This is a genomic window from Mesorhizobium yinganensis, from assembly GCF_040081985.1.
GTDB lineage: Bacteria > Pseudomonadota > Alphaproteobacteria > Rhizobiales > Rhizobiaceae > Kumtagia > Kumtagia yinganensis.
In genome coordinates this window covers 56,752-111,944 of record NZ_JBEBMH010000006.1, presented here as the reverse complement: position 1 = coordinate 111,944, position 55,193 = coordinate 56,752, and the positions used below count along the sequence as shown (strand labels likewise).

Below are 55,193 nucleotides of genomic sequence, written 5' to 3'. Positions count from 1 at the left end.
CGCCGCCGGAAACCGTGTCGCGGCCTCGGCCGGTTTGGATGAGGTCGCCGCCTGCGTCGCCATAAATCGTGTCATCGCCGTCGCCGTCGCGAAGGATGTCGTTGCCATCGCCGCCATAAAGCGTATCGGCGCCGACGCCGCCCTCGACGATGTCGTTTCCGGTGCCGGCGCGGATGATGTCGTCACCGGCCTCGCCGTAGAGCTTGTCGCCGCCGATCTCGAACTTGCCAGGCACGATCTCACGGATGTCGCTGCCTTCCTCGTCGATCGTGTCGTTGCCGGTGCCGCCCCAGATCGTGTCGGTGCGGGTTCCGGTGTGGATGGTGTCGTTGCCGTCCTCGCCCCAAACGGTGTCGTCGCCGTCTCGGTCGTAGATCGTGTCGTCCTGATTGCCGCCATGGATCTGGTCGTTGCCGTCGTCCCCGTAGATGCGATCCTTACCGTCGTCGCCATAGATCAGGTCGGCGCCTTCGGCGCCGCGCAACGTGTCGTCGCCGGCATCGCCGTAGAGCCGGTCGTCGCCCTTGCCGCCGCCGACCAGATCGGCGCCGTCCCCGCCGAACAGGAAATCGACGCCATCGAGGCCGGAGATAATGTCCGTGCCGCCATTGCCGCGAATCCAGTCCCCAAAATTGCCGCCTTCGATGGACTCGAAATTATCGCCGCCGGAATAGTGGAGTTCTTCAAAACCGTCGGCGACCAGCCCTCCGGTCGAGCCGCCGCCGACCAGCGAAAAATTGTCGATCGCGTCTTCGCTGTTGTAGAGATAGAGCGTGTCGTAGTCGCCTTCGCCATGCACCGCCTTGTCATTCGAGGCGGCCTGGAGATGCACCGTGTCGTCGCCGCTTCCCGCCCAGACGATGTCGCCGGCGGGTCCGCCGCCGAAAATCTCGCCGCCTCCGAAGCCGCCCGTCCAGATCGTGTCGTTGCCGGACCCTCCGCTCAGATAGTCGGCCCCGCCGCCGCCATAAAGCGTGTCGTTGCCCGCCCCGCCGTAGAGCCGGTCGCCATAGGTGTAGCTGACGAGCTGGTCGTTGCCCTGGTCGCCATAGATATAGGCGGGATCGTATTCGAGCCTGGTGTCGTCATCGATCACCCAGATCTGGTCGTCGCCGTTCAGCGCGTACACTTCCTCGCCGGCTTCCGCCTGATAGGCATCGCTGCTGTTGGTAAGTTCGGTAGCCATTTGATGCTCCTCTCGTCATCGGTTGCCGATGCATCGAGGTTGCGGCAGCGTCTATGAGCGGCTGCCAGGCAACCTTTCACCGTCTGCGCAATGGGGAGCGGAAACATGCCGGCCACAATCGGCCGCGCAAAGGCTCCCGCAGACGATCGATCTGCGTCGGAGCCTGGGCCGGATGAACTGCCTCGTGTCGTCGACGCGAGGCCCACGTACTTCCAAGCGTGTAAACCTTCGGTTGCGAATGCAACGGTGGGATGTCGCCAGCCGGACCGCGTGTAACGAACGGCCTGTCCGGAGACCACACGAGACAAGTCATGCTCCCGCCCTGTGTGACACGAAATCAAGGTTTTCGGCGACGGCGCCGTTCGCAACCCAAGCGGCTCGAAGGTCCGCGCGATCCATCCCGGCGGAGAGGACGAACAGGCCGTGGTCGGTGTGGGAAGGGCAGGGATGACGGTCATGTGGCCTGGTTCGAAGAAATCTTGGGGCTTCCCCGCGAAGCGTCATCACGATGCATCGTTGCGCGGATACGGCACGGCGACTGCAGCACGCCAGGCGGCGCGCAAATCGGTCTGTTTGTCTCAAAGGTCATTGGTCGCTGGTATCGCCGGCCCGGTTGCTTCAATATTGCCGGGCCGACGACGTGGCAGCCTTTCGCTTTTCACCTGCATCGTGACAGATCGATGCCACTCCTTGGGAGCCTGTGATGCTGATTGAACTGACGCTGAACGACGATGCCGCGACCCCGGTCTTCGTAAACCCTGCTCATGTCGTGGCCGTCTACCGGACGCCTGCTGCCACGGCCACGATCGTATGCTGTGTTTCGAGCGGCGGCGACCGGCGAAACATCTTCGCGGTCAGGGAAACGCCACAAGAGGTCGCGGACGAGTTTGAATAGCGGCTCCAGTCTGCGGGCTTCCCTCCCGCCAGTCGGTCCCCAGTTCCGCGGAATCCCGTTCAGCGCCTCGGCAGGTGAAGGTCGTGCATCGGCATCATGTTGTGGTTGAGATGAGTCATGATCCAGATCGAGCCGAGCACGACCAGCCCCACAATGAACACCCCGAAGGCAAGCGCCAGCACGTTGTTGGTGTTGTCCGGACCCGTGGTCAGATGCAGGAAGAAGACGAGGTGCACGCCCATCTGCGCGATGGCCAGAACAACCAGAGCCGAGATGATCGCCGGTCCATAGATCAGGTCGCTCTGCGCGGCGGCGAAGGAAGCCGCCGTGAGCAGGATCGCCAAGCCATAGCCGATCAGGTAACCCTGTAGCCCGCCGGCCGGCTCCCTTTCGTTGATACCTTCTTCGCCGGGCGCGGCATCGTCCAAATCGGACGTGATGTCGGGGCGGGCATCAGGGTCCGTCATATGCTCGCTCCCAACAGATAGACGAGGCTGAAGATCGCGATCCAGACGATGTCCAGCGCGTGCCAGAACAGATTGAAGCAGTGCAGCCGCCGCAGGAGATCGGGTCTGAAGCCCTTGATCCACAACTGTGCCATCATCGTACCGAGCCACAACAGTCCGAGCGACACGTGCAGGCCGTGGCAGCCGACCAGCGCGAAGAACGAAGAAAGGAAAGCGCTGCGCCCAGGCCCGGCGCCTTCTGCGATCATGGCGGTGAATTCCTGGATTTCGAGCACCAGGAAGAGCGCACCGAGAACGCCGGTGACCAGGAGCCAGATCTGCGTCCAGATCATGTCGCGGCGGTGGCTGGCCAGGCTGCCGAGACCGCAGGTAAAGCTGGAGGTGAGCAGCAGCCCGGTCTGGATCGCGACACGCGGCAGATCGAACAGATCCCGTCCGGTGGGACCACCGTCCGCCGCGCCCGAGAGAACGGCATAGGCCGCGAAGAAGGCCGAGAACATGATGATGTCGGACAGCAGGAATATCCAGAATCCGTAGGCCGAGGTCACGAATCGCGACGCCGGGCCACCTCCGCCGTGGCCTGTGGCGTCATGTCCGTATGCATGTCCACCACCATGTCCGGCGCTGGCTGCGGACCGCGGCAGCGTGCCAGCCGCCGCGCTCATACGACCTGCTCCCGGCGTTCGAACCACGCCTTCCGGGTTTCCAGTCGGATCCTGTCCACCCGTTCCACCTCTTCCGCCGGAATCTCGTATTCGGCCTCGTCGCGCCAGGCGAAGACAACGAAGGTGGCATAGGCGCCGACGGCACAGAGAATCGCCAGCCACCAGATATGCCAGATGAGCGCGAAGCCAATGAACGTGGCGAAGAATGCGGTCACGAATCCCGTCGGGCTGTTCCTCGGCATCTCGATCGGTTCGTAGGTGGACGGCTCTTCGAGCGTTTGGCCCACGATCGCCCGCTGCTTAATGCTCCAATACGGCTCCTCATCTTCCACACTCGGCAGGCGCGGAAAATTGAAAGCGGGCGGCGGGGAAGGGGTCGACCATTCGAGCGACCGGCCGTCCCAGGGATCACCGGTTTCGTCGCGCAACTCGTCGCGGCGCCGGATCGATACGGCGAGCTGCATGATCTGGCAGGCGGCACCGATGATCATGACGCCGATGCCCGAGACCGCAACCTTCAGCGACGGCGCCCAGGCATCGACGGGTATATGCTGCAGACGACGGGTCATGCCCTGGAGGCCGACGATATAGAGCGGCACGAAGACGAGAATGAAGCCCGCGAGCGTGAACCAGAACGCGGCCTTGCCCCAGCCTTCATGCAGGCGAAAACCGAACGCCTTGGGGAACCAGAATGTCAGGCCCGCGAAAGCGCCGAACACAACGCCGCTGATGATGACGTTATGGAAATGCGCCACCAGGAACATCGAATTGTGCAGCACGAAATCCGCGGCGGGCACGGCAAGCAGCACGCCGGTCATGCCGCCGACGGTGAATGTCGTTATGAAGCCGAGCGCCCACAGCATCGGGGTGTCGAAGCGAAGCCGGCCGCCATACATGGTGAAGAGCCAGTTGTAGATCTTCACGCCGGTGCCGACCGCAATGACCGAGGTGGCGATGCCGAAAGCGGCATTCACGTCAGCCCCCGCGCCCATCGTGAAGAAATGGTGCAGCCAGACCATGAAGGACACCACGCAGATGAAGAGCGTCGCCGCGACCATCGACCGGTAGCCGAATATCGGCTTGGACGAGAAGGTCGAGAAAATCTCGGAGAACAGGCCAAAGGCCGGCAGCACGAGGATGTAGACTTCGGGGTGACCCCATGCCCAGATCAGATTCACGAACATCATCGGATTGCCGCCGGCCTCGTTCGTGAAGAAGTGAAATCCTAGATAACGGTCGAGGGTGAGCATCGCCAGAGTTGCGGTCAGGATCGGGAAGGCGGCGACAATCAGCATGTTGGAAGCGAGCGCCGTCCAGCAAAAGATCGGCATTCGCAGATATCCCATCCCCGGTGCCCGCATCTTGAGGATGGTCGTTACCAGATTGACGCCGGTCATCAGCGTGCCGATCCCGGAGATCTGGATCGCCCAGAGATAGTAGTCCACGCCCACCCCGGGCGAGTATTCCGTACCGGACAGGGGCGCATAGGGCAGCCATCCCGTGCGTGCGAACTCGCCGATAACCAGCGACAGGTTCACCAGCAGCGCGCCGGAAGCCGTCAGCCAGAAGCCGACGGAATTGAGGGTGGGAAACGCGACATCGCGCACACCGAGCTGCAGCGGCACGACGAAGTTCATCAGCCCGATCATGAACGGCATCGCCGCGAAGAAGATCATGATGGTGCCGTGCGCCGAGAAGATCTGATCGTAGTGATCCGGCGGCAGGTAACCCGCCCCATAGAGGGTGGCGGCCTGATGGGTGCGCATCATGATTGCGTCGATGAAACCGCGCAGCAGCATCAGCATGGCAAGCACGATGTACATGACACCGATGCGCTTATGGTCGACGGAGGTGATCCATTCACGCCAAAGATAGGGCCACCACCCCTTCACGGTGATCCATGCAAGCACGCCCATAACGGCGAGAAATACGATCAGCGCCGCGACGAGGGGGATCGGCTCGTCGAACGGTATGGCGGACCAATTCAGCTTGCCCAGCATCGGTCAGCCCCCTCTGGTATTGTCTGCTATAGACACGGGCGTGACGCACAGGCTGGCGTCCACCGGTTCGGGATGGACTTCGGGCTTTCCGCCGCGTCCGCCGCCCGGCCCAGGTCCAGGCGGCAATTGCTGGGCCACCACTGCGTCGAACAGGCCGGGTTGGACATGCGCGTAGGTGAACGGCGCGACGTCGTGGCTCTGCCGGGCAAGTTCGCGGTAGGTCTCGGCGTTGAGGACGCCGTTGCCGCCGCGCAGGCGGGCTGCCCATTGATCGAATTCCTCCGGCGCAACAACGCGAACCTGGAAGTTCATGTCGGAAAATCCGTCGCCGCTGTAATGCGCGGCCTGGCCATAGAGGTCACCCGGATTGTCCGCCTGAAGGTTGAGTTGGCTCTCCATGCCGTTCATGGCGTAGATCATCGAGCCAAGCTGCGGGACGAAGAACACGTTCATCACGCTGGACGAGGTTAGGCGGAACCGCACCGGCGTCCCCGCCGGCATGACAAGTTCGTTGACACTGGCGACCTGTTGATTCGGATAGATGAACAGCCATTTCCAGTCGAGCGCGATGGCCTGAACCTCAAGCGTCCGCTCGGGCGGGCCGAGCGGCTTGCGTGGGTCAAGCTCATGCGATCCGTAGTAAATAAGTCCGCCCAGGAAGAGGATCGTCAGCGTTGGGATGGACCATACGATCAGCTCGATCCTCCCCGAATAGGTAAAGCCGGGATCATATCTGGCCTTGGGATTGGAGGCGCGGAACCACCAGGCGAAGCCCAGCGACGCGATGATTGTCGGCACCACGATCACCAGCATCACAGCCAGCGAATTGAGCAGAATCTGCCTGTTGCCATCTCCGACCGGACCTTGCGGATCGAGAATTCCGCCCTCGCAACCGCCCAGAATAGACGCGGTCAGTGCGATCGTGGCGAGTCGCGCCGAGAAGCCAGGTTTCATCGTCCATCCTTTGGCGAATTGCAGGGGATGACGTCGTCGCGGGTTTCATTCCGATAGTTGCGGGGCATTAAGGCAAGGCAGGCCGGCATATAGAACATGATCTGCCGGTTGGAATCTACCGGGATACTGCCACGGTGACATGAAAAGCCGGATCCAAAACCATTGGCGGGGATCAGCTACGCATCAATGCTGGCCGCCGAGCGCGGCTTTCGGAAGGTCGCTTCTTTTCGGGAGCTTAGTCCGAACTGGCCGTGGATCTCTTTTCATAATCGGCCAGCAACGTCCACAGTATGAGCTCTTCGGAAGCGTCGGCGATGCCGTTCACCGCACTAGTATGCAGTTTCTGAACGAATGGCGCCGGGCTCGAGAACGCGTGTTACCTGCTTCATGAAGCGCAGGCAGACATCAGAAAAGTTGGCACCTGTCGTCGCCGGAAAAGCGCATCGATTTGTGCCAACTTTTCGGTCTCCTGGTCAACGCTGGCTTCCAGACAGTCGCCGATTGCCATGTGTAGCCCTGGCGAGCGCGTGCCGGCGATTTAACCGCCATCGCATTCAGTAAAGCAACGGGGTGGTGTTCCGGTTCGCGGTCAGAAAGGTGTGGCATCGCATGTTCGATGAACGCCGCGAACCATGCTCGCAGAGAATCGAATTCTTCTGCCGAAATTCTCATCCGCAATTCGGGCTCCCATCCTCGGAAGGTACGCTAGGAGGCGCCAGTTGGTGAACCGTTTATGCAATCGACTACCTCAAAGAGCCAAATAGATTTGATAATAAATATCTGCTATATTAAAATTGAACGCGTGGCATTTTATAAAATGCCGATACGTATGCTGCGCGAATTTGACTTGAGTTGTAAAACCACAGCTTGTAACGAAAGATTTCGCACGTCAAATTCTAATAGAACGCCATGGGAGGGAGCTTAAAAAACAAGAAGTTCGCATCTTGATCGCGCGGTTATCTAAAAAGGGGAGGGCCCTTTATGATTTACGTGCTCTTAGTTGCCTCATGCCTATCCAACGGGCAGGACTGCCGTAAAGACCTAGCCGCTGAAAACATGTCTCTTATGGGCTGCTTGAGCCTCTCAATGCAGGTTGTACCCCAATGGAAGGCTCTGAACCCCAAGCGCATATTCAAGGCTGTCCGATGCGTGGATAAACGACGTTTGGATTTCGAACTTGGGAAAGATCTAGCCTAGCAAGCCGTTATGGATTTGTGGCGGTTGTGGCCGTCTGCTTTGTCAAGAGGCAGGGAAGGTGAAGCGGGGCCAGGCCAGGCCAATCCAACCCTGCCCGACTCCTGGCTTGGGCCACCGACGGCAAGAGCAATTGATCCCCCTTTTGAGAACTGCTCAGGTGAACAAACCCTGCTGCACTCACGTCCAGGTCACCCTGATCAAGCCGGAACGTTGGACTTCACGAAATCCTGCAAGGTGATCGTTCCTCGGACAGGCTGTCTGGGCCATGAAGGCAGTGGGCGAGATCCGGAAGATTGCGGCAACGGTTGCGCCTGCGCCATCGCGCTCCGGACACGGTGGCGGCAGCCGTTTTGTGGTCCGGATATCAAACCGCGGCACGTCCAGGCTCCGGCTCCCTCGGATTTCAGATGCGATAATGTCACCGGGCTTAATCCATTCGAACGGCGTCGCCGCGCCGATGCCCTGGCCTCACAGATGGCGGCCGAATGAGGCAGGATGCATGTACGTTTACCGTGATTCACCATGTGGGGGGTGACTTCGCCTTAGACATGCCTTTCATAGCCGGCATAATTCCGAGGCGAATTGAAAGGCACGCCGATGGAACCGGACGCCGTTTATGCCGTCTATGATCCGCCGCAAGCTGGGTTGCCTGTTCTTGGTGTCTTACTCCGCACAAAAAAACCGATTCAAGTTTTTGCCTTCGAGAACTTCGAGCAAGCCCGAGCGTTTTTAACGATCCACGGGACTCGGATTGATTCGGAGAACAGCGGTGCCGGGGCGGAGGAATGCGCGTCTCAGAATGACACTTGATGCGTTTGCCGCAGGGCCAGCACAGGCCCCAAGGGGCGTAGGCATTGGCACTCTCGCCAAGCTCCAGAAACACGGCTTGATTGTGCAGCTTCCATGGAGTGCTGGCGAGGGTGTCCGGTACATGCTCACCGATCAAGGCCGTGAGTTCTAGGCCGCACACTTTGGGGCGGAATAGTCTGCAGTTGTGGACTTATTCAAAAGGGGGCGGCTTGCGGTTTGCCGTGATCAACGGTGGCACGGGTAGCTCTGACTGTTTCCATGCCGGCCATGATCTCATCATGGGAAATGACACCACGCGAAAAAATGGCCATCACCATTTCCGCGGCAGCGTTACGCTCTTCATCCTTGGTAATGGCGTAGCGCTCGCAGTACGCTTCGAGAGCGTGGCGCAGAGCCTTAAGCTGTGCGGGATTCGCACTTCCGTTAAAGAACATGGCGTTCGTCCTGTTGGCGTGGGCGAAAGCGCGATGTACTCTTTCAAGCGCCATATGCCAGGATGACAGGCGACATTGGTAGCCTATAATTAGCGGCCGCCCTTCGCCATCACATATGTTAGTTCCTCGTCCAGCCAACTGTGAACATTCACAGTGACGCCCGAATCCCCGACCGGACGATGATTCCGGTTCGGCCGTATCCAAGGGCAGGTAGAGGTGTGATTCTGCCCTCGTCAAATGCCGCCTATCAGAGAAAGCCGGCGGATCGTCGTTAAGTCGTTGATTTTGTTGGTACGCCCAAGGGGAATCGAACCCCTGTTACCGCCGTGAAAGGGCAGTTTTTGCTATGACCACCGTTCATCATCGTTCACCAGCATACAGTAAAATCAATACTTTAGCTGCTTTGAGTTCGCTATTGTACGCTGACGTACGCTGGTATATATTTCACACATATTTCACGGGGGTGGATGGCTGACAATGCCTAAATCAGTGAATGAGGCACCGCTAACAACTAGGGCGGCGCGTTCAAAATTGGCTGCCGGTCTGCATTGGCGAACCCTCGATCCAGAGGTTCACCTGGGTTATCGCAAGGGGAAGAGCGGCGGTGTGTGGCTGGTCCGTTGGCGCACGGCGCTGGGATACAATCGTGCCCAACTCGGAACAGCCGACGACGTGGTGGTCGCCGGCACACTCGACTATGAGGCTGCGCGCCGCGCGGCTCGGGATTATGTGAACAAGCTCCGCGACGATGCAGAGGCGGCAAAGCAGAAGGCGCAACTCGAGGCTGCGGGCAAGCCGATCACGGTTGCCGATGCCGTCGAGCAGTACATAGCCAGCCGTGACGCCAGGGATACCAAGCGCAAGGGCAGGGTGGTTCGGTCGGATGCGAGCCAGCGCCTGACGAAGTACCTGCTCGGGCAGCCTGTGAAGGGAAAGCGCAAGGCACGGGCACCGGCTCCAATCGCTTCGGTCGAACTGTTCGCGCTCGCCGAGGCCGATCTCTCCAAATGGCGTGCCGGTTTGCCCGGCGACATGGCGGGCGCCACCCGTCAGCGTCTGATTAACGATGTCAAAGCCGCTCTTAACGCCGCTTTTGCCGACAACCGGCAGGTGCTGCCGCTGACACTGCCCGCCGTCGTCAAGCATGGGCTGCGCGCCGATGCCCGCGAGGACGAAGCGGAGCCAGTGGCCCGCGACAACCAGATTCTCGGTGACGGCTGCGTGGCTAGGCTGATCCGTGCATCTCGGGAGATTGACGCCGAGGACGGCTGGGAAGGTGATCTATTTCGGCTCGTTACCGTGCTCGCCGCGACGGGCGCGCGGTTCTCGCAGGTGATCAGAGTCCGCGTCTCGGGCTGCCAGTTGTCCGCCGGCAGATTGATGATCCCAGTGTCTCGCAAGGGCAGGGGAGGGAAGTCGGGCGATACGCCAGTTCCCGTTGGCCGTGACGTTCTCGACGAGCTTGTTTCGGTTGCCCATGGCCGCAAGGGTGATCCCGCGCTTCTGGAGCGCTGGCGCTACAAGCAGGTGGCAGCCACGGCATGGGAGCCAATCGGACGAGGCCCATGGCAGGCAGCATCTGAACTGGCGCGGCCATGGAAATCCATCCGCGACCGCGCCGGACTGCCCGAAGCTATTCCATATGCGCTGCGGCACAGTTCGATCGTGCGCGGCATCCGCCAGAATCTGCCGATCCGCCTTGTTGCGGCACTGCACGACACTTCCGTCGAGATGATCGAACGCCATTATGCCAAATGGATAACGTCCGGCCTGGAGGACATGGCGAGGGCGGCTATCGTGCCACTCGTGTCGGCGCCTCAGGCTGATGTCGTCACACTTCGCCGGGGAGCTTGAGAATGGATGCCGTCTGGACGCTGATGACGCCAATCGACGATCTTTCGAGACAAGAGCTTCGTTTGGCCATTGGCGACCACGTCTCCTGGTCGAGTGATAACCAAAGAGCCCTTTTCGTAGCTGAGGTGGAAGAATCGATCGCAATCTACACGCAACTCACTGCGCCATTGGCTGAGGGTCGCAAGGCAAAGCTGGACAAGCTAGATGACGTAGCCCGCTCTGGTCAGGCGTTCTTCAAGGCAGTTTCGAAGTTAGACAAGGCAACCGCCGAGTTGCTGGAACTTGGTTTCATAGGGCTCCTAAGAGGCGACGGGGACGATCCACAGGGATCAATCGAAACTTCGTCAAGAGCGGTTTTGGCGGCAAGCGATGTGGGCGTGCAAGCGGGTAGGATTGCAGATGCGGCAGGGCACGCGTTCAGAACCGTCAAAAGACTCACGAAATGGCGAGCCATTGATTCACTCATCATCGATTGGGGCAGAAGCTATTATCGTGCTTTTGGCGAATTGCCGGGCTCCTCCGCAAAGTCCTGTTTTGCAAACTTGATGCCCTCATTGTTGAGGGCTGCCGGAATAGACGATACTGTAGGTGAGGACCGATTAGTGCGCTTGCTAACTCGAGCTCGCCCTGACGGAAAAGGTCCGCGACGAGGCCGCAAGCCGCAAGCCAAATGACGGGATTTACTTTCTTGTTATCTTACAAATCCCGGCTATTAACCCACTGAATCTACTATCATCTTTGTCTCCGTGAACAACCGCGCACCCGCACGCGAATGTGCGAACCGCGCCACCACGGAGAACCAAATTGTCCACCGAAAAGCTCGCTTTCAGCATCGAGGAAGCCGCCCAGGCCGGCGGCCCTGGTCGCACGAAAATCTATGAGGCCATCAAGACGGGCCGCCTGAAGGCCCATAAGCTGGGCCGTAAGACCGTCATCCTGCGTGACGACTATCTAGCCTTCCTGCGCGCCCTCCCGATGATGGAGGCTGCCTGATGGACCTCCAGCCCGACGAGATCATTGAGATCGGCGCCCGCTGGCTCGTCCAGCATCGCAACCAGATCGACAGTGGCGTGGTGGATGAACTCAAACGCCGCTTCGGCGTCCCGGCGATCACCGCCGTCGAGATCATCCGATCCGCAAACCGCCTGCGCATGGGAGGTGCCAATGCTCCCTAACGCAAAAGAGCCGCTCGTGGTCAAGGCGGGCGGCTCTTCTGAAATGTCCATCATTGCAGCGATCGACATTTCAGAAGATGCCACGCCCCATTTGAAAATTCAAGCTTTTCGCGTCCTACGTCACGCTCCCGGCCTGTCCTGGCCGGTCGCGCTTGCCGTAGCGGAAATCATCTTCGGGAGGGCCGGCGCATGAGCAGCACAGACTCGCCTTCCGAAGCTCAGGCCAAGGCAAAGTGGCATTCTCAGCGCGCCTGGGACGCCAGCCATCCGAAAGCGACTTGGGCGCACGCCGCACTGCGCAGCGCCGTGAGACGTGGCCTGATAATCCCCGAGGGCTGTGCCGTATGCGGCGACCCCAGCGCCGAGGGCCATCACGACGACTACGACAAGCCCATGCAGGTGCGTTGGCTTTGTCGAGGACACCATCAGGCCGAACACCGCCGGCTGCGGCAAGGCGGTGGCGATGGCTGAGGGCAAGCCCACGTTTGCGGCTATCCCGGCACGCTGTATCGGTGACGAGCGTCTCGCGGCGCTCGATCTCCGCGTGCTCGCTGCAATCGCGATGCACGACCGTTTCAGCAAGAACGGCGTCGGCTGCACGATCGGCCACGGCAAGCTGGCCGCGAAGCTGAACTGCCACCTCAAAAGCCTGTCGCGATCGATCCGGACCCTCGCCGAGTGCGGATACGTAGGCGGCAGAGACAACCCGCTAAATCCAAAATATCGCGCCTATTTTGTCATCTACAACGAGTTCGACGAGCACTTCACAAAGGCGCCTACAGGTAACGAACTGGTTACCCCTACAGGTAGCGAAACGGTTACCTCAAACGCGTCTAGAGGTAACCAACTCGTTCCCGAAAGTGCCGCTAGAGGTAACCAACTTTTAGAAAACGCTTAACAAAATCAAGAAGATGCGGTGTATAATATATTCCCCGAAGGGGATAATAAATCCCGCGAAGCGTTTTTAAGAGATCCCGTTGAAACGGCGCCTGACGGCGCAAGATGGGCTTTTGAGAGGGAGCCTAGCGGTAGCGTCGGCGCGATGCTGGCGATGATCGAGCGCACCATCAAGGCCGGCACCACGAAGACCTTCGTCGAGCGTTGGTACAGGTGGCTCGAAGAGCAAGTCAGCGACGGCGGACTGGAATACTCCAGTTCAGAATACCAGCGAGCCTTCCGTCTCTGGGAGACCTTGGGAGGCACGCTCGATGCCGCGTGAGCCTTCCAAAGTTCTGACGGCGGAAATTTACGTCAGGCCAGCGGACGCTGCGCACCGTCCTCTTCGTCGATTTGACGGACTGCATCGTGCCAGTGTCGCTCTTGAGTGCCGTCCTGGCGGCCTTCGCGTTCCCATAGGTCATAGGCTCGTCGGCGGATACGTTCCTCGCGATCGCTCTCCGGCACATTGCCGGCGCTGGTATTGTCGCCACGTTGCTTCAGCGCATCAGAAAGATCGCTCTTCTCAGGGTCGACGAGGTTTTCCCAGGCAGCATCTCGGTCAAGTGCTGGATCGTCCAAAGCAGGCAGATATCCGGGCGGCCGATTTTCCGGCGGGCCTTCCCAACGAGGCCACTGATCTGTTGTTCCGGGCGCGCCGCCGTCGCGTGGTCGCTTTGCCATCGTCGTGTCTCCTCCGCTCGCTGGAAGAACTCGGGCTGACGCGCGAAGTTCCCGATCTACGGTCCGCTCGTCCCACTCGTGTTGCCGGTGCCACCTGCCGGACGACTGCCACCTTGCGGCTTGCTGGTGCTTGGCTGGGTGGTTGGCCGCTTCGGCTGAAGCCACGACGGCAGCAGTTCGGCGATTGCAGAGCGAAACTTCGAGGGCATTTATCGGCCTCCGCCGGTATGCCCGACACGCATAGGCTGACGCCAACTCTCACGGTTCGGGTCGCGATCGCCCTGATGCAGGTCGGTCCACGGCAATTCGGGCAGCCATTCCTCCCGCCTGCCGACCCAAAGCTCATAGCTCGGGATGAGCGTGGAAGGCGCCTCGTCCAAGCTGCCCACCATAATTTCTGCCTCTTCGGCTCTCAGCGAGAACAGGCGTGCGCCGCAATTGGTGCAGAAGCTTCGTCCGGCGTAGGTGCCGATGTGGCCGCTCATGCTGAACCAGCTAAGAGGCCACACAGCGAAAATCGTGAAGGCCGAGCCGGAATATTTCCGGCAGTCTTTGCAATGGCAGAGGCCGGTGCGGATGGGTTCGCCTTCGACGCGGAACCGAACTTCTCCACACATGCAGCCGCCGGTGCGGTATCTGCCCATCTCAATCGCGTTCATGCTGAATGCCTCCACCGCAGTGTATCCCGAACACCCGCGAACGGAAGTTGTTCCCGTTGCCGACCATGGCGCTGCACCTTGGGACAGCGTCGATGAGTCCCGCCGATCGCCAGCGGGCTTACCGCAAACGCATCCGGCGCCATCAGGGAGTGCTGCGTGTCGTCGTCGACCTCTTCGGCTTCGCCGACGCGCTGATCGAGGCCGGCGAACTCTCCGAAGCCGAGACACAGAGCAGGCACCATCTCGAAGCCAAGGCGGCACAAATCATCGAGCGATGGAAGATTTCCGTTATGCGTAACGCTTCTGGACGCTTGACCGCTGGTACCTTGGGCAAATCAGACAACCCGAGGACCACCGCCGATGTTGGCAAAGCCTGACTTCCCGCCGAAACCGCTGATCGTCCCGCCGAGCAAGCTTGCACGCACCGAGGAGGCACTCGCCACCGCCCGCGCCGAGCGCGAACGCCTGCGCCAGGAGAGCGCGCCGCTGCGCACGTATGTTGCCGCGACGGCTGACCGCGAGGCCACAAAGCAGGTCACAGAGTTCGATCGCCAGATCACGCTGGCCGAACAGAAGATCACCGGGCTCCGCGTCGAGCGCGCCAAGCTCGTCCGGGATTTTGCGCCGGAAGTAGACAGGCTGCTCCACCCGTTCGCCTCGGCGCAGGCTCGCCGGCTCCTTAGGGCGCTGACGGAAGCCAATTCGGCACTGGCGGAACTTCAGAGCCTCCAGGCGTATGTGGTCGCGCCGCACTTCGCAGCATCGGCTCCACACCCGCACAAGGACGTGTCGCGCCTCATGGCCAAGATGGGCACGGTCGACGCGCGTCCGCTAGCTTCGTTGTCCGAGTGGGCAGCCGAGTTTCTGCCCGAGCAGGAGCGCGGCACATGAAGGTCAACGGCTACGCGCTGCCTTGGAACAGAGCCATCCAGATCGACGGGCTTTGGGAGATGGTTCGGCCCAACGCCGTACGTATCGACACGCGGAATGTCCGATTGTGTTTCATGCACGAAGGGCATGACTATCCCCTGGCGCAAACCGCGAACGGCACACTGCAACTCTGGAACGATGCGTTCGGGTTGGCTTGGGCGGCAGACGTTGACGATGCAGTGGGCTGGAAGCGTGCGGCGCTGCGCACCATCGGCGACGGCAGCACATCCGATTGCAGCGTGAACTTCACCTTTCTGCAGTGCAATGAACGCGACGGCCTCAGAGTCATAGAAGCCGCCGACATTGATCACGTTGCCGTTTGCGCGCGGCTTAACGGAGCGTACGGCGACGAAGGGGCCAATTGCTGGCTCGAAGACAAGCCGAGCGATGCTTTCACTCGGCGACTAGCGCAGCGATGGGCGGCAGGTGCGTCAAACAGGGCTCTTTCTCCAGGCCTTGCACTTGCCAACCGTTCTGCATCGGCGGCGAGGCTGGTGGCTGTTCCGACATGCCGTCCATCAGCCTCGCCTGCCTCTTCCTGGCGCGGCAAGGTGCCGCCGAGCGTCGACCACGTTCTTCGCATGGCAGGCAGGCTATGACCGGGGCAGGGCAAATCCCTACAGGGCCAAGGGGCCTAGACCGGTCGGGGCAAACGTTTTCATTTTGGCGTCCCCGGTTCAATCCGCGCGTGCGAGGAGGTGAATAGATGGGTGCCCGAGGGCCACAAAGCGCCGCAGCATTGACCGTCGTCGCGGACAACTCGACGGCAAAGCCTCGTCCATCCGCGTCGAAGGCGACGCCATCCGCTCCGAAGCATCTGGCACCTCCCACTCGGGCCTGGTTCGAAAGCATCGCGGCGGAGTTCTCGTTGGAGTCCTGGCATCTGAGGGTGCTCATCGCCGCCGCTGAGGCTTGGGACCGAAAGGAAGAGGCTCGCAAGGCGGTGGCCAAGCACGGATTGACGTTCGTCGACGAGAAGGGCGGCGTGAAGGTTCGGCCAGAGGTGTCCATCGAAAGGGATGCGCGGATCGCCTTCATGCGGGCGATCCGGGAACTGGACCTCGACGGCGAGGGTCCAGGAGGCGAGCCGACGCGCCCGCCGGCCATCGGCAGCAATAGGAGATAGCCATGCCGGTAAAGCGCAAGCGGGCGATACGCCGAGAGAGCGGGCTGCCGGAGGAGGTGGAGGGCCATTTCCTCGGCGACCCGGAACACCAGTTCGTTTTCTGGTGGAGCGACGCGGAAGTCCGCGACATGTGGGAGCGCTGGCGGGACGAATTGCTGGCGCAATGGGTTCAGGACAATCCCGGCACCCGCCCGCGCGGGTGGTGGATGTTTGATGCGCCGGAGAACCGCATTCGCACCGGCGGCAAAGGAACGCCGAAGTTCGAGGTGCTCAACTACGTCCCTGACTTCGAATACGGCATGCCGACCAGCTACGTCGATCAGTGGGAGTTCGAATACTACAACGGGCAACACCGCCATGTTGATGGCCATCTGATCGATGAGAAGCGCAAGCCAGGCGACTTCGTCGCAGATGTCTACGATCCCGACGACCCGCCGACATTCGAGAGTGAGGCTGAATATCTCGCGCGCCTGGGGCTGCTCTTCGATGGGGAGGCCGCCCGATGCCAGTGAAACGCCGCAACCCGAAGCGAAGACAGAAAGTCACGCCGGAAGCCGTCGAAGCTTTCCGCGCGCGAGACTTCGCAGCGCTACATCTCGCGCTTGGCCTCGGGCCTTGGGAAGCCTCCCCGCTGCCTGCCAGCATCACTCCGCTCGGCGTCGACCCGGCTGACCGGCATTCGTGGGGCGAAGAGACGTGGCGGCAGGCAGTGGCGCTGCAAGCCCGATTGCAGGAGGCCGCAGCATGACGATCGACACCGAGCGAGCCGCTGAGGAAGCCGCGCTATTCGCTCTGCGGGCCTTCGAGGACGATCAGCGCCGGGAGCGCATCATTGCGGCCATGGACAAGATGACGCCCGAGGAAATCCGCGAGGCGGCGATCAAGCTGGCGAACAACTTCGCCGACCTCGCCGGCTATACCGAGACCATCCAGCACTATACGCGCCGCCTGCTTCAAAGGCAGCGCGGGCAGGAAGCGCTTTTCAATCTCGCGCCGCCCTTCGATGACATCCCGGCGAGCCATGCCGCCATGATCGATCCCGACGCGCACAACCCGTTTCTCATGCCGGGGCAATAGAGGATGATGGACGTGATCGAACTGAAAAAGATCGCCGTCGACATTGAGGCCGAACGCGAAGGCCGGTGGGTGCGCTACCCGGATTGGGAAGGCGTATGGTTCCATGTCCGGGGCCTGCAATTGCCAGCCTACCAGACACACAAGGATCGCGTTGAACGCGCCTTCGCACCGAAGGCCAAAGACAGCGACAAGGACAAGCAGGACCGGTACGCGGCCAAAGCCGAAGTGATCGGCCAGCACCTTTTGCTTGGCTGGCATGGATTCGACACCCCCTATGTCGCAGCCGAGGCGAAGGCGCGCCTCGCCGATACCAGCTACCGCGAACTGCTCGGTGCGGTGGTGTGGTGTGCGGCGCAAGTGTCGGCCTCGCCGGCATCACGTTCCGCCATCGTTCAATCCGAACCGCCGAGCGACGGGGAGTAAAGTGGCGACTTATACGTTCCAGAGCCTGGGCACGGCGCTTAACCAGTTCACGACCGACGTTCTTCCTGAGAACGCAGAGGCGGCGCTAGCGGCGTTTGCCAAGTCGGAACTGCAACGTGTGATCGCGTCGGGCGAGGCCAGCCCGTTTTATACCCGATATGTGAACGGCATTGCCGATCTTCCCGAGGAAGCGACGGAGATTCCGAACGCCATCCTCTACCTGTTTTCGAACTGGACGGCGATCATCACCGAGACCTTGGAAGAGCTAAGGAAGCGTTCGCCGCGCCGCTCCGGGCGCTTCGCCGAGAGTTTCGTGGTGATCGTCGGCAACAAGATCGCCACCACCTATGACGACATCCCGGCGCAGGCTGAGGTGTGGGTGGTCAACGTCCAGCCATATACCCGCAAGGTCGAAACCAGCGAAGGCGCCACCGGCGGCAGGGCAACACTGTTTCGCTCGGCGGGCCGTGTGCATGGCGCGACCGCCAACGTCATGAACAACCGCCAGGGCAAGCAACCCGGCGGCGCTAAATTCACCTTCACTTCGAAATGGCTGAACCTGCCGCCCGGCATCAACGCCCGCGTTCCCTACATATTGAAGCGCGGCGGTGGCCGGAAAGACCGGCAGGCCGGGCAAGCGATCAGTTATCCCGCCGTCGTCATTCGCCAAGGAGGCCGTTGAGATGGTCATGAAAATGGACGCCCTACGCGTTGCTCCGGTGCTGGACCCGTCTCAATGGGTGCAGGGCGCCAACGCGATGGACAGCGCGAATAAGCGCCTCGATACCGGCCTTCGCGACGTGCAGGTCGAAATGGGCGAAGTCGGGGTTAAGGCGACCCGAACGCGCTCGCAACTCGACACGCTCGCACGGGGATTTGAGGAAGGCTACCGCGAAGAGACGCGCATGTCGCAGGGCCTGAAAGTCCTGTCGTTTGAAATGGAAACGAACAACCTCGCCGCCGGCCGTGCCTCTGCGATCTACATGGGAATGGCACGCGAACTCGGCTTGACGGCCAATGCCGCAAACCTCGCCGCACAAGGTCACGGCAAGCTGGCCGGCATCATCGGCAGCGTGAATGCGCAACTCACTGAGGAAATCGCACTGGCGAACCGGGCCGTTGCCGCGCACAAGCAGCTTGCCATGACTGCCAACGACAACGTGCCCGGAATGGTCGCTGGCGGTGCTGCCGCTGGCCGGCGGCAAATTCTTGGCTATCAGGCGTTTGATATCGGACAGGGCCTCGCCGGGGGCTTGAACCCGGCCATGATCCTGGCGCAGCAAGGGCCGCAAATCGCTCAACTTTATGCCGGCCAAGGCGGCCTGAACGCGCTGTGGAAGGACAGCATCGGCATCCTTGGCGGTGTGGCACGCGCGGCCGGTCCATGGATTGCGGCGATCGCCGCGATGTACGGCGGCTACAAGCTTCTGCAGTCGTTTTCGGTTGAGGCCAGCCTTGGCGTTGATAGCGTGACGCAGGCGCTCGCAGATCAAGCCGCGCCGCTCGGCACGGTCAAGGGACAGATTTCCGAGCTCGGCGACCTGCAGAAAACTTATCGCGACGCCATCGCCTTGACCGGCGCCGCCAGCACGACCGCCACGAACACGATCATCGCCAACGCCGAACGTGAGTTTGCCGCCAAGCGCGCGCTGCTCGAACTGGAGGGCTTGCGGCAGGAAGCGGCCCTTAAGGTCAACGCCAGCCAGACGGCTATCGCGGGGCAAACCCTGCGCAGCGACCTTGCGACCGGGGTCAACACGCGCATGGACCTCGAGCGTCAGGGCTTTGCTGATCCGCGCATCGGCAGCGTGCCGTTTGTCCGCCTGCCCGACGAAATCACCGGCCTGGAAAAGACGCAGGCGATGATCGACGCCAGTCCCGTTGCGCAGGAGTTGAAACGGCTCCGAGCCGAGGGCGAGTTGACCCGACTGACTTTCGAGAAATTGCAGGACGCCATCAACGCCACCGTCAACGGCACGGACCTGATACCGAGCGGTGCGAACGGCAATGCAGGCGCTGGCTCCGGACCGCGCATTCCAATCCCGCAGTTCCGAGGTCTCGACGACCAGCCCGGCAGTCTCGATTTTATGCAGGACGCGCAGCGCCAGCACGAACTCAGGATGCGAGGCTTGCAGGACGAGGCGCGACTGCTGGGGCTCACCGGCGCCGCAGCGGCATCGCTCCGAGCCGAGCAGGAAATGCTCGCCGCCGCTTACGCCAAGAACATCGAGCTTTCACCCGCACAACTCGACGCCATCCGTCAACAGGCGACCGCTTACGGCGAGGCGGCCGACGCCATGGCGGGAATGAAGCTTGGCCAGGATTTGGCGTTCGAGCGAGAGCAGCTTTTCCGCAGCGACCGTGAACAGCAGATCGCCAGCCGGCTCCGAGGCACTGGCCAGGGAATGGACAGCGCGGCTGCCAATGAAATGCGCTATCAGTACCGCATCACCGACATTCGCGATGGTGTCACTGGCTTCCTGACGGACTTCAAGGACGAACTGCTTGATAACGGCGGCGACATCGGTGACGCCTTCGCCAAATCCATCCTGACCGCGCCTGTCGCATCCGATGAGGAAGCGTTCGACGCTCTCGTGACCGCCATCATAGGAGACTGACCATGTCCATGTTTATCGGCCTCTGCCGCGCCTCCAGCGTCGAAATGCTAACCGATGGCGCATCGATTGACCGCGACGACAGGCTCGCCGCAACGAAGAACAAGGCCATTATCCTGCCCGGCTGTGCCGGCGCAATTTCGATCCGGGGCAATGCCAAGATCATCGAGATGTTCGAGGCAAATACGTGCAAGGCTTTTGCAGCAGCCGGCAGCTTCGATATCGGCCTTGCCGCCCTGCGGGAGGGCATCCCGGAACTTGCCGACATGCCGGAGGGGTTTCCGCATTTCGAGGCGCTGATCGGCGGCATGTCTGAGACAGAAGGGCCGCAACTCGCCTACTTCATCACGAAGTCCGACAAACCGGAGATCGAGGCTTGCCGCCTCTATGTCGGCAGGGGCCTCAACGCCAACGGCATCATGCGCGACGAAAACCACCGCCAGGTGGCGATCCTGGAAAGCAACGGCGGATTGGCCGCCTGCGGCCTGCACCTCGCCGAGGGCTTGCGTCGTGAGAAGGCGTCACTGAAGTTCGAAAGCAACAGCCGGGAGCGATACGCTATCGGCGGCCATCTCGACCTCACGGTGATCACGGCAGCCGGCGCCACGACCCGCCGCCTCCATACCTGGCCGGACAAGGTGGGCGAGCCGATCAATCCTTTTGCTGGCACCAACGTGACGCCGCTAAATCCGCCGATGAACCGCCAGCAGCGCCGAGCGGCTGAGCGGTTGCGCCGCGAAGCATAGAGACCCAAGCCGCGCAAGTTTTTAGATGAAGTTGTGCCCCTCGATCGGCTGCGGTTCGATTATTGGAACTAGCTTGACCGCAAAATAGGTACTCGGCCCGCCGTAATAAGTTCCGCTGATGGCGCCGGCGGTGAACCCCGAACGCCACGTTTGTGCTTCCGCAGCGGTCCCCTGGCGCATCGTCAAAGCCTCGACCCCGTCCCAAAGCGGGTGACCGAAAATTGTAAGCAGTTCCTTCAAGTCACTTTGAACAATCTCGTCGGCGAGCCACGAAGCTGCGTCCGCTTGGTCAAAGGCTTCCACAGCAATAGTCGGACGGCCGCCAATCTCTAGAACGAAAATGCTGCTCACTGAATTGCTCTCTCCTTGGCCGACGCCAAGCCGCCCGTACGCGGCCTCGCACCTTTGTCGTCTCCCAGGCGGGATGCGCCTGCGGTTGCGTCGATCTATGCCGGTTCTTGGGCGGAAAGACGCTTATCGTGGCACAAACTGCAGCTATGACGGCCTCGCCAAGCGCCCGAAGGTTTTGCTCAAATATTTGGCGACGGTCGGCCGTTCGGCGATCTTAATGGCGGCCCTCATCTGGTCGAGGGTTTTGCCGTATGTGTGGCCCCGTTTGGGATCTTGGACCGCTATCTCCAACGATTTGATAGCCTCGTCATAACGTTTCAGGGCGCCGTACAACTGCCCCATCAACAGGTGAGTTCTATAAGAACTCGGCCATCTCTCTAAGTGTTTCTGCATCAAATCTAAGGTTCCCTCATGATGCTTATGTGCGCGAATAGATTTTATAAAGTAGAAATGTCCATCCTCAAAGTCGGGTAGCGCTGCTACCACCATACTCAAATGTTTCGCGGCGAGTGAACTTTCGCCCAGCTTGAGGTGGCTAAGCCCAAGGAGGTAGTGGACTGCTTCATTACAAGGGTCGTGTTTCAAAGCGGATTGACAAATCGTGCGGGGAAAGTTCGTACGACTTTTCAGAATGAGCCAAATGCGCCTTGTGAAGCAAGTCCACCAATGACGGCATGCTGCACATTTTTCCGCAAGCATGCATCCTTGGCAGTGGTTTGCTGTCGAGGAATGCGGAGAAGACGAGACGAAGATCGGCATGGTCATGTACGAACTTCGCGGAGGCGTGGGTGGCACCTCGCAACGTTTGGACTGAGACATGTGCTAACCGGGAGATATGGAGCGCACTCACCACGTCCATGGTTTCCATTTCCCCCGCGTAGACATAAACCTTCGCCCGGCTTTGGGCCAATATCGGTCGCAGATCGGGGTAAAGCGGCTGGATTGACGGGTTAATTAAACGTTCGCTCTGGCTCGTTGGAAGCTTCAAAACACTGTCAAAACCGAATGCAATGACCCGAACATTTAAAAGCGCTCCGAAGAGGACCGCACCATAGCCTCCCATGCTGGCGCCAACGAGGTAAGTATTCTTGATCCCTAGGGCCTTGCGCCACTTCTTGATGTTGGAAAGGGTCTCGTCGATCGTGGCGCCGAAAGCCTTGATGCCATGTTGGTACCAAGTGTTGCCCTCGTCGTTCACGAACAAAACGTTTGCGTCGATCTCCCGACCAACATTCCAGAAATCAAATTTTCCGGGGGCCTTGCCGGTCCCCGAAAAAAATACCACAAGCCGATCGCTGCCAGGCCGCAACGCGAAATGGTGATTTGGTCCGGAAAGCGGTCCCGGCAATTTCGCGTTCATTCGTTCTCCCTGCCAGGAGGCAACTAGCGAATTCGGATCGGCAGATCAACGGGCCAAAATACCTAGGCCGAAGTTGGCATTGCAGAACAACCCGTTCCCTTCCGCAACCTCACACCGGCGCCGCCACCGTTCTCCCGGATGAAGTCGACCCCGACAGCGTTACCGGTGGGGCGGTATATTGTCTGGCAGCCGGAGAGTCACTCGCTTCTTCGGAAGGCTTTGGCCCGTCAAAGTAATAACCAAGCGCGAATTGTGCGGCATGGGCTGCGCGCGAAAGCGAACCGCTTTGACACCGTTTGGAAATTGATGGACCCCCGTCCACAATGAAGCGTCTTGGTAAGCTTGCGAGCCGTTCTTGTTCACTCTGCGATTTAGGCGCTGCTCGGCGAGCGATGCCGTTCTGGGCTTCAGCGCGATCTTGGAGATACTAAAGCGACTGTCGGATGGCACCGAAATTCGCAGGATGTCAGGAGCAACTAACTTTACCTTCGGATGAGGCAGTAGAGCGGCAGTGCTCAGCCGGACTAGCGCGCGGGTCTGCCGGTAGATGAGGACCAGGACCAGGATGATGATACCGGTGAAAAGTGCCGCCCAATGTTCGGCAGTCCAGTCTATGACGAACATTCGTGGCCCTTAACAAGGTCACCACCATGCCGACAGATATCTTCGCGCGCAAGCCGGCTCATCGCTTCTTCAACCTCACTCCCGGCCCTTCGCCATTCTCGGCGACGAAGATGACGCCAGCGGCCTCTAGCGCTCGTTGCAGGGCATCTTTGGTCACTTCACGCGGCTCCCTCGCATTGCGCTCAAAATCCACGACTGTTCGAACGGCCACTTTCGACGCCGCCGCCAACTCCTCGCGGGACCATTCCAAAAGAGCCCTTGCTGCGCGGCATTGAGCAGAAGTTAGCATAAAATCACCCCAGTTGCACTTTTCATGTTGACATAAAACATGCGACGTTGCACTTTTTATGCGTACATAAATAACTTTCGATTGGAGGATTTTCAATGCCGGACACTGCAGTTCGGGCAGCCGCCGAAGGTTTGCCCACAGCTACCACCTTCCTCGCCGTGACACCATCCATGCGACTTCGCATCGCCACGACCATCGAGAACCTGATCGCTCTGCTCGACGAGATCGACGGTGATCCTGACCTCGAACTGGAACCCGATGCGGAGGACGGAGCCGACGCCGAGTGGGAGCACGACACGAAAGGGTGTCCTGTGGCCGAATGCTGCGACATCACGTTCCCGCGCGAGGTGTCGCCATGCTGACCCGTCGCAGACTGCTCACAAGCGCGCCAGCGCTCACCGTAGCGGCTGCCACGCCCGCCGTGGCCGCCTTCGTCATGCCGAACGACGCGGATGCCGATGCCGAACTACTTCGGCTCGGCGCCGAGTTCGAGCGATTGTACAAGGAATGGATACCGCTGTGGCACGAGTCAGAACGCACCCATGATGTGTGGTGGCAAACGTTCGAAGCGCGCGGCTTGACGTGGAACGAGAACCAAGAAGCCATCTTCGCGGTTTCTCATGAGGTCGGCAATGAACACGCCGCCAATGTCAGCAACGCGGCACTGGACAAGGTGAATGAGACAGCCGAGCGCATCCGGGCGACCGAACCTCAGACACTCGCCGGCCTCGCCGTGTGGGCCAAGGTCGCGAAGTTCGAATCGATGCCGATGTCCGTGGCATCGGTGCAGGAAATAACGGCGAACGAGTTGGAGTGGGAGCACGAGTGTCTCCTCAAATTCTTCGATCAGGTCGACCGCATGGCCGGGGCGGTGGCGTCATGATCGACGAGAGATACGACCTAAAATCAAGCGTCGGCGCGGGCGACCTGCACGCCGATATTGTCAACCTCGACAACCTCCTCGACATCATCTGTCACCACCAGTTCGACCGCATCGTGCAGCCGACCGATGACAGGCGGGTGGATAGTCTCTTGTGGATCGCGCGCGGGCTATCCAACGAAATCCGCGCAGCGCTCGACAAGGCAGGCGGTATCGAGGGTGAGCCGTCGTGACCTATCTCGCCATTACCGCCGGCATCGTCATTGCCTTCGCATTTGGGTTCGTGCTCGGCGACCGTCGCGGTGTGAAGCAGGCCAACATTATCCTCGACGAGAACAACAAGCTGCTGTTGGAGGCGATGCACGACGCGGTGAAGGCACCTGTCGACGGCGAGGACGCGCGGCCAGTGCTCCACTAGCAAGTCGCCAAGTTGGCGACATGATTAGCCCGGCTGCAGAGACGTGGCCGGGCTAAACTAGTCGATAGGATACGAGTTAAATCACAACAAAGTCGGCGGCTGTTAGCGCCGGGTTTCCGGTGAGCAACGCGAACTGAACAGCGGCGCCAGCCCCGTTGCCATCGGCGTCATAAAACAGCTTGCCCGTATCGATTTCGTAGATGATGCGGTCGGTCGCATCCGTAGCAAGACCGGAGGTATTGGCCTGGAACGCGTCACCCGTAAGGGTGCCGGTGGCTGTCAGGGCCGTGAAGATGGCATTCTCCAGATGAATCGTGTCGTCGGCCGCCTTGAAGTCGCCTATGGTGTCGACATTCCCTGCGCCCAGCGCCGAGGAGAACACGAAAGTGTCCTTGCCGCCCATTCCGAAGAGCAGATCATTCCCGCCCTTGCCGTCCAGAACGTTGTCTCCTTCATTGCCTCGAACTCGTTGGAAAATATCATTGCCAGTCAGGTTGATGTTGCTCGTTCCCTTCAGAGCGGTTGTATTGAGCAATTCGACACTCACGCCGGTTGCGAGCGTAAAGTTCGTCCCGCCTACCCCAACGCGATCATTACCTGCCCCTGTGTTCTCTACAATGACCGTTGACGAATTATGGACGGCATAGATGTCATTGCCGCCTTGTCCAATGAGCGTATCGACGGCTCGGCCACCGTCGATGAAGAAGTTGGAGTCACCGTTGCCAGTCAGCTTGTCGGCAAACCTTGAGCCGGTCACGTTCTCGATGGCTGTGAGCGTGTCGCCCTGAGCATCGCCGCCGGCAGCTGTGCCTGTTTGAAGATCGATGGTCACGCCTGCCGATGACGAGAGATAACTCGCCCGGTCCACACCATTGCCGCCATCGATAATATCCTTCCCAGCACCACCAATGAACGTATCATTGCCATCAAAGCCGAAAAGTTTGTCATCCAATCCTGTTCCGTTGACGGTGTCGTTCCCGGCTAACACAAGTCCAAGCAGGCCCTTTGTATTGCCAGCGGCGATGAAGCCAGACAGGTCCGTCACTTTGACGTTCGGAATAGACTCTATCTTGAAAGTCGTCAGGCCCGCAGCGACAAGCTCGAAGGTCGAGATTGTTCCACCAGTGAGGGCGTCCTTCGCATCGAATGTGAGGCCGGCGCCCTTCAGAGAGAGGAAATTGTTGGCGTCATCGAAATATTTGGCTTCGGTGGGCGTCGTGGTGGCGTCGTCATAGTCAAAAAGGTCCGCCACCTTTAAGCCACTCATGTCCAAGGTGACGGTTGTGCCGCCAGATACAATTGCCATCCTTATCCCCCTAAGCCCATTATGAGCCAGCGTTACAAACACCAGCACCTAGTTGTATATGCACAACTCGTGATTGGAGCGTCAACCGTCGGGGTTAACATGCCTATCAGTTCGGTGTACGTATTTCGCTTCTTCCTAAAAAATCAATTGCCGTAGGCTGGCGGCGCTCCAATCATTCTCACCCGTCGCCCGCCATCGGCCTAACGTCGCGTCTGGACTGGGCGGTCCACGGCTCAAAAGGCGTTCGCCGAGGCCGCGAAAGAGGCGGACATCCTGATTGAGTGAGGCACGCTGGCCTCTGCGCGGGCATCGAATCAACCCCGCTTCAATTCGCGGAAATTCATCAGCGTACGCGAGCGTTTATTTTACGCATATTTCACGAAGGGGAGGGCAGGCAGCCTAAGTGCTTGAAATGGTTGGTACGCCCAAGGGGAATCGAACCCCTGTTACCGCCGTGAAAGGGCGGTGTCCTAACCGCTAGACGATGGGCGCAGCCGACGCGAGGGCTTATAGTCAGTTTGGAGCGCGCGGGCAACCCGCCTGCGCACATGAAATCACGCTTTTTCGTTCTATTTGCGGCGACCGCAGCGCCAGTTCCAGTCGCGCTCCGGCCCGACGTCGACATGGACCGAATTGGTGTGGCAATAAGTGCCGACGCCGCCGCGGCCGGGCATGGCGCGGGCGAAATTCGCCAGTTCCCATTTGCCCACGCCCGGCACCTGGATGTCGGCCGCCGCGCAATACATATGCAGCGAATTCTTGGCGCCACGGGCGCGGATGTTGCGCAGGCGGCTGCGGTAACCCGAAGTGACGATCAGCTTCTTACCGTAGCGCTGCTCGATGGTCTTCAGGACACGCACCAGAGAGGGTTTCAGGCAGGCGACGTCGACACTCTCTGTCTGTTTCAGCAATCCATTCGGCGCCAGCCGCGCCATTCCGGCGGCGGAGGCAAGCCGGACCGGCCCTTCCTCGTCTTCCTCGTGCAGGTCGACGTCGCTGTCGTCGTCGATGCCGGACTTGCGCTTGATCTCGAAAAGCGCCGTCGTCCTCCGTACGCCGGGAAGGCCGTTATCATCACCGCCATAGGAGGCGAGCACGACCGGCTTGCGCGCGGGCGCCGCGTCGAGGTCGAGGACGGGCTTTGCAGCCGCCGTCTCCTCGATCACGCGCTTGGCGGGGCGATTCTCGATGAAGGCCGTGGGCGTGGTGTTTTCGATCACCGCCTTGGCGGGCTGCTGACGTTGCGAGGCCGCTGCGGTGCTGCGATCTTGCCTGACCATCGGCGATGGCGCCGCCGATGCAGGGCTCGCGCCGAAAAGCGAACCGAACAGCGTCTTCTTCCTGGCCGGCTGAGCCTGTGGGAACTCGGCGGCGGTTGCGACCGCTTCGCCCGGAGCCGCCGACGCAGCGTCCTTACCCTGTGTCTTTCCGGCAGGTGCCGGTTCCGTCTCGGGCACAGGCGCTGCCGCCGTCTCGGTTGCCGCGGTCGGGGGAGTCGTCACTGCCGGCTTCACCGTCTCGTCAGGCCTCGCGGCCTGCGCCTGCTGGGTGGTCGGAAAAGCGACAGCCGGATTTGCGGTGGGCAGATAGGCGACCTGGTCGGGAAGCTGTCCATCGCCATCACCTTGCGCAACGGACGCCGTTGTAGTCACCGAGGAGGCTTGTTCATCGCTCCGGGCGAGACCGGGGCCTGTCTGTGCAGGGGCGGATGCCGCCATCGTGGGAGAATTGTAGCTTGGCATCCCGGCTTCGAAATCCGGCGTACCGGACGATGTGCAGGATGCAAGCAAAACCGAAACCAACGCCCCGAGAACGCCAATGCCGATCTTTGATGCGCTACGCGTTCCCCTAACTCGCAAACCGCTTCCTTCCCTCGCATCCGGCAGCGCGAGCTGCTGTTATACTATCAGTCCAGGCCCGAAAGCCACGCCCCCTGACGCGAAAGAGACGAAACGGGCGAATCCTAACCCTTTGCCCACCATCGGGCTAGGGAGAAAATAAGGCGACATCAAGGTCGGTCGCCATGATTTTGCCCGCTTTCTTACCGCCGGACGTGGCCAAAGGTCAGTGTCAGACGCGTACTTTCACGTAGGTTCCGGGCGCTTCGCCGAGGATTTTTCCTTTATCGCCGGGTTTGCGGGCCGGCACTTTGCGATCGTCCTTGTCCTCGATCCATCGCTGCCAGTGCGGCCACCATGAACCAGGATTCTCGGTGGCCCTGGCGATCCAGTCCTCGAACGCGCCCACCGGCTTGCCACCCGTCCAATGCTGGTACTTCATCTGCGCCGGCGGGTTGACGACGCCGGCGATGTGGCCCGAGCCGGCCATGACGAACTCCACCGACCCGCCGAAGAAGCGGCAGCCGAGGAACACCGAGCGCGCCGGAGCGATGTGATCTTCCTTCGCGGATAAATTATAGACGGGGATGGTGATGTCGGCGAGCGACAGGCTGCGCCCGGCGATCTCCATCTTACCCTTGGTCAGGTTGTTCTCGAGATAGCAGTTGCGCAGGTAGAACGAGTGGTTGGCTGCCGCCATGCGCGTCGAATCGGCGTTCCAGTAGAGCAGGTCGAAGGGCAGGGGGTCCTTGCCGCGCATGTAATTATTGATGACGTAGGGCCAGATCAGGTCGCCGGAGCGCAGCATGTTGAAGGCGGTCGCCATCTTGGTGCCTTCCAGATAGCCCTTGTCTCCCATTGAACGCTCGACCGCCGAGACCTGGTCCTCGTCGACGAATACTTTCAGGTCGCCCGCATAGGTGAAGTCGACCTGAGTGGTGAAGAAGGTCACCGAGGCGATGCGGTGGTCGCCCTCCTGCGCCAGAAGGGCGAGTGCGGCCGCCAGCAGCGTGCCGCCGACGCAATAGCCAATGGCATTGACCTCGCGCTCACCCGTCGTGTTCTCGACCGTGTCGAGAGCATATTGCAATCCCTCGCGGATATAGGCTTCCCAGCCCTTCATTCCGTGCCGCTCGTCCGGGTTGATCCATGAGATGACGAAGACGGTGTGGCCTTGCTCGATCGCCCAGCGGATGAAACTCTTCTGCGGGTTCAGATCGAGGATGTAGAACTTGTTGATCCAGGGCGGGCAGATCAGCAGCGGCCGCTTCAGGACCGTGTCGGTGGTCGGCGTGTACTGCAGGATTTCCGCGACGTCGCTACGTCCGACCACCTTGCCTGGCGAAATCGCGACGTTCTTGCCGATTTCGAACGGCGTGTAGTCGGCCTGCCTGAGCTTGAGATCGCCCCGTCCGGCGGCGATGTCCTCCGCCAGCATCTTCATGCCGCGCACCAGGTTCTCGCCATTGCTGGCCACCGTTTCCCGGAAAAGCTCCGGATTGGTGAGGATAAAGTTCGAGGGCGAGATCGCCTGCGAGATCTGCTTCACGTAGAAGGAAGCCTTGTGGCGTGTGTGCTCGTCGAGGCCATCCGCGTGTTCGGCCAGGTCGCCCGCCCAGCGCGAAGTCACCAGATAGGCCTGCTTCAAGAAGTCGAAAAAGGCGTTGCGGCCCCATTCCGGGTCTTGGAACCGCTTGTCGCCCTTGTCCGGTTTGACGGCATCCTCCGGCTGCTCGCCGCCGGCCCGCTGCACGGCATTGGCCCACACGCTCATGTAGCCGGAGAACAACCGGGTCTGCGCTTCAAGCGCCCGCTGCGGGTCGGAAAGCCAGTACTCGGTCAATTTCGAGAAGGTCTTCACCATATCGACGACGGGTTCGGCGACGCTGTCGCGAACTTCGCCCTTCTCGCGCGGCTCGGCCCAGGCGGAAGCGGCCTTGCCGGCCTGCTCCACCATGCGCGCCATGTTCAGGGCGAAGCGCTCGGGATCCTTGACGATGTACTGCTCGACCGCTGAAGGATCGGGGTTCGTCTTGTCCGAATCGGAAGCTTTCGTCATGCTATCCGTGATCTTCCCAAGGCTTTTTGTTGACATCTTAGCATGACACGTTCGAAAGGGTCCAATACCGTCGGATCGCGGTGTAACGGAGCCTTGGCTGAAAGAACATGACAATCCGGCATAAATCCAGCCTGCCTGCTGTCGCACGTAGCGCTTTCGCCGCCGTATTCATGGCGGGACTGGCGGCCGCTGGCGGATGCGCGTCGAGTTCGTCGGATACAGTCATGCCCATCGTTTCCCAAGGCGGGGCGATGGACACAGGCACGTATCCGAATCTCAACGTTCCACCTGAAGTCGCGGCCAAGCCGCTGAGCGAGGGTGATAAGGCAAACCTGACGGGCCGCATCGCCTCCGCTCAATCGCGACAGGCGGCCTCCGGACGCGGCGCCGGGACCAAGGGCGATCCGGTGAGGCTGAGAAAGCTTGCCGAGCAGCAGGGCGCCGAAACGCTGGACGCGATCAAAGCCCAGTGACGGCCTCGACCTTGCCTCACATTGGGTATATACGCGCCGCCAATTCTGCCCCCTGCTTCGTGGATCGACAATGGAAGAGTTTCACAAGGTTCGCCGGCTTCCGCCCTACGTGTTCGAGCAGGTCAACCGGCTGAAGGCATCGGCCCGTTCCAAGGGTGCCGACATCATCGATCTCGGCATGGGCAATCCCGACCTGCCGACGCCGAAATCCATCGTCGACAAGCTCTGCGAAGTGGTGCGCGACCCCCGCACCCATCGCTATTCCTCCTCGCGCGGCATTCCCGGCCTGCGCCGCGCCCAGGCCAACTATTATGCCCGCCGCTTCGGCGTGAAGCTGGATCCGGAGACCCAGGTTGTCGCGACCCTTGGCTCCAAGGAAGGTTTCGCCAACATGGCGCAGGCGATCACCGCCCCCGGCGACGTGATCATGTGCCCGAATCCAACCTATCCGATCCACGCATTCGGTTTCATCATGTCGGGCGGTGTCATCCGCTCGCTGCAGGTCGAACCGGACGATGGCTTCATTCCGGCGCTTGAGCGCGGCATCCGCCATTCAATCCCGAAACCGCTGGCGCTGATCCTCAATTACCCTTCGAACCCGACGGCGCTGGTTGCCAGCCTCGACTTCTACAAGGACGTCGTCGCCTTCGCGAAGAAGAACGACATCATCATTCTATCTGACCTTGCCTATTCGGAGATTTATTTCGACGGCAACCCGCCGCCTTCGGTGCTGCAGGTGCCCGGCGCGATCGACGTCACCGTCGAATTCACGTCGATGTCGAAGACCTTCTCCATGCCCGGCTGGCGCATGGGTTTCGCGGTCGGCAACGAGCGGTTGATCTCGGCGCTGACGCGGGTGAAATCCTATCTCGATTACGGCGCGTTCACGCCGATCCAGGTGGCGGCGACCGCCGCGCTCAACGGCGACGGCGCCGACATAGAGGAAGTGCGCGACGTCTACCACAAGCGCCGCGACGTGATGATCGACACCTTCGCCCGTGCCGGCTGGACCATGCCCGCTCCTGCGGCCTCGATGTTCGCGTGGGCGCCGATCCCCGAGCCGTTCCGGCATCTAGGCTCGCTCGAATTCTCGAAGCTGCTGATCGAGCATGCCGACGTGGCGGTGGCGCCCGGCGTCGGTTTCGGCGAGCACGGCGATGACCATGTGCGTATCGCGCTGGTTGAGAACGAGCACCGCATCCGCCAGGCGGCGCGCAGCATCAAGCGGTTTCTCGCCTCCGCGGCGCGGCCCGCCGACAACATCGTGCCGCTCGCCGCGCGGCGCTGACGAAATTCCAGTCGATTTGCAAGTTTTGAGGGGCGGACCGGTCATGGCTGAAGCTTTGCGCGTCGGGATAGCCGGCCTTGGCACTGTGGGGGCGTCGGTGGCGCGTGTCATCGCGTCCAAGGGTGCGGAACTCACCCGCCAGTGCGGCCGCGAGATCGTCGTGGCTGCCGTATCGGCCCGCGACAAGTCGCGCGACCGCGGCGTCGATCTTTCCGGCGCCGTGTGGTTCGCCGATCCGGTCGAACTTGCCGCCAAGGCCGACATCGACGTGTTCGTCGAATTGATCGGTGGCGACGGAGGGCCTGCGCTTTCAAGCGTGAAGGCTGCGCTCGAGGCCGGACGTCATGTGGTGACCGCCAACAAGGCGTTGTTGGCCAAACACGGCGTGTCGCTGGCCGAGATCGCCGAGAAGAAGGGCGTACTGCTCAACTATGAGGCGGCTGTGGCCGGCGGCATTCCGGTGATCAAAACGATGCGCGAGGCGCTGGCGGGCAATACCGTGAGCCGTGTCTTCGGCATCCTCAATGGCACCTGCAACTACATCCTGACACGTATGGAGAAGGAAGGCATCACCTTTGACGAGGTGCTGAAGGACGCGCAGCGGCTGGGTTACGCGGAAGCCGATCCAACCTTCGACATCGAAGGCCACGATACCGCCCATAAGCTGTCGATCCTCACCAGCCTTGCCTTCGGCACGAAGATCGCGGCCGACGAGATCTATCTCGAGGGCATCTCCAACATCACCCAGGCTGACATCCGCGCGGCGGGTGAACTCGGCTACCGGATAAAGCTGCTCGGCGTGGCCCAGCGCACCGACAGCGGCATCGAGCAGCGCGTGCATCCGACCATGGTGCCGACGGCATCGGTCATTGCGCAGGTGCACGGTGTCACCAACGCGGTCGCGATCGAGACCGACATACTGGGCGAACTTCTGCTGTCCGGCCCGGGCGCCGGCGGCAACGCCACCGCCTCGGCTGTGGTCGGCGATATCGCCGACATCGCAAAAAGCCGGCCGGGCTTCCAGCACGGGCCTGTGTTCGGGCGTCCCGCCAAGGAGCTGAAACCATACAAGCAGGCGAAGATGCGCAGCCACGAAGGCGGCTATTTCATCCGCCTGACGGTGCATGACCGGGTCGGCGTCTTTGCCGCCGTCGCCAAGCGCATGGCCGACAACCAGATCTCGCTGGAATCGATTGTGCAGCGCGCCGCCGAGGCCAATGGCGAAGCAATCAAGACCGTCATCCTCGTCACCCATGAGACGACGGAAGCGGCGGTGCGCAAGGCGGTCGAGGGCATCACGAAGGACGGCCATCTGACCGACAAGCCGCAGGTCATCCGCATCGAGCGGGCGGATTAGACGGCGTATACGCTGAACGCGCCATTACCAATCGACCGCTGTTTCGTAGCCCCTTGGAAACCAGACGCCGCGTTTCAGAATATTTCCCATGTTCGGCGCTACATGGTTCTGTTCGATCTCGTCGAAATGTTGGATCGGGCGCACCGCGTCGATCTCGGGAAGCTCGAAGAATGCCCTGGCGAGAGTTCCGCTCACTTCTGCTTCGAAAGCGGCCGTCACCCCGACCCCCAGCCGGAAGAAGCCCAGCGGTGGATCCTTGAACGTAATCCAGTATGGTCGCATCGACATCGCCCGCTTGACTAGGAAATCGCGAAGCCGAAGCGAATAGCCGTTGCTTTGGCTTCGTAAGAAAATACGGTGCTGGGCGACCAGGAGGTGGGGATGAACGCACAGAAATCCGCTGTCGGCAAGACTCACGGCCTCGACCGCATTCTCGCGATGGAGATCGTGCGTGTCACTGAACGCGCCGCGATCGCCGCCGCGCGTTTTCGTGGTCGCGGCGACGAGAAGGCTGCCGACGAGGCCGCGGCGAAGGCTATGCGCACCGAACTGGACAAGCTGCCGATCAGGGGCACCGTGGTGATCGGCGAGGGCGAACAGGACGAAACGCCGACGCTTTACATCGGCGAGACGCTGGGCAAGGGGGGGCCAGAGGTCGACATCGCGCTCGATCCGCTCGAAGGAACCACGGTCTGTGCAAAGAACCTACCCAATGCGCTGTCGGTAATCGCAGTCGCGGCCAAGGGCAGCCTGCTGTTTTCGCCCAACGTCTACATGCAGAAGATCGCCATCGGCCCCGGCTATCCGGACGGCGTCGTCCATATCGACGCGCCAGCCAAGGAAAACATCGAAAATCTGGCCAAGGCCAAGGGCGTGCCGGTCGGCGAAATCACCGCCTGCATCCTAGACCGGCCCCGCCATTCCCGGCTCATTGATGCGGTGCGGGGAGCGGGCGCGGCAATCCGGCTGATCGGCGACGGCGACGTGGCCGGCATCATCCACGCCACCGAACCGGGCGAGACCGGCGTCGACATCTATCTCGGATCGGGTGGTGCCTCCGAAGGCGTGCTGGCGGCGGCGGCGCTTCGCTGCATTGGCGGCCAGATGCAGGGCCGGCTCATCCTCGACTCGCCAGAGAAGAAGCTGCGGGCCGCCCGGATGGGGATAAGCGACTTCGAAAAAATCTACTCCGCGGAGGATATGGCGAGGGGTGACGTGATCTTCGCGGCAACCGGCATCACCGACGGCAACCTTCTTGCCGGTGTCCGCTTCGGCCGCGACGTGATCACCACCGAAACCATCGTGCTGCGCTCCTCGTCACGCACCGTGCGCGAGATTCGTGCCCGCCATCGGGATCTGGAGCGGCTTTGAGATCACTGTATTTGGCGAGCCGTATCCTGGCTGCGACCACTACATCGAAATCTTCGGCATGAGCGCCGAAAAGCGCTTCTTCCTCGGTGTGCGCCGCTCCGCCACCGGCGTCGCCTGGGTGCATCGGCTGACCGAGCGGCAGGAGATGGCAGCCCTTGCCATTGCGCAGGGTCACGGCGTGCCGGACATCGTGGCGCGGGTTCTGGCCGGGCGCAACGTGCCGGCCGACATGGTCGAAAAATTCCTCGACCCGACCATCCGCGACCTGCTGCCCGATCCGGCGACGCTGACCGACATGGAAGCGGCGGCCGCGCGTCTGGCGGATGCCGTCATGCGCCGCGAGAAGGTCGCGATCTTCGGCGACTACGATGTGGATGGCGCGGCGTCCTCGGCGCTGCTGAAGCGCTTCCTCGCGCATTTCGGCATCGAAACGGAAATCTACATCCCTGACCGCATTTTCGAAGGTTACGGCCCGAATCCCGACGCGATGCGCGAACTGGCGGCGCGCGGCGCCAGCCTCATCGTCACCGTCGACTGCGGCACCAACAGCGCTGCCTCGATTACAGCGGCGCGTGAGGCGGGTGGGGACGTCGTTGTGCTCGACCACCATCAGGTCGGCGGCGCGCTGCCTTCGGGCGTACCGATCGTCAATCCAAACCGCGAGGACGACCTGTCGGGGCAGGGACATCTGTGCGCGGCCGGCGTCGTCTTCCTGGCACTGGTACAGACGGCACGCATCCTGCGCGGCCGACGTCCGGACCTACCGCAGGCGGACCTGTTGGCGCTGCTCGACCTCGTGGCGCTGGCGACGGTCTGCGACGTGGTGCCGCTGACCGGGATCAACCGCGCCTTCGTCGTCAAGGGCCTGCTCGCCATCCGCCAGCAGCGCAATGTCGGGCTGGCGGCGCTGGCGCGCGCGTCGCGCATAGGCGAGCCGGTCAACACGTTCCATCTCGGTTTCCTGATCGGCCCGCGCATCAATGCCGGCGGCCGCATCGGCGACGCCGCGCTCGGCAGCCGGCTGCTGGCGACCGACGATCCGGTCGAGGCCGAAAAGATCGCCGCCGTGCTCGACCGGCTGAACCAGGAGCGACAGGCGCTGGAGCAGGTGATGCTCGAGCAAGCACGCGCCGAGGCCGACGCCGAACTCGCCGGCGGAAACGGGCCGGCGGTGCTGGTGACAGGCAGCGACGGCTGGCATCCCGGCATTGTTGGCCTGCTTGCGTCGAGGCTGAAGGATCATGCCCGCCGGCCGGCCTTCGCCATTGCCTTCAACCCGAACGGTACCGGCACTGGCTCGGGTCGCTCGGTGCCGGGTTTCGACCTCGGCCGGCTGGTGCGCGACGCCTTTGCGCTCGGCCTGATCGACAAGGGCGGCGGCCACGCCATGGCGGCCGGCATCACCGTGCAGCGTGAAAAACTCGGGGAACTGCGCGCATTTTTCGAAGAGCGCGCCGCAACCGAGGTCATGCGGCTTCGCGACGAGGAAAGCCTGCTGATCGACGCCGCGCTTTCGGCGGAAGGTGCGACCCAGAACTTGCTCGACTCACTAGAGCAGGCCGGCCCGTTCGGCTCGGGTTATCCGCCGCCCATGTTCGTGCTGCCCCGGCACCAGCTACGCGATGTCCGCCCGGTCGGCAGCACGCATCTGCGCCTCGACCTGCGCTCCGACGCGGGAGGCTCCATCCAGGCAATGGCTTTTCGCGCGGCCGGCAGCGATCTTGGTGAGTTTCTGGGCAGGAACCGGGGCGGCCGCATCCACGTCGCCGGTCAGGTACAAGCCAACTATTGGAACGGCGCGCGCAGCGTGCAGTTCAGGATCGTCGACGCGGCGGTCAGCCCGGCCTGAGAGCCTTACGCGGCTTCAACCGCCGCGACGGCAAATGTTCGGCAGAGGGTTACGGCTGGCTCTCTTCGAGGACGCTCTGCAAGCGGAAGAGTTCGCCCAGACGTTCCTTTGTCGTCTCGTAGCCGACGCGGATCGCCTCGTCGGCGCGATGGAACTCCGTCAGCCCGATATGGCCGAGCTTCGGTTGCAGCGAAAGGTCAGGCGGATCGCCGGCGAGCCTGGCGCGCGAGATGCGGTCCTGGATGATGTTGAAGGCCTCGACCATGACGCCGCTGATGCCGAGCCGGGATTCACGGCCGCCGCCCCGCATGCGCGAATGGCCGTCGGTCTCGACCACCAGCTCCCCGGCATTGTGCTTGATCACCGCGGCGCGGCCGAACAGGTCGTAATGCAGGTTGACCGCCACCACAAGCGGCTGCTCATAGGCGCGGCACACGGACACCGGCACGGGATTGACCAATGCGCCGTCGACCAGCACGCGCTTGTTGGCCGTCACCGGCTCGAACACGCCGGGCAGGGCATAGGACGCGCGCATGGCTGTGATAAGCGCGCCGCTGGACAGCCAGATTTCGTGCCCCGTGCGGATTTCGGTCGCCACGCAGACCAACGGCTTCGGCAGGTCCTCGAAGCGCATGCCGTTGATGTGTTGCTTCATGCGGGCATCGAGTTTCATTCCACCGAACAGGCCGTTGCCGCCGAAGGTAAAATCCAGCAGGCCGAAAATGCGCCGCTTGGTCAGGCTGCGGGCAAATTCCTCCAACTCGTCCAACTTGCCGGCGAGAAAACAGCCGCCTACCAGCGCGCCGATCGAGGTCCCGGCGATCATATTGATCTCGATGCCGGCTTCTTCCAGGGCGCGCAGCACGCCAATATGGGCCCAGCCGCGCGCCGCGCCACCGCCCAGCGCCAGCGCTATGCCGGATTTTTTCATGGGCGCGGGTTCGTTCTTTGGTGCCGACGGCAGACCACCGCCTGCGTCGCTTGTCTCGGCCCTATTCCTGAACGACGCCCATTCGAGCATGTCCGACTCCCACGTCTCCCAACCATGCTTTTACGGGCGACACCGTATCGAAAGCATGAAGGGCCATATTCCGAAACCGGAAAGAGATATGCCAGCTAACCATGCGAATGCGGACTAGCGCCCGATAGTATGGCGCTGCCGTCATCCCGCAGGCTTGTTTCCCCGTCCGTGTAGTCCACAACCCTGTAAAAGCAGGAACGCCTGCCAGTGTGGCAAGTTGCGCCGTCTCCCGCCACTTTCACACGCAACCAGACCGCGTCCTGATCGCAGTCGGCCCGCATTTCCGTAACCTGAAGGAAATTGCCCGACGTCTCCCCCTTTTTCCAGAGAGACGCACGCGAACGTGACCAGAAATGGGCGATACCTGTCTCGATCGTACGTGCCAGAGCCTCGGCGTTCATATGCGCGACCATCAGCAGCACGCCGTCGTCGGCGTCGGTCACGACGGCCGTCACCAGTCCCGCTGCGTCGAAGCGGGGCGAGAGCACGGCGCCGGTTTCCAGCAGGTGCTTGTCGGAAGGCGGGGAAGGAAACTTACCGGACATCACCGGCTCCTCTGAAGCCGGTGGGGTCACGGAGGCTGTCAGCCCCCGAGCCCTCCCCGGACCATTGTCAAGAACCGGAGCTGTTCCTCGGGATTGTCCTTGAACACGCCGGTGAAGGTGGACGTCAGGGTGGTGGAGCCCTGCTTGCGGATGCCGCGCATCGCCATGCACATATGCTCGGCTTCGACCATCACGGCAACCCCACGCGGGTTCAGCACCTCCTGGATGACGCTGGCGATCTGCGCGGTCAGCGCCTCCTGCGTCTGCAGGCGGTGCGCGAAAATGTCGACGACGCGGGCGATCTTCGACAGGCCGACCACCTTGCCGTCGGGCAGATAGCCGACATGCGCCTTGCCGATGATCGGCACCATGTGATGCTCGCAATGCGAGTGAAACTGGATATCGCGCACGATCACCAGATCGTCGTAACCGGCCACTTCCTCGAAAGTCCGGCCGAGTTCGTCGGCTGGGCACATGTCGTAGCCGTTGAACATTTCCAGATAGGCTTTCGCTACGCGCTTCGGCGTGTCGCGCAGACCTTCGCGGTCCGGATTGTCGCCGGTCCAGCGCAGCAGCGTCAGCACGGCGGCCTCGACCTCGGCCTCCGTGGGGCGGTGCGTCTCCGGCTTGTCCATGAAGTCGGAGCGAGGCATGATCTTCTTGACGACGGCGTCCATGAAAGGGGGCTCCCGTAGTCGCCCGCTTAGCTGGCGACGAGTTGAACGGACCACTGCCTTTCGCGGCCACCTGACCCTGCGGTGCCCGAAAAACGGCATGACGGCTTGTCCGGGCGCTGACGCGGTCAGGCGCCGAAACCGGACAGGTCATTATATATGGGCGGACCGGGCGAATGAAAGACGCTCCCTTGGTACATGTCGTTTGCATGCTGACATCGAAACGCAATTCCGTATCCGCAATCCGCCGGGCGGGAGGAAATTTGCAACAGCCATGTTGCGGATAGAAACAGAGCTGATGCGGTTCTGCGTCGACGGCGACAGGTGGCCGTTACGAGCCGGTGCGGGGATCGGCCGCTGAGACTGCGATCCGTCCGGCATGCGGAAATTCTGTGTGCAGGCTGCGTGGCAAGCACCTATATTGTTCTGGAACAAGCTTGCGCCGCCACACGGCCACATGCGGGCGAAAGACCATGATCGACGACGTCTACAACGCGAAAATCCTCGGCTTTGCCGGCAATATCGGCCGCATCGGCCGCTTGCCGCACCCCGATGCATCAGCCACGGCGCATTCGAAACTCTGCGGTTCGACGGTCACCGTCGACGTTACGATGCGGGACGGAGTGGTCACCGATTTTGCCCATGACGTAAAGGCCTGCGCGCTGGGGCAGGCCTCTTCCGCCATCATGGCCGAGCGTGTCGTCGGCGCCTCGGCCGAGGAATTGCGCGGGGTGCGCGAGGCGATGCTGAGGATGTTGAAGGAAAACGGCGCTCCGCCCGATGGCCGCTTCGCCGACCTGAAGTACCTGGAGCCGGTGCGCGACTATAAGGCCCGCCATGCCTCGACCATGCTGACCTTCGACGCCGTGGTCGACGCCATTGGCCAGATCGAGCGCAAGCAAGCGGAAAAGGCTGCTTAGGCCTATTCAGCCTCAGGCTCTCAGGCGTGGATATCAGCAGACCTTAGCGCACCCAAAATACCCGGCTCGTTCTTGTCAGGCCGAGGCGGTTTTCTGTTGCGCCGCTTCCACCACCGCAAGCGCGGTCATGTTGACGATGCCGCGCGACGTCACCGACGGCGTCAGAATATGCGCGGGCCGGGCTGTGCCGAGCAGGATCGGCCCGACATGAAGGGCGTCCAGCATCTGCTTGACCGTGGTCAAAGCGATATTGGCGGCATCAAGGTTCGGAAAGACCAGCAGATTGGCTTCGCCCTTAAGCCGCGAATGCGGGTAGATGCGTTGGCGCAGTTCCTCCGATAAGGCCGAATCGCCGTGCATTTCGCCGTCGCATTCTAGTTCCGGCGCGGTCTCGCGCAGGATTTCAGCGGCGCGGCGCATCTTCAGCGACGTTGCCGCATCACGCGAGCCGAAGTTGGAGAAGGAAAGAAGCGCGGCCTTCGGCTCGATGCCGAAACGCCGGATCTCCTCCGCGGCCAGCAAAGTCATTTCGGCGATCTCTTCGGCGGAAGGGTCGATCGTCACATAAGTGTCGGTGAGAAAGATCACGCCGCGCGTCGAGATCAACATGGAAAGAGCCGAAAGGTCTCGGTCGCGCACTTCCGGCCGTGCGCCGATCAGGAGCGACACATGCCGCAGATGCCGCTCGAAACGGCCTTCCAGGCCGCAGATCATGGCGTCGGCCTCGCCGCGCCGCACCGCCAGCGACGCGATCACCGTGGTCTCGGTGCGTACCATGGTGCGCGCCGCCTCCTGGGTGATGCCACGCCTGCCGCCGAGTTCGATCAGCAGGTCGACATAGGCGCGGTAACGCGGGTCGTCCTCGGGATTGATCAGTTCGAAATCGGTGTCCGGCCTGATACGTAGTCCGTATCGCTTCAGTCGCACCTCCACGACGTTCGGACGGCCGATCAGGATCGGGTTGGCGATACCTTCGTCGAGAACGACCTGGGCTGCGCGCAGCACGCGCTCATCCTCGCCGTCGGCATAGATGACGCGCTTGGCCGTCGAATTCTTGGCCGCCGAAAAGACCGGCTTCATGACGAGGCCGGAGCGGAAGACGAAGCGGTTCAGCCGGTCGACATAGGCCGGGAAATCGGTGATCGGGCGCGCCGCCACGCCCGTCTCACAGGCGGCCTTGGCGACCGCGGGCGCGATGCGCAGGATGAGCCTCGGATCGAAGGGCGAGGGGATCAAAAAGTCCGGGCCGAAGATGGGCGTCTCGCCGGAGTAGGCGCGCGCCGCCACGTCCGACGGTTCCTCGCGGGCCAGTGCTGCGATGGCACGCACCGCCGCCATCTTCATCTCCTCATTGATGGCGCGTGCGCCGCAATCGAGCGCGCCCCGGAAAATATAAGGAAAGCACAGTACGTTGTTGACCTGATTGGGGAAATCAGAACGGCCGGTGCAGATCATGGCGTCTGGGCGGGCAGCACGCGCCACTTCGGGCATGATCTCCGGTGTCGGGTTGGCCAACGCCAAGATCAGCGGTTTTGGCGCCATGCCCGCCAGCAGTTCGGGTTTAAGCACACCCGCCGCCGACAGGCCGAGGAACACGTCCGCTCCGGGGATCACCTCGGCCAGTGTACGCGCCTCGGTGTCTTTGACGTAGGGGTCCTTCCAGCGGTCCATCTCCTCGACACGGCCCTTGTGGGCAACGCCGAAACGGTCCGTGACCCAGATGTTTTCGACCTTCGCGCCGAGCGAAACCAGGAGGTTGAGACAGGCGAGCGCCGCCGCGCCCGCCCCCGACGTGACGATCTTGACGTCCGCGATATTCTTGCCGGCGAATTCCAAGCCGTTCAGCACGGCGGCCCCGACGATGATCGCGGTGCCATGCTGGTCGTCATGGAACACCGGAATGCCCATGCGAGTCTTCAGCCGCTCCTCGACCTCGAAACATTCCGGAGCCTTGATGTCTTCAAGATTGATGCCGCCGAAGGTCGGCTCGAGCGCCGCGACGGTCTCGACCATGCGCTCGATCTCCGGCGCGTCGATTTCGATGTCGAAAACGTCTATGCCCGCGAATTTCTTGAATAAAACGGCCTTGCCTTCCATCACTGGTTTGGAGGCCAAGGGCCCGATATTGCCCAGCCCGAGCACGGCGCTGCCATTGGAGATGACACCGACGAGATTGGCGCGGCCGGTATAGTCGGCGGCGGTGGCTGGGTCGTCACGGATCGCCAGGCAGGGTGCAGCGACGCCGGGCGAGTAGGCGAGTGCAAGATCGCGCTGGTTGCCGAGCGGTTTGGTCGCCTGGATCTCGAGCTTTCCGGGCTTCGGGTATTTGTGGAAAAAGAGGGCGGCCTCGTCGAGGTCCGACTTCGCCGTATGGGTGGTTTCGTCGTTCATGCCCGTGACTGCCGTTCCATCGAGTTTCTTCCAGCCGTTGCGACGGCTTCCGACAAGCTGATATCAGAAAGCGCTTATATAGGCGCCGCCGTCGACCCGAATGTTCTGTCCTGTCAGGTATCCGGCGTGAGCGGAACAGAGGAAGGCGCAGATCTGACCGAATTCTTCCAATGTTCCCAATCGCTTGGCGGGAATATCTGCTGCAAGCCTTTCCTTGCGTTGCCGTGCCGCCTCCGGGTCTTCCGGCACGCCCGGTTCGTGCGGGCCGCGTAGCCGGTCCGTATCAAGTTTCCCCGGTAACATGTTGTTTATTGTAACATTCTTGTCGACAACGCCGCGCGCGATGCCGGACAGAAAGGAAGTCAGCCCGGCTCGCGCGGCCGAAGACAGGTCGAGGCCTTGGATCGGCATGTAGACCGAAAGCGAAGTAATATTGACGATACGCCCGAAACCGCGCGACGCCATGCCGTCGACTGTGGCTTTGATCAGCTCGAACGGAGTGACCATGTTGTTGGTGACGCCCTTGAGGATCGCCTCGCGGTCGAGCTCGCGGAAATCGCGAAACGGCGGGCCGGCATTGTTGTTGACAAGAATATCCGGTTCCGGGCAGGCCAACAGCAGCGACTTCTGTATGGACGGGTCGGCGACATCGCCAGCGATTTCAACGACTTCAACGCCGAACCGGTTGCGAATCTCTGCTGCCGTGCGCGCCAGGACCGCAGCGTCGCGGCCGTTGACGACGAGGTTGACGCCGTTTTCCGCCAGCGCCAGGGCGCAGCCCTTGCCGAGACCTTTGCTCGATGCGCAGACGATCGCTTTGCGTCCCCGAATGCCCAGATCCATCCCGCCGTTCCTCCGTTCCGAGAGGCGGGCACCCTATAGCGGGGGACGGCGGGACCGCAACCGTCATACGCATGTTGCATGAATCTGGGCATTGGCGCACATGCAGCAACAGGATCAGGCTGTTATGTCCGAAACAGCGCCCCAAAAATATAAGACGCTTTTCATCTCAGACCTGCATCTCGGCTCGAAGGCGGCCAAGGCTGAGTTCCTGATAGACTTCCTTCGCTATCACGAGGCGGAGACGATTTATCTGGTTGGCGATATCGTCGACGGCTGGCGTCTGCGGCGTTCCTGGCACTGGCCACAGGCGCATAACGACGTCGTCCAGAAGCTGCTGAGGCAGGCGCGCAAGGGCGTGAACATCTTCTATATCGCTGGAAATCATGACGAATTCCTGCGGCAGTTCCAGGGAACGCATTTCGGCGGCATTGTCGTCAGCGACCGGGCGGTCCACGAAACGGCGGATGGAAAACGCTTTCTGGTCATCCATGGCGACCAGTTCGACACCATCGTGCACAACGTTCGCTGGTTGGCCTATCTTGGTGATCGCGCTTATGATTTTGCCATTTCGGTCAACCGTGTGGTGTTCCGCGTCCGGCGGGTGCTCGGATTGCCTTACTGGTCGTTCTCGTCCTGGGCGAAGGTGAAGGTGAAGAAAGCCGTCAACTTCATCGGCGCGTTCCAGAAGGTGCTCAGCGAAGAGGCCCGTCGTTCCGAAGTGGATGGCGTGATTTGCGGCCATATCCACCATGCCGTGATCGAGCAGTTCGACGAGATCACCTATGTCAATACTGGAGACTGGGTCGAGAGTTGCACGGCGGTGGTCGAGAATTTCGATGGATCGCTGGAAATATTGCGTTGGCCGCATGTGCTTGCGGCTGCTCCTAAGGAGACCGGCTTCAAGCCGCGGTTGATCGAGGGCGGCTCGGTGGTCGAGGCTGCCTGACTCGTAAGTCCTTGAAATCAAAGGCGCGGAGGACGCGCGCCGGGACGGCGGCAAGTCCGGAAGGTGGCATGATTTCAAAGACTTATCGAGAATCCGGCAATGCGAATCCGATTTGCGCTGACGCGACCCCCTCGTGAGCATGACGCAGCCGTGCTTTTACGCGTTTCGAGTTGCCTGGCCGATCGGTTTGGCTGCCCAAGCATCACGCGGGTGCATGATGCACAATCGGCGCCGGCGTGACCATTTGGCCACAGCGCCAGCGCAGTTGCCGGCGCAGCCGTTCAACGGTTAGGCGGCTTCCGGCGGGCATGGTATGGGCCGGGAGAACCGGAGCGGGTGCATGCCCGAATCTCCAGCCGGACCGCCGATGCCCCTGCCTTCGCTTTCTCCCGAACAACGCATCAAGCCGCCTCATTTCGAGCTTCGGATCTCGCTGATCTTCGCGGCGATCTTCGTACCGCAGGCGGTGCACCTGCCGTATTTTCCGCTTTGGCTGGAAGCCAACGGTTTCGGCGCGCAGGAGATTGCCGTCATCCTGTCGGCGCCGATGTTCCTGCGCGTGGTCACCACGCCTTTCGTCACCGCAATGGCCGACGAGGCGAACGACCGGGCCAATGTTCTGATCCTGCTGGTGGCGTCGGCGCTGCTGGTCTCGCTCGGCTTTTTCCTCAGGCCGACCTACCTTGTGGTGCTGGCGGTGTCTCTCGCCTTGGCAGCGGCCTGGACCCCGCATTCGCCGCTCGCCGATTCGTTGGCGCTTTCCGGCGTCCGGCGCTTCGGATCGAATTATACACGGATGCGGATCTGGGGATCGATCGCCTTTCTGTGCGGCAATCTCGGCGGTGGTCTCATCCTGTCTCTGACCAGCGAAAAGTCGGTTCCGGCCATCATCAGTTGCGGGCTTGTGGTGACGCTGCTGGTTTCGTTCCTGGCGCCTAGGCTTGGACGCCCGAGGAAGGCCTCGCCGCTTTCCGCCGTGGAAATCCAGGATGCGGCACCAAAGCTCCTCAACCGCTACTTCGTGCTGTTCGTCGCGGGCGCCGGCGTCATCACCGGCAGCCATGCCTTCCTCTACAGCTTCGTCTCGATCTACTGGAAATCGATCGGTATCGGGGACACGACCGTCGGACTGCTGTGGGCCTGGGCGGTTGTCGCCGAGGTTTTCATGTTCCTGTTTTTCAACCGGCTGTTCTCGCGGCGCTCCGCCACGGCGCTTCTGGCGCTGGCCGGCGTCGGCGCAATCCTGCGCTGGCTGGCCTTTCCGCTCATCTGGCCGTCGGGGATCGGCATCATAGGTTTCTTCGCGGTGCAGTCGCTGCATTCGTTTTCGACGGCGCTGATCCTGATCGGCGTGCAAAAACTCATTGTCGAGACCGTGCCCGAGGAACGCACCGGCGCCGCGCAAGGCATCGCCTTCTTCGCCAACGGCTTCAGCATGGCAACATTCACGCTGGCGTCAGGCCCGCTCTATGCGGCATTCGGGGTGAACGGGTTCTTTCCGATGATCGCGGTAGCAGTCTTCGGCATGGGGCTGGTGTGGATGGCGCACCGTTCAACCCCAAAGGTCTGGTGAGGGCGGCGAGACCAGCGACCCGGAATAGGCGAGCGCGGGCTCCCGGTCTCTCGCCAGAAGCAGCGGGCCGTCGAGGTCGACGAAATCGGCGCCCTGCGCCAGGAGCACCGCCGGCGCCATGCCGAGCGACGTTCCCACCATGCAGCCGACCATGATCGAAAAGCCGAGTTCACGCGCCCGGTCGCGCAGGACGAGAGCGGCGGTGAGGCCGCCCGTCTTGTCCAGCTTGATGTTCACCGCATCGTAGAGGCCGGAGAGGGATTTCAGATCATCGGCCGTGTGCAGGCTTTCGTCGGCGCAGACCGGCACGGGACGGCGGATATGGCGAAGGGCGGCATCCTTGCCGGCGGGCAGCGGCTGCTCGACCAGCGCCACGCCGAGGCCTGCCGCAGCGTGCAGGTTCTCTTCAAGGTTGGCTTCCGTCCATCCCTCGTTGGCGTCGAGGATGATGCGGCTCTCCGGCGCGGCCGCGACGACCGCCGCGATCCGGTCAAGGTCTCCGCCGCCGCCGATCTTGACCTTCAGCAGGGGCCGCCCGGCATTGGCGCGCGCCTGCGCGGCCATCTTCGCCGGCGTGTCCAGGGATATCGTATAGGCGGTCGTCAACGGCTGCGTCTCCCTAACGCCAAGTGCCGTTGCGACCGGCGTGCCCCCGATCTTTGCTTCCAGATCCCACAATGCGCAGTCGACTGCGTTGCGCGCCGCGCCCGGACGCATCAGGCGAAGCAGGTCTTGCCGGCCAGCTCCAGCTTCGATGTCTGTGCGCGCCGACTCGATTGCCTCGATTACGCCTTCGATCGTTTCGCCATAGCGGCGATAGGGCACGCATTCGCCGCGCCCGGCGTGGCCGCCGTCGCGAATCACGCAGCAGACGACTTCCGCTTCGGTCTTGGAACCGCGCGAAATCGTGAAGGCTCCGGCGATCGGAAAGCGCTCAACCTCGACCAAAAGGACACGCGCCATGTTTTTCTGCTCCGGGCAAGTGTGGTGCCGCCGTGCGGCAAAGTGACAGGCTTCGATTCCGCCGCTAAGACATTGAACAATGTTGTTCAATCGCTCCAGGGAAACAAGCCGCGCCGACGGGCAGCCGACGGTCGAGCAGACCGATGCGGACGGACGGAAGGTGCTTCGCCTGTCCGGCCGCTGGACGACCCGTACGATCGCTGATGTCGACGAGGAGATGGAGAAGTTTGCCGGCGGGGCCGGCCGCAATCCGCTCGCGCTCGACCTGTCGGGGATCGAGCGCATGGACACCGCCGGCGCCTGGCTGATCGGCCGGTTCATCGAGAAGGCCAACGCCAAGGGCACCGACGTGTCGCTGCAAGGCCAGACGGAAGCGATGGACGTTCTGCTGACCGCCATCCGCGAGGCCGCCGGCCAGAAGCGTCCGGAAGGGCCAGCGCGACAGAATTTGGCCATCCGCGGGCTGGAAGGGCTCGGCCGCGCCGTCTATGCCGCGCGCGACGATTTCCTGGCGGCGATGAACATTCTCGGCGCCACCATCCGCGGCGGCCAGATGAAGATCGGGCGCGGCCACGGCGTCAACCTGGCGGCGATCTTCAACCAGATCGACCGCATGGGCGTCGGCGCGATTCCGGTCATCGTGCTGATGTCGACGATCGTCGGCGCCATCGTGGCGCAGCAGGGCGCTTTCCAACTGCGCTATTTCGGCGCCGACATCTTCGTCGTCGATCTGGTCGGCATCCTGGTGCTGCGCGAACTCGGCGTGCTGATGACCGCCATCATGATCGCCGGCCGCTCGGGAAGCGCGATAACCGCCGAGATCGGTTCGATGAAGATGCGCGAGGAGGTGGATGCGCTGACCGTCATCGGCCTCAATCCGGTCGGCGTGCTGGTGTTTCCACGTCTGGTGGCGTTGGTGATCGCGCTGCCGTGCCTCACCATCATCGCCAATTTCGCCGCGATCGCCGGCGCCATCGGCATCACCTGGACCTATTCCGGCATCGCGCCCGAAGCGTTTCTCGACCGGCTGCGTTCGGCCATCGACGTCGGGACGTTTCTCGTCGGCATGATCAAGGCGCCGTTCATGGCCATGATCATCGGCATCATCGCCTCGGTCGAGGGCATGAAGGTGGGAGGCAGCGCCGAATCGCTCGGCCTGCACGTCACCGCCTCCGTGGTGAAATCCATCTTCATCGTCGTCATTCTCGACGGCATGTTCGCTATCTTCTTCGCGCAGATCAACTTCTGAGATGGCCAGCCAGACCGCCGAGCAGCCAAAGGGCTACAAACGCACCGCGGGCAAGAAGGGCGACGTCATCCTGTCGGCGCGCGGCGTCACCGTCGGTTTCGGCGACAAGATCGTGCTGGACAAGCTCGATCTCGACATACGGCGCGGCGAGATATTGGGCTTCGTCGGCGCGTCGGGCGCCGGAAAATCGGTGCTGCTGCGGACTGTGCTCGGGCTCAACAAGAAACGGGCGGGCACGATCAAGCTGTTCGATGTCGATGTCGACGAGGCGAGCGAGGAAGACCGGATGCGGATCGACATGCGCATGGGCGTGTTGTTCCAGCAGGGCGCGCTGTTCTCGGCGCTGTCGGTGCTGGAGAACATCCAGGTGCCGATGCGCGAATACCTCGACCTGCCGCAGTCTCTGATGGACGAACTGGCCTATCTGAAGATCGAGCTGGTCGGCCTGCCGCCCGACGCCGCGCCGAAATTTCCCTCCGAACTGTCGGGCGGCATGATCAAGCGGGCAGCACTTGCCCGCGCGCTGGCGCTCGACCCCGACCTCGTCTTCCTCGACGAGCCGACCTCCGGCCTCGATCCGATCGGCGCGGCAGACTTCGACGAACTGGTCGCCAAGCTGCGCGACACGATGGGGCTGACCGTCTACATGGTCACCCACGACCTCGACAGCCTGTTCTCCGTCTGCGACCGTGTCGCGGTGCTCGGCAAGAAGAAGGTGCTGGTGGAAGGCACGATCGACGATATGCTCGCCAGCGAGGAGCCGTGGGTAAAGTCCTATTTTCGCGGAAAACGTGCACGGCAGCTTGATCTTGCCGCAAGGAAGTAGAATCACGGTCTGAATGGAAACGAGAGCCAACTACGTCGTCGTCGGCATTTTCACCCTGGTGGCCATCCTTGCCGCCTTTGCCTTCGTCTATTGGATGGCGGCGTTCGGCAACCGGGGAGAAGTCGCGCTTCTGCGCGTGCGCATTCCCGGATCGGCCTCCGGGCTGGCCACCGGCAGCGGCGTGTTCTTCAACGGCGTCAAGGTCGGCGACGTGCGGCGCGTCTATATCGACACGGCAAACCCCAGCGTCGCCATCGCCGACACGCAGGTCGACCGGCTGACGCCCATCACCCGATCGACCAAGGCCGTCATCGGCATCGCCGGCCTTACCGGCCAGGCGACCCTGGAGATCAAGGGCACCGACAGCCAGGAGCCGAACCTCTTCGACGAGGCTGATGAAAACGGCACCGTGGCGGAAATCACCGCCGATCCATCGGCCGTGACCAACCTGCTGGAAAAGGCGCAGGACATCTTCAAACGTGCCGACAATGTGCTCGGCGATCTCGAGAGCTTCACCGGGGAAGCCAAGGGGCCGCTGATCCAGACGGTGCAGAATGTCGAGAAATTCTCCGGCGCGCTGGCGCGCAATTCCGATGGGGTCGACAAGTTCCTGGACAGTGTCTCAAAACTCTCCGGTGAACTGGCAGGTGTTTCTGGCAAGCTGGACGGCACGCTCAAGGCCGCCGAGGATATTCTGAAGGCCGTCGACCCGAAGAAGGTGCAGACGGTGGTCGAAAATGTCGACAAGTTCACCGCCGATCTCGCCAAGACCAGCGCTCAGTTCGACGACACGGTGCGCGAGGTTCGTGAAACCGTGGCGACGATCAACAACTTCGCCAAGGGCGCGCAAGTGACGCTCGGCAAGGTGGATGGCGTGCTGGACGGCGTCGATCCAGCCAAAGTGCGCAGCGCGCTGGCCAATATCGAGCAGGCGAGCCGCTCGGCGAATGCCGCCGCCGCTGACATCGCCAAGGTGACCGAGAAATTCTCCAACAAGTCGGAACAGATCGACCAGATGATCAGCGACGCATCGGAAATGATGCGCCGGCTGAACCAGGCCTCGGTGCGGGTCGACGGGGTGCTTGCCAAGGTCGACAGCCTGCTCGGCTCCGACAATGCGTCGAACTTGATCACCAACGCCAACGATACGCTGAAGGGCTTCAAGCAGGTGGCCGACACGCTGAACTCGAAGCTCGGCGTCATCACCGACGGGCTGGCGCGGTTCTCAGGGCAGGGGCTGCGCGATGCCGAGGCGCTGATCCAGGACGGGCGGCGCTCCATTAACCGCATCGAGCGGGCGATCACCGACCTGGAACGCAACCCGCAGCGCATCATTACCGGTGGAGATGGCACCGTTCGCCAGTATGACGGCCGCGCCCGGCGTTGACTTGCGCGCCAGCGCACCGCAAACAGGGTCAGGACGAGAGGGGTCGTCCATCGGGGATTCGTGTGAGCGGGTTGCATTTTTCGTGAAGCGCCTCAGCCTTACATCCGCGTTGCTGTCGGCCGCACTCTCGCTGAGCGGCTGCGCCTTGCTAGGCGGCGGCACGCCGCCGCTCGATACCTATGACCTTTCCGCACCCGATGCGCCCGCAGCGCGCGGACGCCACCACGGACAGATCCTGATCGCCGAGCCGGGAGCGCTGAAGGCGCTGGACGGCCAGAACATCGTCATCAGGACAGGGGGGCCGGGCTCGATCCAGTTCCTCAAGGGCGCGCAGTGGGCAGACCGGCTGCCGCTGATCGTGCAGGCCAGGCTGGCCCAGTCCTTCCAGTCCGCGGGCGGCTTCAACGGCGTCGGCACGCCGGGCGAGGGGCTGGCCATCGACTATCAGGTGGTTGCCGAGATACGCGCCTTCGATGTCAGGGTCGGCGGCGGGACACATGCGACCGTCGAGATCTATGTGCGGCTCCTGAACGACCGCAACGGCACGGTGCGGGCCTCGAAGGAGTTCCGGGCGACTTCTCCGATATCGGGCGAAGGCAACGACGCCTATGTGCGCGGCCTCGACGCGGCTTTCGGCGTGGTCGGCGCCGAGATTGTCGAATGGGTCGACAGGCAGGCCTGAGGCTGTTTCCAGCCGTTCGGCTAGCAGTGTGGCCGCGATGACGGCCGTCACGCAGGGTGAAGCAAGCCGGACGGCCGGTCTTCATCGACTGTTTATCAATTCGACCGATAGTTCCGGCCCGATATTCGATCGGGGCTGGTATGGCGGAGCGCGGTCAAGAAACAGTCATCCGGCGAAACTGGATCGCCTGGACATTCAATTTTTTCTATCCGCTGACGATCACCTGCCTCTGCGTCTTCATCATCTCACGCTACTTCGGCCTGCCGATCGCCGACGACTTTGCCAGGGATGTCGTTTCCCTGATCCGCAACGCCGTCAGCCTGTTCACGATCTGGATGCTGAAGCTTTTCTGAGTTTGTTCGGCAAACGCCGGCCGAACCCGGCATAAGCGGGTTCGGCGCCTCTCGTCTGTAGACGCTTAGGCGGCTTCGAGAAATAAGTGCATCACCTATCCCCGCACGCTCGCGGTCAGCGCCGGGGATGACAGGTTCAAAGCGATTCACTTATTCTCCCAAGTCTCCTCAGTGCAGCCGGCCCGCCGCATGGGCGAGCATGGTGTAGACCTTGCCGGTGTCTGAGGTGAGGTAGGTCTCCGTCATCCGGTTGTCGCGGTCGTTGCGGGCGACGTCCTTCAGCAGCTTTTCGAAATCCTCGCAGTAGCGGTCGACGGCCACGCGGAACTCGCCGTCGTTCTGGTACTTGCGGCGGATGTCGTCGAAGGTCTGCTGGCCCTTCAGCGTGTAGAGGCGGCGCGTGAACACGTCGCGCTCTCCGCGCCGGTAGCGCCGCCACAACTCGATCGCGGCGTCCTGGTCGATCGCGCGGGCGATGTCGACGGACAGCGTGCTGAGCGTCGCCGCGGCCGGCGAGGGGGCACGAGGTGCTGCCTGCGCGGGTGCTCGCGGCGCTGCGGGGCGGGCCGGCGGAGCGGCAACCACGTCGCCGTCGTCCTCGTGCTCGGCGCGGGACGCCGCGCCAAGCAGGTCGCGCACCCAGCCGCCGGCCTTCGGTCGCTGATCCTCTTCGCGGGCGCGCGGGGCTTCCGCACGCGGCGCGGGTTGCGGCGCAGGCGGCGGCTCGGCGGGGCGCGCCGGCTGCTGTGGCACCAGCCGGCGCGGCGCCGGCGTGTCGGACTTGTCGGACACGTCGATGGTGCGGCCGGATTTGGCAACGATCTCCGACAGTTCCTTCAAGGCCTTGATCTGCTCGCCGACCGCGCGGCGGATGGCGGTGGTCGATTCCTTCGCCTCCTGCGGCATGTCCAGCACGCCCTTCTTCAGCTCGGCTCGGGTGGCGTCAAGGTCGCCCTTTATCGAGCTGGCCGTGCGCCGCATCTCCTCGGTGGCGTCGGCGAAGCGTTTGGTCGCCGATTCGACGACGTCGGTGATCGCGGCGCGGATCTTGTCGGTCGAGGCCAGCGTCTTGCCCTCGGCCTTCTCCAGCGCATTGCCGACAAGGTTCTCGAACGACCTCATGATGTTTTCGAGGTCTTCCGACTTCTTGACCAGCCCAACCGCCAGGTCCTCCAGCGTCGACTGGCGTTCCAGCGTATGCTCGAGATTGCTCTGCGCGGAGCTGAGCAGATGCGAGGCGCTGGTGAGCAGGCGGCTGTGCTCCTCGAAGCGGGTGGCGATCGAGGCGACTTCCCGCAGCGTGCCGGACGACAGGTCGGCCAGCCGGGTGGTGTTGGAATCCACCAGCCGCGCCGAGCTTGCGAAGGTCAGCGCCGCCTTTTCCGTCGTTGCCGCGAAACGTTCGGTGGTCGAGCTGAGCTCGCCGTCGACCTTGTTCAAGTTGTCGGCGGCGGCCTCGATGAGCTTGCCGAGCTTCGAGCTGGAAGCCGACATGCGGCCGATCAGGTCGCTGACGCCGGTGGCGAGGTTGTTGCGCGCGCCGTCGACTGCCGCGAGCGTCTCGGCGGTGCGATTGGCGAGCGCTTCGGCCAAGGCGTCGTTCCCGGCGCGCAGCTTGTCGGCGGCGCGCTGCGACGCGGTTTCCACGGTGCGTTCCAGGTCGGTGTGGGCCGCGTTGAGCTTGTCGGCGATCGGACGCGCCGTCTCGTCGAGGATGCGGTTGATCTCCGCCGAGCGCTCCGCCATCAGCGCGTTGAGCTCGCGCGTGTTGGCGGCGATGGCGCGGGCCGCGTCGTTGGTGCTGTCGCCGATATGCTTGCCGACCGCCGTGAACGTGTCGGCGATGACACCGGCGCGCGACACGAGTTGCGCTTCGGCCTCCGCGACGTGCTCGTTGACGCGCTGACGCAAGGTTTCGGCGCCGCTGGCCATCCGCTCTTCCACATCGGCCATGGTGTTGCCGACCCGCAAGGTCGCTTCGTCGGCGCTGTTGGCCAGCCGGCCTTCGGCCTCGGCGAGTCTCGTCTCGACATAGGAAGCCGCCGCCTCCGCACCGGACATCACGCGCTGGTCGGCCGCCGAGAGCGCCTGCTCGATGCCGCGGGCGCGGGCTTCGAGTTCCTTCGAGGAGTGGGCGACACGCGCAACGACGCGCTGTTCCGCCGTGGCGAAGGCCTTGGCGACATCCTCAGCGCGCGCTCCGATGACCGAGGCGCTTTCGCCGATGCGCGCCGCAAAACGCTCGTCGGCGCCCTTGAACACGTCGCCCATCTCGACCGCGCGCGCCGCCAACGCTTGCGAACTGGCGTCGGTGCGTGCGGCAAGCCGCTCGTCGGCCTCGCGGAAGACCTCGCCGATTTCCGTGGCGCGTGCCGACAGGGCAGCGGCGGCGGCCTCGGTGCCGGCGGCGATCCGCTCGTCGGCGCTCTCGAACACGCGGCCGAGCTCGATGGAACGCTGGGCAAGCGTATCGGCCGTCTGGTCGACACGCGCGGCGATGCGCTGGTCGGCAGCTTCGAAGACTTTTTCGAACTGATCGGCACGACCGGCCAGCATATCGGCATTCCTGTCCATGCTGGCGGCGAGGCGCTCGTCGGTGTCGCTGAACAGCCGGCCGATCTCGCTGGCGCGGGCGGCGAGTGTCGCCGCGGTCTCGCCGACGCGCTCGGTAAGCCGCTGGTCGGCGCCCTCGAACACCTTCACGAGATCGGTGGCGCGGGCTCCGAAGGCCTGTGCGCCATTCTCGATGCGCTCCACGAATTTGCGGTCGGCGCTGTCGAACAGGGCATTGAGCTCGCCGGCGCGGGCATCGAGGTTTTCCGCTCCCTTGGCGAAGCGCAGCACGATCCGGTCGTCGACTTCGTCGAACAGCTTGCCGATCTCGGCGGCGCGGGCGCTGAGCGCGTCGGCCGATTCCGTTATGCGCTGGCCGATGCTGCCGTCGATCCGCTCGAAATTCTGACCGATCTCGCCGGCACGGGCCGCCAAGGTCTCCGCCGTTGCCGCGGCGCGTTCGACGAGCCTGCGGTCCGCTTCTTCGAAGGTCCCGGCGATTTCGGCGGCGCGGGCCGACAGGGTCTCAGCCGTCTCACCCGTTCGGGCGACGATGCGCTGGTCGACGTCGGCGAACACGCCGGCAATGTCCTCGGCACGGGCGAGAAGAGCCGCGGATGTCTGTTCCGCACGCTCGGCAATGCGCCGGTCGGCATCGGTGAAGGCGTTGCCGGCCTCCTGATGCAAGGAGGCGGTGATCTCCATCACCTTATCGCGCAGCGACGTGGCGACGGCCACCGCGCTGCCTTGCAGCGCCTGGCGCACATTCTCGATGCCCGAGGAAAGCGCGCGCTCCATTGTGCCGGTGCGTTCCTCGATGACGCCCGTCTGGCGGCTGAACGCGCCTTCGATGCGCTCGACATCGGCGGACAGCGCCTGCGAGATGAGGTCGCGTTTGCCGGCTATCGTGTCGATATGCGAGGAGATTTCGAGGTCGATGGTGCGGCGTGCGTCCACCAGCTTCTCGAAATCGGTGTCGAGTGCCTGGGCAAGCCGCGTGCGGCCTTCCGCCAGTTTTTCGAGATGGCCGGCAACGATCGAATCGATGTCGGCGCGGCTCCCGGCCATTTTCGCCAGGTCGGCTTCGAGCGCGTGGGCCAGGATCTCGCGACCCTCGGCGATGGTCTCGACCTGCGACTGCACCAACTGGTCGATACTGCCGCGGACCTCGGCGAGCTTCGCCAGATCGTCCTCCAGCGAGCGGCCGAGCATGCCCCGGCCTTCGGCCAGCTTCTCGGCATGGCTCTCGACCAGACGGTCGAGGCTGGCGCGGGCCTCCGAAAGCTGGATGAGGTCGGTGTCGAGCGCGCGCCTGAGCACCTCGCGGCCCTCGGCAAGCCTCTGGACCTGGCCTTCGACGGCCTGGTCGATGCCGTTGCGGGTTTCGCCGAGCTTGGCGAGGTCGGCTTCCAGCGCGCGGCGCAGGATGTCGCGGCCTTCCGCCAGCTTTGCGACTTGGGCCGAGACGAGCTGGTCGATGCTCGCCCGGCTCTCGCCGAGCCGCGCGAGGTCGTCGGCCAGCGACTTGGCGAGCAGGTCGCGGCCCTCGGCGAATTTTTCCGCCTGGCCGGCGATGACCTCATCGATCATGCCGAGATCGCCTTGCAGCGCGTCGGTCAGTGCGTTGCGGGTCTCGGCCAGCTTCTGCACATGGCCGTCGACGAGACCGCTTATGGTCGACATGTCCTGTTCGAGGGCGCGCGACAGCACCTCGCGCCCGTCGGCAAGCTTGCCGATCTGGTCACGGACGACGCCTTCGAGGCCGGCCATGTCGGTCTCGATGGCCTTCGCGAGCATGTCGCGGCCTTCGGTGATCCGCTCAAGCTGCTTCGCCACGATCTGGTCGAGCACGCCACGGTCGTCGCCGACCTTCTTCAGGTCGGCTTCCAGCGCCCGCGACAGCAGGCTGCGGCCTTCGGCCAGCTTCGCGACATGCCCGACGATGCTGGCGTCGATCGCGCCCCGCGCGTC

60 protein-coding genes, 2 tRNA genes and 1 pseudogene (2 of these 63 only partly in view) are annotated in these 55,193 nt (G+C 62.4%); 38 read left to right on the top strand and 25 right to left on the bottom strand.

The annotated features are described in order from the left end of the window. Positions 1-1,186, bottom strand: partial view of a calcium-binding protein gene (locus ABMA59_RS13980; RefSeq protein ID WP_349005973.1) — the 5' portion only. It extends 800 nt beyond the left edge of the window; the window shows 1,186 of its 1,986 coding nt (coding positions 1-1,186); its start codon is at positions 1,184-1,186; its stop codon lies off the left edge, out of view. 703 nt (positions 1,187-1,889) lie between these two features. Between ABMA59_RS13980 and ABMA59_RS13975 the strand changes: the two genes are divergently transcribed. Then, the gene (locus ABMA59_RS13975) at positions 1,890-2,081 is read left to right on the top strand and encodes a hypothetical protein (protein WP_349005972.1); all 192 of its coding nucleotides are present in this window, start codon (positions 1,890-1,892) and stop codon (positions 2,079-2,081) included. A gap of 59 nt (positions 2,082-2,140) precedes the next feature. On the opposite strand, the gene cyoD is transcribed toward ABMA59_RS13975, so the two are convergent. From cyoD to cyoA, 4 genes are read right to left on the bottom strand one after another with little or no spacing between them, the layout of a single operon-like run. Further along, positions 2,141-2,548: a cytochrome o ubiquinol oxidase subunit IV gene (cyoD, locus tag ABMA59_RS13970; protein WP_349005971.1), complete on the bottom strand. Its 408-nt coding sequence runs from the start codon at positions 2,546-2,548 to the stop codon at positions 2,141-2,143. Beyond that, a complete protein-coding gene (gene cyoC / locus ABMA59_RS13965; protein ID WP_349005970.1) occupies positions 2,545-3,213 on the bottom strand; it encodes a cytochrome o ubiquinol oxidase subunit III in 669 nt (222 codons plus the stop codon). The genes cyoD and cyoC overlap by 4 nt, the downstream gene beginning before the upstream one ends. Further along, on the bottom strand, positions 3,210-5,213 hold the full coding sequence (cyoB, locus tag ABMA59_RS13960) for a cytochrome o ubiquinol oxidase subunit I (RefSeq protein WP_349005969.1): 2,004 nt from the start codon (positions 5,211-5,213) through the stop codon (positions 3,210-3,212). Before cyoB ends, cyoC begins: the two co-directional genes overlap by 4 nt. Before the next feature lie 3 nt (positions 5,214-5,216). Further along, positions 5,217-6,167 (bottom strand): ubiquinol oxidase subunit II, encoded by a 951-nt coding sequence (gene cyoA / locus ABMA59_RS13955; RefSeq protein WP_349005968.1) that lies wholly within the window; start codon positions 6,165-6,167, stop codon positions 5,217-5,219. 1,779 nt (positions 6,168-7,946) lie between these two features. Between cyoA and ABMA59_RS13950 the strand changes: the two genes are divergently transcribed. Further along, positions 7,947-8,174, top strand: a complete 228-nt coding sequence (locus ABMA59_RS13950; RefSeq protein ID WP_349005967.1) for a hypothetical protein — start codon at positions 7,947-7,949, stop codon at positions 8,172-8,174. Between the two features lie 194 nt (positions 8,175-8,368). Here ABMA59_RS13950 and ABMA59_RS13945 read toward each other — a convergent pair whose 3' ends face one another. Together ABMA59_RS13945 and ABMA59_RS13940 are read right to left on the bottom strand one after the other, a co-directional pair. After that, entirely contained in the window at positions 8,369-8,608 is a 240-nt protein-coding gene (locus tag ABMA59_RS13945) for a hypothetical protein (protein WP_349005966.1), read from the bottom strand. Between the two features lie 289 nt (positions 8,609-8,897). Then, a tRNA-Ser gene (locus tag ABMA59_RS13940) sits at positions 8,898-8,975 on the bottom strand. Positions 8,976-9,139: 164 nt separating this feature from the next. Here ABMA59_RS13940 and ABMA59_RS13935 point away from each other — a divergent pair. From ABMA59_RS13935 to ABMA59_RS13900, 8 genes are all read left to right on the top strand, one after another. After that, positions 9,140-10,462 carry an integrase gene (locus tag ABMA59_RS13935; RefSeq protein ID WP_349005965.1) on the top strand — a complete coding sequence of 441 codons (1,323 nt, stop codon included), beginning with the start codon at positions 9,140-9,142 and terminating at the stop codon, positions 10,460-10,462. Between the two features lie 2 nt (positions 10,463-10,464). After that, positions 10,465-11,136 (top strand): hypothetical protein, encoded by a 672-nt coding sequence (locus ABMA59_RS13930; protein ID WP_349005964.1) that lies wholly within the window; start codon positions 10,465-10,467, stop codon positions 11,134-11,136. 130 nt (positions 11,137-11,266) lie between these two features. After that, the gene (locus ABMA59_RS13925) at positions 11,267-11,455 is read left to right on the top strand and encodes a helix-turn-helix domain-containing protein (protein ID WP_349005963.1); all 189 of its coding nucleotides are present in this window, start codon (positions 11,267-11,269) and stop codon (positions 11,453-11,455) included. After that, a complete protein-coding gene (locus tag ABMA59_RS13920; RefSeq protein WP_349005962.1) occupies positions 11,455-11,637 on the top strand; it encodes a hypothetical protein in 183 nt (60 codons plus the stop codon). The genes ABMA59_RS13925 and ABMA59_RS13920 overlap by 1 nt, the downstream gene beginning before the upstream one ends. Beyond that, positions 11,627-11,830: a hypothetical protein gene (locus ABMA59_RS13915; RefSeq protein WP_349005961.1), complete on the top strand. Its 204-nt coding sequence runs from the start codon at positions 11,627-11,629 to the stop codon at positions 11,828-11,830. The genes ABMA59_RS13920 and ABMA59_RS13915 overlap by 11 nt, the downstream gene beginning before the upstream one ends. Beyond that, a complete protein-coding gene (locus ABMA59_RS13910) occupies positions 11,827-12,108 on the top strand; it encodes a hypothetical protein (RefSeq protein WP_349005960.1) in 282 nt (93 codons plus the stop codon). The genes ABMA59_RS13915 and ABMA59_RS13910 overlap by 4 nt, the downstream gene beginning before the upstream one ends. After that, a complete protein-coding gene (locus ABMA59_RS13905) occupies positions 12,101-12,535 on the top strand; it encodes a hypothetical protein (protein ID WP_349005959.1) in 435 nt (144 codons plus the stop codon). The genes ABMA59_RS13910 and ABMA59_RS13905 overlap by 8 nt, the downstream gene beginning before the upstream one ends. Before the next feature lie 144 nt (positions 12,536-12,679). Continuing rightward, positions 12,680-12,856 carry a hypothetical protein gene (locus ABMA59_RS13900; protein WP_349005958.1) on the top strand — a complete coding sequence of 59 codons (177 nt, stop codon included), beginning with the start codon at positions 12,680-12,682 and terminating at the stop codon, positions 12,854-12,856. A gap of 32 nt (positions 12,857-12,888) precedes the next feature. On the opposite strand, the gene ABMA59_RS13895 is transcribed toward ABMA59_RS13900, so the two are convergent. The 3 genes and pseudogenes from ABMA59_RS13895 to ABMA59_RS13885 all read right to left on the bottom strand — a co-directional run bounded on the left by ABMA59_RS13895 (position 12,889) and on the right by ABMA59_RS13885 (position 13,901). Continuing rightward, positions 12,889-13,041 carry a DUF2934 domain-containing protein gene (locus ABMA59_RS13895; protein WP_349006151.1) on the bottom strand — a complete coding sequence of 51 codons (153 nt, stop codon included), beginning with the start codon at positions 13,039-13,041 and terminating at the stop codon, positions 12,889-12,891. A gap of 18 nt (positions 13,042-13,059) precedes the next feature. Next, positions 13,060-13,257, bottom strand: a pseudogene (locus tag ABMA59_RS13890) (hypothetical protein); the annotation flags it as partial. Between the two features lie 209 nt (positions 13,258-13,466). Continuing rightward, positions 13,467-13,901, bottom strand: a complete 435-nt coding sequence (locus ABMA59_RS13885) for a GFA family protein (RefSeq protein WP_425475918.1) — start codon at positions 13,899-13,901, stop codon at positions 13,467-13,469. Positions 13,902-13,972: 71 nt separating this feature from the next. Here ABMA59_RS13885 and ABMA59_RS13880 point away from each other — a divergent pair, with 71 nt between their 5' ends. The 11 genes from ABMA59_RS13880 to ABMA59_RS13830 all read left to right on the top strand — a co-directional run bounded on the left by ABMA59_RS13880 (position 13,973) and on the right by ABMA59_RS13830 (position 20,833). Continuing rightward, a complete protein-coding gene (locus tag ABMA59_RS13880) occupies positions 13,973-14,293 on the top strand; it encodes a hypothetical protein (RefSeq protein ID WP_349005956.1) in 321 nt (106 codons plus the stop codon). After that, entirely contained in the window at positions 14,277-14,807 is a 531-nt protein-coding gene (locus ABMA59_RS13875) for a hypothetical protein (RefSeq protein ID WP_349005955.1), read from the top strand. Before ABMA59_RS13880 ends, ABMA59_RS13875 begins: the two co-directional genes overlap by 17 nt. Further along, entirely contained in the window at positions 14,804-15,445 is a 642-nt protein-coding gene (locus ABMA59_RS13870; RefSeq protein WP_349005954.1) for an HK97 family phage prohead protease, read from the top strand. Before ABMA59_RS13875 ends, ABMA59_RS13870 begins: the two co-directional genes overlap by 4 nt. A 269-nt stretch (positions 15,446-15,714) precedes the next feature. Beyond that, positions 15,715-15,972: a P27 family phage terminase small subunit gene (locus tag ABMA59_RS13865; protein ID WP_349005953.1), complete on the top strand. Its 258-nt coding sequence runs from the start codon at positions 15,715-15,717 to the stop codon at positions 15,970-15,972. A gap of 2 nt (positions 15,973-15,974) precedes the next feature. Continuing rightward, a complete protein-coding gene (locus tag ABMA59_RS13860; RefSeq protein ID WP_349005952.1) occupies positions 15,975-16,484 on the top strand; it encodes a hypothetical protein in 510 nt (169 codons plus the stop codon). Next, on the top strand, positions 16,475-16,720 hold the full coding sequence (locus tag ABMA59_RS13855) for a hypothetical protein (RefSeq protein ID WP_349005951.1): 246 nt from the start codon (positions 16,475-16,477) through the stop codon (positions 16,718-16,720). Before ABMA59_RS13860 ends, ABMA59_RS13855 begins: the two co-directional genes overlap by 10 nt. After that, entirely contained in the window at positions 16,717-17,049 is a 333-nt protein-coding gene (locus ABMA59_RS13850) for a hypothetical protein (protein ID WP_349005950.1), read from the top strand. Before ABMA59_RS13855 ends, ABMA59_RS13850 begins: the two co-directional genes overlap by 4 nt. A gap of 12 nt (positions 17,050-17,061) precedes the next feature. After that, positions 17,062-17,472 carry a hypothetical protein gene (locus tag ABMA59_RS13845; protein WP_349005949.1) on the top strand — a complete coding sequence of 137 codons (411 nt, stop codon included), beginning with the start codon at positions 17,062-17,064 and terminating at the stop codon, positions 17,470-17,472. A gap of 1 nt (position 17,473) precedes the next feature. Beyond that, positions 17,474-18,154 carry a hypothetical protein gene (locus ABMA59_RS13840; protein ID WP_349005948.1) on the top strand — a complete coding sequence of 227 codons (681 nt, stop codon included), beginning with the start codon at positions 17,474-17,476 and terminating at the stop codon, positions 18,152-18,154. Position 18,155: 1 nt separating this feature from the next. Continuing rightward, a complete protein-coding gene (locus ABMA59_RS13835; RefSeq protein ID WP_349005947.1) occupies positions 18,156-20,090 on the top strand; it encodes a hypothetical protein in 1,935 nt (644 codons plus the stop codon). A 2-nt stretch (positions 20,091-20,092) separates the two neighbouring features. Continuing rightward, positions 20,093-20,833, top strand: a complete 741-nt coding sequence (locus tag ABMA59_RS13830; RefSeq protein ID WP_349005946.1) for a hypothetical protein — start codon at positions 20,093-20,095, stop codon at positions 20,831-20,833. Positions 20,834-20,854: 21 nt separating this feature from the next. On the opposite strand, the gene ABMA59_RS13825 is transcribed toward ABMA59_RS13830, so the two are convergent. The 3 genes from ABMA59_RS13825 to ABMA59_RS13815 all read right to left on the bottom strand — a co-directional run bounded on the left by ABMA59_RS13825 (position 20,855) and on the right by ABMA59_RS13815 (position 23,553). Beyond that, entirely contained in the window at positions 20,855-21,184 is a 330-nt protein-coding gene (locus tag ABMA59_RS13825; RefSeq protein ID WP_349005945.1) for a hypothetical protein, read from the bottom strand. 565 nt (positions 21,185-21,749) lie between these two features. Continuing rightward, positions 21,750-22,544, bottom strand: coding sequence for an alpha/beta hydrolase (locus ABMA59_RS13820; RefSeq protein WP_349005944.1), 795 nt, complete (start codon positions 22,542-22,544; stop codon positions 21,750-21,752). Positions 22,545-23,226: 682 nt separating this feature from the next. Further along, the gene (locus tag ABMA59_RS13815) at positions 23,227-23,553 is read right to left on the bottom strand and encodes a helix-turn-helix domain-containing protein (RefSeq protein WP_349005943.1); all 327 of its coding nucleotides are present in this window, start codon (positions 23,551-23,553) and stop codon (positions 23,227-23,229) included. Here ABMA59_RS13815 and ABMA59_RS13810 point away from each other — a divergent pair. The 4 genes from ABMA59_RS13810 to ABMA59_RS13795 are packed head-to-tail and all read left to right on the top strand — an operon-like array spanning position 23,553 to position 24,755. Then, positions 23,553-23,819: a hypothetical protein gene (locus tag ABMA59_RS13810; RefSeq protein ID WP_349005942.1), complete on the top strand. Its 267-nt coding sequence runs from the start codon at positions 23,553-23,555 to the stop codon at positions 23,817-23,819. The two genes, ABMA59_RS13815 and ABMA59_RS13810, sit on opposite strands and share 1 nt — an antisense overlap. Continuing rightward, a complete protein-coding gene (locus ABMA59_RS13805; protein WP_349005941.1) occupies positions 23,813-24,340 on the top strand; it encodes a hypothetical protein in 528 nt (175 codons plus the stop codon). The genes ABMA59_RS13810 and ABMA59_RS13805 overlap by 7 nt, the downstream gene beginning before the upstream one ends. After that, the gene (locus tag ABMA59_RS13800; protein WP_349005940.1) at positions 24,337-24,570 is read left to right on the top strand and encodes a hypothetical protein; all 234 of its coding nucleotides are present in this window, start codon (positions 24,337-24,339) and stop codon (positions 24,568-24,570) included. Before ABMA59_RS13805 ends, ABMA59_RS13800 begins: the two co-directional genes overlap by 4 nt. After that, the gene (locus ABMA59_RS13795) at positions 24,567-24,755 is read left to right on the top strand and encodes a hypothetical protein (RefSeq protein WP_349005939.1); all 189 of its coding nucleotides are present in this window, start codon (positions 24,567-24,569) and stop codon (positions 24,753-24,755) included. The genes ABMA59_RS13800 and ABMA59_RS13795 overlap by 4 nt, the downstream gene beginning before the upstream one ends. 76 nt (positions 24,756-24,831) lie before the next feature. On the opposite strand, the gene ABMA59_RS13790 is transcribed toward ABMA59_RS13795, so the two are convergent. The 4 genes from ABMA59_RS13790 to ABMA59_RS13775 all read right to left on the bottom strand — a co-directional run bounded on the left by ABMA59_RS13790 (position 24,832) and on the right by ABMA59_RS13775 (position 29,958). Then, positions 24,832-26,061, bottom strand: coding sequence for a calcium-binding protein (locus ABMA59_RS13790; protein ID WP_349005938.1), 1,230 nt, complete (start codon positions 26,059-26,061; stop codon positions 24,832-24,834). A 417-nt stretch (positions 26,062-26,478) separates the two neighbouring features. Beyond that, positions 26,479-26,553: transfer RNA gene (locus tag ABMA59_RS13785), tRNA-Glu, on the bottom strand. Positions 26,554-26,630: 77 nt separating this feature from the next. Further along, positions 26,631-27,713 (bottom strand): YcbK family protein, encoded by a 1,083-nt coding sequence (locus ABMA59_RS13780; RefSeq protein ID WP_349005937.1) that lies wholly within the window; start codon positions 27,711-27,713, stop codon positions 26,631-26,633. A gap of 418 nt (positions 27,714-28,131) precedes the next feature. Then, positions 28,132-29,958, bottom strand: coding sequence for a PHA/PHB synthase family protein (locus ABMA59_RS13775; protein ID WP_349005936.1), 1,827 nt, complete (start codon positions 29,956-29,958; stop codon positions 28,132-28,134). 224 nt (positions 29,959-30,182) lie between these two features. Between ABMA59_RS13775 and ABMA59_RS13770 the strand changes: the two genes are divergently transcribed. The 3 genes from ABMA59_RS13770 to ABMA59_RS13760 all read left to right on the top strand — a co-directional run bounded on the left by ABMA59_RS13770 (position 30,183) and on the right by ABMA59_RS13760 (position 33,076). Next, positions 30,183-30,431 (top strand): hypothetical protein, encoded by a 249-nt coding sequence (locus tag ABMA59_RS13770; protein WP_349005935.1) that lies wholly within the window; start codon positions 30,183-30,185, stop codon positions 30,429-30,431. A 70-nt stretch (positions 30,432-30,501) separates the two neighbouring features. Continuing rightward, positions 30,502-31,719, top strand: coding sequence for an LL-diaminopimelate aminotransferase (locus ABMA59_RS13765; protein ID WP_349005934.1), 1,218 nt, complete (start codon positions 30,502-30,504; stop codon positions 31,717-31,719). Positions 31,720-31,762: 43 nt separating this feature from the next. Further along, a complete protein-coding gene (locus ABMA59_RS13760; protein ID WP_349005933.1) occupies positions 31,763-33,076 on the top strand; it encodes a homoserine dehydrogenase in 1,314 nt (437 codons plus the stop codon). A gap of 24 nt (positions 33,077-33,100) precedes the next feature. On the opposite strand, the gene ABMA59_RS13755 is transcribed toward ABMA59_RS13760, so the two are convergent. Next, complete coding sequence (locus ABMA59_RS13755) at positions 33,101-33,358, bottom strand: hypothetical protein (RefSeq protein WP_349005932.1); 258 nt, start codon at positions 33,356-33,358, stop codon at positions 33,101-33,103. 99 nt (positions 33,359-33,457) lie between these two features. Between ABMA59_RS13755 and glpX the strand changes: the two genes are divergently transcribed. Both glpX and recJ read left to right on the top strand, forming a co-directional pair. Next, on the top strand, positions 33,458-34,447 hold the full coding sequence (glpX, locus tag ABMA59_RS13750; RefSeq protein ID WP_349005931.1) for a class II fructose-bisphosphatase: 990 nt from the start codon (positions 33,458-33,460) through the stop codon (positions 34,445-34,447). A gap of 58 nt (positions 34,448-34,505) precedes the next feature. Beyond that, entirely contained in the window at positions 34,506-36,296 is a 1,791-nt protein-coding gene (gene recJ, locus ABMA59_RS13745; protein WP_349006150.1) for a single-stranded-DNA-specific exonuclease RecJ, read from the top strand. A 49-nt stretch (positions 36,297-36,345) separates the two neighbouring features. Here the strand turns inward: recJ and ABMA59_RS13740 are convergent, their stop codons facing one another. The 3 genes from ABMA59_RS13740 to folE all read right to left on the bottom strand — a co-directional run bounded on the left by ABMA59_RS13740 (position 36,346) and on the right by folE (position 38,539). Further along, the gene (locus ABMA59_RS13740; RefSeq protein WP_349005930.1) at positions 36,346-37,317 is read right to left on the bottom strand and encodes a patatin family protein; all 972 of its coding nucleotides are present in this window, start codon (positions 37,315-37,317) and stop codon (positions 36,346-36,348) included. 95 nt (positions 37,318-37,412) lie between these two features. Then, positions 37,413-37,862: a phosphoribosyl-AMP cyclohydrolase gene (gene hisI, locus ABMA59_RS13735; RefSeq protein WP_349005929.1), complete on the bottom strand. Its 450-nt coding sequence runs from the start codon at positions 37,860-37,862 to the stop codon at positions 37,413-37,415. 38 nt (positions 37,863-37,900) lie between these two features. Continuing rightward, positions 37,901-38,539, bottom strand: coding sequence for a GTP cyclohydrolase I FolE (gene folE / locus ABMA59_RS13730; protein ID WP_349005928.1), 639 nt, complete (start codon positions 38,537-38,539; stop codon positions 37,901-37,903). Positions 38,540-39,009: 470 nt separating this feature from the next. Between folE and ABMA59_RS13725 the strand changes: the two genes are divergently transcribed. After that, entirely contained in the window at positions 39,010-39,456 is a 447-nt protein-coding gene (locus ABMA59_RS13725; protein ID WP_349005927.1) for an iron-sulfur cluster assembly scaffold protein, read from the top strand. 75 nt (positions 39,457-39,531) lie between these two features. Here ABMA59_RS13725 and ABMA59_RS13720 read toward each other — a convergent pair whose 3' ends face one another. Both ABMA59_RS13720 and ABMA59_RS13715 read right to left on the bottom strand, forming a co-directional pair. Continuing rightward, positions 39,532-41,847 (bottom strand): NADP-dependent malic enzyme, encoded by a 2,316-nt coding sequence (locus ABMA59_RS13720; RefSeq protein WP_349005926.1) that lies wholly within the window; start codon positions 41,845-41,847, stop codon positions 39,532-39,534. Between the two features lie 63 nt (positions 41,848-41,910). Beyond that, positions 41,911-42,690, bottom strand: a complete 780-nt coding sequence (locus tag ABMA59_RS13715; protein ID WP_349005925.1) for an SDR family oxidoreductase — start codon at positions 42,688-42,690, stop codon at positions 41,911-41,913. Positions 42,691-42,814: 124 nt separating this feature from the next. Here ABMA59_RS13715 and ABMA59_RS13710 point away from each other — a divergent pair, with 124 nt between their 5' ends. Beyond that, positions 42,815-43,636 (top strand): UDP-2,3-diacylglucosamine diphosphatase, encoded by an 822-nt coding sequence (locus ABMA59_RS13710; RefSeq protein WP_349005924.1) that lies wholly within the window; start codon positions 42,815-42,817, stop codon positions 43,634-43,636. Positions 43,637-44,003: 367 nt separating this feature from the next. Next, positions 44,004-45,209 carry an MFS transporter gene (locus tag ABMA59_RS13705; protein WP_349006149.1) on the top strand — a complete coding sequence of 402 codons (1,206 nt, stop codon included), beginning with the start codon at positions 44,004-44,006 and terminating at the stop codon, positions 45,207-45,209. On the opposite strand, the gene dgcA is transcribed toward ABMA59_RS13705, so the two are convergent. Continuing rightward, positions 45,189-46,172 (bottom strand): N-acetyl-D-Glu racemase DgcA, encoded by a 984-nt coding sequence (gene dgcA / locus ABMA59_RS13700; protein WP_349005923.1) that lies wholly within the window; start codon positions 46,170-46,172, stop codon positions 45,189-45,191. The two genes, ABMA59_RS13705 and dgcA, sit on opposite strands and share 21 nt — an antisense overlap. 79 nt (positions 46,173-46,251) lie before the next feature. Here dgcA and ABMA59_RS13695 point away from each other — a divergent pair, with 79 nt between their 5' ends. From ABMA59_RS13695 to ABMA59_RS13675, 5 genes are all read left to right on the top strand, one after another. After that, complete coding sequence (locus tag ABMA59_RS13695) at positions 46,252-47,421, top strand: ABC transporter permease (protein ID WP_349005922.1); 1,170 nt, start codon at positions 46,252-46,254, stop codon at positions 47,419-47,421. Position 47,422: 1 nt separating this feature from the next. Further along, on the top strand, positions 47,423-48,247 hold the full coding sequence (locus ABMA59_RS13690) for an ABC transporter ATP-binding protein (protein WP_349005921.1): 825 nt from the start codon (positions 47,423-47,425) through the stop codon (positions 48,245-48,247). A gap of 13 nt (positions 48,248-48,260) precedes the next feature. Next, positions 48,261-49,634 carry an MlaD family protein gene (locus ABMA59_RS13685; RefSeq protein ID WP_349005920.1) on the top strand — a complete coding sequence of 458 codons (1,374 nt, stop codon included), beginning with the start codon at positions 48,261-48,263 and terminating at the stop codon, positions 49,632-49,634. Between the two features lie 82 nt (positions 49,635-49,716). After that, positions 49,717-50,316: an ABC-type transport auxiliary lipoprotein family protein gene (locus tag ABMA59_RS13680; RefSeq protein WP_349005919.1), complete on the top strand. Its 600-nt coding sequence runs from the start codon at positions 49,717-49,719 to the stop codon at positions 50,314-50,316. Between the two features lie 140 nt (positions 50,317-50,456). Further along, a complete protein-coding gene (locus ABMA59_RS13675; RefSeq protein ID WP_349005918.1) occupies positions 50,457-50,669 on the top strand; it encodes a hypothetical protein in 213 nt (70 codons plus the stop codon). 168 nt (positions 50,670-50,837) lie between these two features. Here the strand turns inward: ABMA59_RS13675 and ABMA59_RS13670 are convergent, their stop codons facing one another. After that, positions 50,838-55,193: the final stretch of a hypothetical protein gene (locus tag ABMA59_RS13670; protein ID WP_349005917.1), read on the bottom strand. Its footprint extends 6,630 nt past the window's final position; 4,356 of the gene's 10,986 nt are visible here — the last part of the coding sequence; its start codon lies beyond the right edge, outside the window; its stop codon occupies positions 50,838-50,840.

Coding starts and splice junctions, on each gene's coding strand:
- ABMA59_RS13885 (WP_425475918.1), bottom strand. CDS start 13,901: ATGGGCAGATACCGCACCGGCGGCTGCATGTGTGGAGAAGTTCGGTTC.
- ABMA59_RS13835 (WP_349005947.1), top strand. CDS start 18,156: ATGGTCATGAAAATGGACGCCCTACGCGTTGCTCCGGTGCTGGACCCG.
- ABMA59_RS13915 (WP_349005961.1), top strand. CDS start 11,627: ATGCTCCCTAACGCAAAAGAGCCGCTCGTGGTCAAGGCGGGCGGCTCT.
- ABMA59_RS13715 (WP_349005925.1), bottom strand. CDS start 42,690: ATGGATCTGGGCATTCGGGGACGCAAAGCGATCGTCTGCGCATCGAGC.
- ABMA59_RS13675 (WP_349005918.1), top strand. CDS start 50,457: ATGGCGGAGCGCGGTCAAGAAACAGTCATCCGGCGAAACTGGATCGCC.
- ABMA59_RS13900 (WP_349005958.1), top strand. CDS start 12,680: ATGCTGGCGATGATCGAGCGCACCATCAAGGCCGGCACCACGAAGACC.
- ABMA59_RS13710 (WP_349005924.1), top strand. CDS start 42,815: ATGTCCGAAACAGCGCCCCAAAAATATAAGACGCTTTTCATCTCAGAC.
- ABMA59_RS13755 (WP_349005932.1), bottom strand. CDS start 33,358: ATGCGACCATACTGGATTACGTTCAAGGATCCACCGCTGGGCTTCTTC.
- folE (WP_349005928.1), bottom strand. CDS start 38,539: ATGGACGCCGTCGTCAAGAAGATCATGCCTCGCTCCGACTTCATGGAC.
- cyoA (WP_349005968.1), bottom strand. CDS start 6,167: ATGAAACCTGGCTTCTCGGCGCGACTCGCCACGATCGCACTGACCGCG.
- ABMA59_RS13760 (WP_349005933.1), top strand. CDS start 31,763: ATGGCTGAAGCTTTGCGCGTCGGGATAGCCGGCCTTGGCACTGTGGGG.
- ABMA59_RS13875 (WP_349005955.1), top strand. CDS start 14,277: ATGTTGGCAAAGCCTGACTTCCCGCCGAAACCGCTGATCGTCCCGCCG.
- ABMA59_RS13920 (WP_349005962.1), top strand. CDS start 11,455: ATGGACCTCCAGCCCGACGAGATCATTGAGATCGGCGCCCGCTGGCTC.
- ABMA59_RS13975 (WP_349005972.1), top strand. CDS start 1,890: ATGCTGATTGAACTGACGCTGAACGACGATGCCGCGACCCCGGTCTTC.
- hisI (WP_349005929.1), bottom strand. CDS start 37,862: ATGTCCGGTAAGTTTCCTTCCCCGCCTTCCGACAAGCACCTGCTGGAA.
- ABMA59_RS13790 (WP_349005938.1), bottom strand. CDS start 26,061: ATGGCAATTGTATCTGGCGGCACAACCGTCACCTTGGACATGAGTGGC.
- ABMA59_RS13690 (WP_349005921.1), top strand. CDS start 47,423: ATGGCCAGCCAGACCGCCGAGCAGCCAAAGGGCTACAAACGCACCGCG.
- ABMA59_RS13740 (WP_349005930.1), bottom strand. CDS start 37,317: ATGCTCGAATGGGCGTCGTTCAGGAATAGGGCCGAGACAAGCGACGCA.
- ABMA59_RS13855 (WP_349005951.1), top strand. CDS start 16,475: ATGCCAGTGAAACGCCGCAACCCGAAGCGAAGACAGAAAGTCACGCCG.
- cyoB (WP_349005969.1), bottom strand. CDS start 5,213: ATGCTGGGCAAGCTGAATTGGTCCGCCATACCGTTCGACGAGCCGATC.
- ABMA59_RS13765 (WP_349005934.1), top strand. CDS start 30,502: ATGGAAGAGTTTCACAAGGTTCGCCGGCTTCCGCCCTACGTGTTCGAG.
- cyoD (WP_349005971.1), bottom strand. CDS start 2,548: ATGACGGACCCTGATGCCCGCCCCGACATCACGTCCGATTTGGACGAT.
- ABMA59_RS13820 (WP_349005944.1), bottom strand. CDS start 22,544: ATGAACGCGAAATTGCCGGGACCGCTTTCCGGACCAAATCACCATTTC.
- ABMA59_RS13945 (WP_349005966.1), bottom strand. CDS start 8,608: ATGTTCTTTAACGGAAGTGCGAATCCCGCACAGCTTAAGGCTCTGCGC.
- ABMA59_RS13720 (WP_349005926.1), bottom strand. CDS start 41,847: ATGAACGACGAAACCACCCATACGGCGAAGTCGGACCTCGACGAGGCC.
- cyoC (WP_349005970.1), bottom strand. CDS start 3,213: ATGAGCGCGGCGGCTGGCACGCTGCCGCGGTCCGCAGCCAGCGCCGGA.
- ABMA59_RS13905 (WP_349005959.1), top strand. CDS start 12,101: ATGGCTGAGGGCAAGCCCACGTTTGCGGCTATCCCGGCACGCTGTATC.
- ABMA59_RS13850 (WP_349005950.1), top strand. CDS start 16,717: ATGACGATCGACACCGAGCGAGCCGCTGAGGAAGCCGCGCTATTCGCT.
- ABMA59_RS13910 (WP_349005960.1), top strand. CDS start 11,827: ATGAGCAGCACAGACTCGCCTTCCGAAGCTCAGGCCAAGGCAAAGTGG.
- ABMA59_RS13870 (WP_349005954.1), top strand. CDS start 14,804: ATGAAGGTCAACGGCTACGCGCTGCCTTGGAACAGAGCCATCCAGATC.
- ABMA59_RS13775 (WP_349005936.1), bottom strand. CDS start 29,958: ATGACGAAAGCTTCCGATTCGGACAAGACGAACCCCGATCCTTCAGCG.
- dgcA (WP_349005923.1), bottom strand. CDS start 46,172: ATGGCGCGTGTCCTTTTGGTCGAGGTTGAGCGCTTTCCGATCGCCGGA.
- ABMA59_RS13725 (WP_349005927.1), top strand. CDS start 39,010: ATGATCGACGACGTCTACAACGCGAAAATCCTCGGCTTTGCCGGCAAT.
- recJ (WP_349006150.1), top strand. CDS start 34,506: ATGAGCGCCGAAAAGCGCTTCTTCCTCGGTGTGCGCCGCTCCGCCACC.
- ABMA59_RS13800 (WP_349005940.1), top strand. CDS start 24,337: ATGATCGACGAGAGATACGACCTAAAATCAAGCGTCGGCGCGGGCGAC.
- ABMA59_RS13705 (WP_349006149.1), top strand. CDS start 44,004: ATGCCCCTGCCTTCGCTTTCTCCCGAACAACGCATCAAGCCGCCTCAT.
- ABMA59_RS13860 (WP_349005952.1), top strand. CDS start 15,975: ATGCCGGTAAAGCGCAAGCGGGCGATACGCCGAGAGAGCGGGCTGCCG.
- ABMA59_RS13830 (WP_349005946.1), top strand. CDS start 20,093: ATGTCCATGTTTATCGGCCTCTGCCGCGCCTCCAGCGTCGAAATGCTA.
- ABMA59_RS13810 (WP_349005942.1), top strand. CDS start 23,553: ATGCCGGACACTGCAGTTCGGGCAGCCGCCGAAGGTTTGCCCACAGCT.
- ABMA59_RS13930 (WP_349005964.1), top strand. CDS start 10,465: ATGGATGCCGTCTGGACGCTGATGACGCCAATCGACGATCTTTCGAGA.
- ABMA59_RS13695 (WP_349005922.1), top strand. CDS start 46,252: ATGTTGTTCAATCGCTCCAGGGAAACAAGCCGCGCCGACGGGCAGCCG.
- glpX (WP_349005931.1), top strand. CDS start 33,458: ATGAACGCACAGAAATCCGCTGTCGGCAAGACTCACGGCCTCGACCGC.
- ABMA59_RS13805 (WP_349005941.1), top strand. CDS start 23,813: ATGCTGACCCGTCGCAGACTGCTCACAAGCGCGCCAGCGCTCACCGTA.
- ABMA59_RS13770 (WP_349005935.1), top strand. CDS start 30,183: ATGCCCATCGTTTCCCAAGGCGGGGCGATGGACACAGGCACGTATCCG.
- ABMA59_RS13685 (WP_349005920.1), top strand. CDS start 48,261: ATGGAAACGAGAGCCAACTACGTCGTCGTCGGCATTTTCACCCTGGTG.